Origin of the sequence: Streptomyces sp. NPDC016309, assembly GCF_043077235.1 — a bacterium.
In the GTDB taxonomy this organism is placed as follows: Bacteria; Actinomycetota; Actinomycetes; order Streptomycetales; family Streptomycetaceae; genus Streptomyces.
This window is the reverse complement of the sequence record NZ_JBIBSG010000006.1, coordinates 1-54835: the sequence shown is the minus strand read 5'-3', so window position 1 is coordinate 54835 and position 54835 is coordinate 1. Positions and strand designations below refer to the sequence as shown.

Annotated in this window: 58 protein-coding genes and 1 rRNA gene (1 of these 59 cut by a window edge); 29 read left to right on the top strand and 30 right to left on the bottom strand. The window is 72.7% G+C overall.

Annotation, left to right across the window (positions count from 1 at the left end):
- A protein-coding gene (locus ACF068_RS16510) for a HelD family protein (protein ID WP_392274936.1) crosses the window boundary here: on the bottom strand, positions 1 to 1646 show its 5' portion. The gene continues 376 nt to the left of window position 1, outside the view; only the first 1646 of its 2022 coding nucleotides appear in the window; the start codon lies at positions 1644 to 1646; the stop codon falls past the left edge of the window.
- A gap of 207 nt (positions 1647 to 1853) precedes the next feature.
- On the opposite strand from ACF068_RS16510, the gene ACF068_RS16505 reads away from it, so the two are divergent.
- The gene (locus ACF068_RS16505) at positions 1854 to 2666 is read left to right on the top strand and encodes a tRNA-dependent cyclodipeptide synthase (protein ID WP_392274935.1); all 813 of its coding nucleotides are present in this window, start codon (positions 1854 to 1856) and stop codon (positions 2664 to 2666) included.
- Positions 2656 to 3852 (top strand): cytochrome P450, encoded by a 1197-nt coding sequence (locus ACF068_RS16500; protein WP_392274934.1) that lies wholly within the window; start codon positions 2656 to 2658, stop codon positions 3850 to 3852. Before ACF068_RS16505 ends, ACF068_RS16500 begins: the two co-directional genes overlap by 11 nt.
- Before the next feature lie 139 nt (positions 3853 to 3991).
- Here the strand turns inward: ACF068_RS16500 and ACF068_RS16495 are convergent, their stop codons facing one another.
- The 5 genes from ACF068_RS16495 to ACF068_RS16475 all read right to left on the bottom strand — a co-directional run bounded on the left by ACF068_RS16495 (position 3992) and on the right by ACF068_RS16475 (position 8288).
- Positions 3992 to 4615: a TetR family transcriptional regulator gene (locus ACF068_RS16495; protein WP_392274933.1), complete on the bottom strand. Its 624-nt coding sequence runs from the start codon at positions 4613 to 4615 to the stop codon at positions 3992 to 3994.
- A 63-nt stretch (positions 4616 to 4678) separates the two neighbouring features.
- Positions 4679 to 5161 carry an HAD family hydrolase gene (locus ACF068_RS16490; protein ID WP_392274932.1) on the bottom strand — a complete coding sequence of 161 codons (483 nt, stop codon included), beginning with the start codon at positions 5159 to 5161 and terminating at the stop codon, positions 4679 to 4681.
- A gap of 131 nt (positions 5162 to 5292) precedes the next feature.
- Positions 5293 to 6534, bottom strand: a complete 1242-nt coding sequence (locus tag ACF068_RS16485) for a GNAT family N-acetyltransferase (protein WP_392274931.1) — start codon at positions 6532 to 6534, stop codon at positions 5293 to 5295.
- A 154-nt stretch (positions 6535 to 6688) separates the two neighbouring features.
- The gene (locus tag ACF068_RS16480) at positions 6689 to 7651 is read right to left on the bottom strand and encodes an asparaginase (RefSeq protein WP_392274930.1); all 963 of its coding nucleotides are present in this window, start codon (positions 7649 to 7651) and stop codon (positions 6689 to 6691) included.
- A gap of 40 nt (positions 7652 to 7691) precedes the next feature.
- On the bottom strand, positions 7692 to 8288 hold the full coding sequence (locus tag ACF068_RS16475; protein WP_392274929.1) for an ABC transporter substrate-binding protein: 597 nt from the start codon (positions 8286 to 8288) through the stop codon (positions 7692 to 7694).
- 144 nt (positions 8289 to 8432) lie between these two features.
- On the opposite strand from ACF068_RS16475, the gene dtd reads away from it, so the two are divergent.
- Entirely contained in the window at positions 8433 to 8858 is a 426-nt protein-coding gene (gene dtd / locus ACF068_RS16470; protein WP_392274928.1) for a D-aminoacyl-tRNA deacylase, read from the top strand.
- Positions 8859 to 8900: 42 nt separating this feature from the next.
- Here dtd and ACF068_RS16465 read toward each other — a convergent pair whose 3' ends face one another.
- Genes ACF068_RS16465 through ACF068_RS16455 form a run of 3 tightly spaced genes read right to left on the bottom strand, consistent with a single transcriptional unit; the run spans position 8901 to position 10987 of the window.
- Positions 8901 to 9881 carry a YgfZ/GcvT domain-containing protein gene (locus ACF068_RS16465; protein WP_392274927.1) on the bottom strand — a complete coding sequence of 327 codons (981 nt, stop codon included), beginning with the start codon at positions 9879 to 9881 and terminating at the stop codon, positions 8901 to 8903.
- Positions 9882 to 9890: 9 nt separating this feature from the next.
- A complete protein-coding gene (locus tag ACF068_RS16460; protein WP_392274926.1) occupies positions 9891 to 10364 on the bottom strand; it encodes a Fur family transcriptional regulator in 474 nt (157 codons plus the stop codon).
- A gap of 50 nt (positions 10365 to 10414) precedes the next feature.
- Positions 10415 to 10987, bottom strand: a complete 573-nt coding sequence (locus ACF068_RS16455) for an FABP family protein (protein ID WP_392274925.1) — start codon at positions 10985 to 10987, stop codon at positions 10415 to 10417.
- Between the two features lie 257 nt (positions 10988 to 11244).
- On the opposite strand from ACF068_RS16455, the gene ACF068_RS16450 reads away from it, so the two are divergent.
- Positions 11245 to 11607, top strand: coding sequence for a DsrE family protein (locus tag ACF068_RS16450; protein WP_392274924.1), 363 nt, complete (start codon positions 11245 to 11247; stop codon positions 11605 to 11607).
- Positions 11608 to 11653: 46 nt separating this feature from the next.
- Here ACF068_RS16450 and ACF068_RS16445 read toward each other — a convergent pair whose 3' ends face one another.
- From ACF068_RS16445 to ACF068_RS16410, 8 genes are all read right to left on the bottom strand, one after another.
- A complete protein-coding gene (locus ACF068_RS16445; protein WP_392274923.1) occupies positions 11654 to 11914 on the bottom strand; it encodes a DUF3099 domain-containing protein in 261 nt (86 codons plus the stop codon).
- Between the two features lie 101 nt (positions 11915 to 12015).
- Positions 12016 to 12303 (bottom strand): DUF1416 domain-containing protein, encoded by a 288-nt coding sequence (locus ACF068_RS16440; protein ID WP_064067594.1) that lies wholly within the window; start codon positions 12301 to 12303, stop codon positions 12016 to 12018.
- 39 nt (positions 12304 to 12342) lie between these two features.
- Positions 12343 to 13188, bottom strand: a complete 846-nt coding sequence (locus tag ACF068_RS16435; protein ID WP_392274922.1) for a sulfurtransferase — start codon at positions 13186 to 13188, stop codon at positions 12343 to 12345.
- Between the two features lie 177 nt (positions 13189 to 13365).
- The gene (locus ACF068_RS16430; protein ID WP_350497993.1) at positions 13366 to 13446 is read right to left on the bottom strand and encodes a putative leader peptide; all 81 of its coding nucleotides are present in this window, start codon (positions 13444 to 13446) and stop codon (positions 13366 to 13368) included.
- A gap of 287 nt (positions 13447 to 13733) precedes the next feature.
- Entirely contained in the window at positions 13734 to 14426 is a 693-nt protein-coding gene (locus ACF068_RS16425) for a DUF2993 domain-containing protein (RefSeq protein ID WP_392274921.1), read from the bottom strand.
- A gap of 107 nt (positions 14427 to 14533) precedes the next feature.
- Positions 14534 to 15805 (bottom strand): hypothetical protein, encoded by a 1272-nt coding sequence (locus ACF068_RS16420; protein ID WP_392274920.1) that lies wholly within the window; start codon positions 15803 to 15805, stop codon positions 14534 to 14536.
- Positions 15806 to 15815: 10 nt separating this feature from the next.
- A complete protein-coding gene (locus ACF068_RS16415) occupies positions 15816 to 16070 on the bottom strand; it encodes a MoaD/ThiS family protein (RefSeq protein WP_392274919.1) in 255 nt (84 codons plus the stop codon).
- 42 nt (positions 16071 to 16112) lie between these two features.
- Positions 16113 to 16931 (bottom strand): alpha/beta hydrolase, encoded by an 819-nt coding sequence (locus ACF068_RS16410; protein ID WP_392274918.1) that lies wholly within the window; start codon positions 16929 to 16931, stop codon positions 16113 to 16115.
- A 268-nt stretch (positions 16932 to 17199) separates the two neighbouring features.
- Here ACF068_RS16410 and ACF068_RS16405 point away from each other — a divergent pair, with 268 nt between their 5' ends.
- From ACF068_RS16405 to ACF068_RS16385, 5 genes are all read left to right on the top strand, one after another.
- The gene (locus ACF068_RS16405) at positions 17200 to 17994 is read left to right on the top strand and encodes a winged-helix domain-containing protein (protein WP_392274917.1); all 795 of its coding nucleotides are present in this window, start codon (positions 17200 to 17202) and stop codon (positions 17992 to 17994) included.
- A 24-nt stretch (positions 17995 to 18018) separates the two neighbouring features.
- Positions 18019 to 19047: a LacI family DNA-binding transcriptional regulator gene (locus ACF068_RS16400; protein WP_392274916.1), complete on the top strand. Its 1029-nt coding sequence runs from the start codon at positions 18019 to 18021 to the stop codon at positions 19045 to 19047.
- Positions 19048 to 19231: 184 nt separating this feature from the next.
- The gene (locus ACF068_RS16395; protein ID WP_392274915.1) at positions 19232 to 20215 is read left to right on the top strand and encodes a S1C family serine protease; all 984 of its coding nucleotides are present in this window, start codon (positions 19232 to 19234) and stop codon (positions 20213 to 20215) included.
- A 19-nt stretch (positions 20216 to 20234) separates the two neighbouring features.
- Entirely contained in the window at positions 20235 to 20954 is a 720-nt protein-coding gene (locus ACF068_RS16390; RefSeq protein WP_392274914.1) for a response regulator transcription factor, read from the top strand.
- Positions 20951 to 22378, top strand: coding sequence for an ATP-binding protein (locus ACF068_RS16385; protein WP_392274913.1), 1428 nt, complete (start codon positions 20951 to 20953; stop codon positions 22376 to 22378). The genes ACF068_RS16390 and ACF068_RS16385 overlap by 4 nt, the downstream gene beginning before the upstream one ends.
- A gap of 186 nt (positions 22379 to 22564) precedes the next feature.
- Here the strand turns inward: ACF068_RS16385 and ACF068_RS16380 are convergent, their stop codons facing one another.
- Both ACF068_RS16380 and ACF068_RS16375 read right to left on the bottom strand, forming a co-directional pair.
- Entirely contained in the window at positions 22565 to 23479 is a 915-nt protein-coding gene (locus ACF068_RS16380) for a phosphatidylinositol-specific phospholipase C (RefSeq protein ID WP_392274912.1), read from the bottom strand.
- A 101-nt stretch (positions 23480 to 23580) separates the two neighbouring features.
- On the bottom strand, positions 23581 to 25389 hold the full coding sequence (locus tag ACF068_RS16375) for a bifunctional metallophosphatase/5'-nucleotidase (protein ID WP_392274911.1): 1809 nt from the start codon (positions 25387 to 25389) through the stop codon (positions 23581 to 23583).
- Between the two features lie 131 nt (positions 25390 to 25520).
- On the opposite strand from ACF068_RS16375, the gene mshD reads away from it, so the two are divergent.
- From mshD to pstB, 11 genes are all read left to right on the top strand, one after another.
- On the top strand, positions 25521 to 26459 hold the full coding sequence (gene mshD, locus ACF068_RS16370; protein ID WP_392274910.1) for a mycothiol synthase: 939 nt from the start codon (positions 25521 to 25523) through the stop codon (positions 26457 to 26459).
- A gap of 92 nt (positions 26460 to 26551) precedes the next feature.
- Entirely contained in the window at positions 26552 to 26938 is a 387-nt protein-coding gene (locus tag ACF068_RS16365) for a GntR family transcriptional regulator (protein ID WP_392275298.1), read from the top strand.
- Positions 26935 to 27828 carry an ABC transporter ATP-binding protein gene (locus ACF068_RS16360; protein ID WP_392274909.1) on the top strand — a complete coding sequence of 298 codons (894 nt, stop codon included), beginning with the start codon at positions 26935 to 26937 and terminating at the stop codon, positions 27826 to 27828. Before ACF068_RS16365 ends, ACF068_RS16360 begins: the two co-directional genes overlap by 4 nt.
- Complete coding sequence (locus ACF068_RS16355) at positions 27825 to 28772, top strand: hypothetical protein (RefSeq protein WP_392274908.1); 948 nt, start codon at positions 27825 to 27827, stop codon at positions 28770 to 28772. Before ACF068_RS16360 ends, ACF068_RS16355 begins: the two co-directional genes overlap by 4 nt.
- A 174-nt stretch (positions 28773 to 28946) precedes the next feature.
- On the top strand, positions 28947 to 31172 hold the full coding sequence (locus ACF068_RS16350) for an RNA degradosome polyphosphate kinase (RefSeq protein ID WP_392274907.1): 2226 nt from the start codon (positions 28947 to 28949) through the stop codon (positions 31170 to 31172).
- Positions 31159 to 32109: a CHAD domain-containing protein gene (locus ACF068_RS16345; protein WP_392274906.1), complete on the top strand. Its 951-nt coding sequence runs from the start codon at positions 31159 to 31161 to the stop codon at positions 32107 to 32109. The genes ACF068_RS16350 and ACF068_RS16345 overlap by 14 nt, the downstream gene beginning before the upstream one ends.
- A complete protein-coding gene (locus tag ACF068_RS16340; protein ID WP_392274905.1) occupies positions 32106 to 32495 on the top strand; it encodes an NUDIX hydrolase in 390 nt (129 codons plus the stop codon). Before ACF068_RS16345 ends, ACF068_RS16340 begins: the two co-directional genes overlap by 4 nt.
- A 608-nt stretch (positions 32496 to 33103) precedes the next feature.
- Complete coding sequence (gene pstS, locus ACF068_RS16335) at positions 33104 to 34234, top strand: phosphate ABC transporter substrate-binding protein PstS (RefSeq protein WP_392274904.1); 1131 nt, start codon at positions 33104 to 33106, stop codon at positions 34232 to 34234.
- A gap of 112 nt (positions 34235 to 34346) precedes the next feature.
- Positions 34347 to 35336, top strand: a complete 990-nt coding sequence (gene pstC / locus ACF068_RS16330) for a phosphate ABC transporter permease subunit PstC (protein WP_392274903.1) — start codon at positions 34347 to 34349, stop codon at positions 35334 to 35336.
- The gene (pstA, locus tag ACF068_RS16325) at positions 35336 to 36415 is read left to right on the top strand and encodes a phosphate ABC transporter permease PstA (protein ID WP_392274902.1); all 1080 of its coding nucleotides are present in this window, start codon (positions 35336 to 35338) and stop codon (positions 36413 to 36415) included. Before pstC ends, pstA begins: the two co-directional genes overlap by 1 nt.
- 21 nt (positions 36416 to 36436) lie before the next feature.
- Positions 36437 to 37213 carry a phosphate ABC transporter ATP-binding protein PstB gene (pstB, locus tag ACF068_RS16320; protein ID WP_392274901.1) on the top strand — a complete coding sequence of 259 codons (777 nt, stop codon included), beginning with the start codon at positions 36437 to 36439 and terminating at the stop codon, positions 37211 to 37213.
- A 208-nt stretch (positions 37214 to 37421) separates the two neighbouring features.
- Here pstB and ACF068_RS16315 read toward each other — a convergent pair whose 3' ends face one another.
- Both ACF068_RS16315 and ACF068_RS16310 read right to left on the bottom strand, forming a co-directional pair.
- The gene (locus ACF068_RS16315) at positions 37422 to 38420 is read right to left on the bottom strand and encodes an anion permease (protein ID WP_392274900.1); all 999 of its coding nucleotides are present in this window, start codon (positions 38418 to 38420) and stop codon (positions 37422 to 37424) included.
- Between the two features lie 5 nt (positions 38421 to 38425).
- The gene (locus ACF068_RS16310) at positions 38426 to 39046 is read right to left on the bottom strand and encodes a DUF47 domain-containing protein (protein WP_064067618.1); all 621 of its coding nucleotides are present in this window, start codon (positions 39044 to 39046) and stop codon (positions 38426 to 38428) included.
- Between the two features lie 193 nt (positions 39047 to 39239).
- On the opposite strand from ACF068_RS16310, the gene ACF068_RS16305 reads away from it, so the two are divergent.
- The gene (locus tag ACF068_RS16305; protein ID WP_392274899.1) at positions 39240 to 39593 is read left to right on the top strand and encodes a metal-sensitive transcriptional regulator; all 354 of its coding nucleotides are present in this window, start codon (positions 39240 to 39242) and stop codon (positions 39591 to 39593) included.
- Between the two features lie 22 nt (positions 39594 to 39615).
- Here the strand turns inward: ACF068_RS16305 and ACF068_RS16300 are convergent, their stop codons facing one another.
- Together ACF068_RS16300 and ACF068_RS16295 are read right to left on the bottom strand one after the other, a co-directional pair.
- A complete protein-coding gene (locus ACF068_RS16300; protein WP_392274898.1) occupies positions 39616 to 39801 on the bottom strand; it encodes a hypothetical protein in 186 nt (61 codons plus the stop codon).
- A 100-nt stretch (positions 39802 to 39901) separates the two neighbouring features.
- The gene (locus tag ACF068_RS16295; protein ID WP_392274897.1) at positions 39902 to 40714 is read right to left on the bottom strand and encodes a hypothetical protein; all 813 of its coding nucleotides are present in this window, start codon (positions 40712 to 40714) and stop codon (positions 39902 to 39904) included.
- 130 nt (positions 40715 to 40844) lie between these two features.
- Here ACF068_RS16295 and ACF068_RS16290 point away from each other — a divergent pair, with 130 nt between their 5' ends.
- Positions 40845 to 41027: a hypothetical protein gene (locus ACF068_RS16290; RefSeq protein ID WP_392274896.1), complete on the top strand. Its 183-nt coding sequence runs from the start codon at positions 40845 to 40847 to the stop codon at positions 41025 to 41027.
- A 154-nt stretch (positions 41028 to 41181) separates the two neighbouring features.
- Here ACF068_RS16290 and ACF068_RS16285 read toward each other — a convergent pair whose 3' ends face one another.
- The 4 genes from ACF068_RS16285 to ACF068_RS16270 form a co-directional block, all read right to left on the bottom strand.
- Positions 41182 to 41907 carry a phosphatase PAP2 family protein gene (locus ACF068_RS16285; protein ID WP_392274895.1) on the bottom strand — a complete coding sequence of 242 codons (726 nt, stop codon included), beginning with the start codon at positions 41905 to 41907 and terminating at the stop codon, positions 41182 to 41184.
- A gap of 138 nt (positions 41908 to 42045) precedes the next feature.
- Positions 42046 to 43059 (bottom strand): NlpC/P60 family protein, encoded by a 1014-nt coding sequence (locus tag ACF068_RS16280; protein WP_392275297.1) that lies wholly within the window; start codon positions 43057 to 43059, stop codon positions 42046 to 42048.
- A gap of 83 nt (positions 43060 to 43142) precedes the next feature.
- Positions 43143 to 43928, bottom strand: a complete 786-nt coding sequence (locus tag ACF068_RS16275) for an SAM-dependent methyltransferase (RefSeq protein ID WP_392274894.1) — start codon at positions 43926 to 43928, stop codon at positions 43143 to 43145.
- 24 nt (positions 43929 to 43952) lie between these two features.
- Positions 43953 to 44873 (bottom strand): NAD(P)-dependent oxidoreductase, encoded by a 921-nt coding sequence (locus tag ACF068_RS16270; protein WP_392274893.1) that lies wholly within the window; start codon positions 44871 to 44873, stop codon positions 43953 to 43955.
- A gap of 105 nt (positions 44874 to 44978) precedes the next feature.
- Between ACF068_RS16270 and ACF068_RS16265 the strand changes: the two genes are divergently transcribed.
- From ACF068_RS16265 to ACF068_RS16235, 7 genes are all read left to right on the top strand, one after another.
- Positions 44979 to 45548: a TetR/AcrR family transcriptional regulator gene (locus ACF068_RS16265; protein ID WP_392274892.1), complete on the top strand. Its 570-nt coding sequence runs from the start codon at positions 44979 to 44981 to the stop codon at positions 45546 to 45548.
- A 269-nt stretch (positions 45549 to 45817) separates the two neighbouring features.
- Positions 45818 to 46126: a hypothetical protein gene (locus tag ACF068_RS16260; protein ID WP_017945892.1), complete on the top strand. Its 309-nt coding sequence runs from the start codon at positions 45818 to 45820 to the stop codon at positions 46124 to 46126.
- A gap of 99 nt (positions 46127 to 46225) precedes the next feature.
- Positions 46226 to 47074 carry a hypothetical protein gene (locus tag ACF068_RS16255; protein ID WP_392274891.1) on the top strand — a complete coding sequence of 283 codons (849 nt, stop codon included), beginning with the start codon at positions 46226 to 46228 and terminating at the stop codon, positions 47072 to 47074.
- 61 nt (positions 47075 to 47135) lie between these two features.
- Positions 47136 to 48452 (top strand): hypothetical protein, encoded by a 1317-nt coding sequence (locus tag ACF068_RS16250; protein WP_392274890.1) that lies wholly within the window; start codon positions 47136 to 47138, stop codon positions 48450 to 48452.
- Positions 48449 to 50002: an SCO6880 family protein gene (locus ACF068_RS16245; protein WP_392274889.1), complete on the top strand. Its 1554-nt coding sequence runs from the start codon at positions 48449 to 48451 to the stop codon at positions 50000 to 50002. Before ACF068_RS16250 ends, ACF068_RS16245 begins: the two co-directional genes overlap by 4 nt.
- A gap of 15 nt (positions 50003 to 50017) precedes the next feature.
- Complete coding sequence (locus ACF068_RS16240; RefSeq protein ID WP_392274888.1) at positions 50018 to 51418, top strand: ATP-binding protein; 1401 nt, start codon at positions 50018 to 50020, stop codon at positions 51416 to 51418.
- Position 51419: 1 nt separating this feature from the next.
- Positions 51420 to 53060, top strand: coding sequence for a type VI secretion protein (locus tag ACF068_RS16235; protein ID WP_392274887.1), 1641 nt, complete (start codon positions 51420 to 51422; stop codon positions 53058 to 53060).
- Here ACF068_RS16235 and ACF068_RS16230 read toward each other — a convergent pair.
- From ACF068_RS16230 to rrf, 3 genes are all read right to left on the bottom strand, one after another.
- Complete coding sequence (locus tag ACF068_RS16230) at positions 53050 to 53616, bottom strand: GNAT family N-acetyltransferase (protein ID WP_392274886.1); 567 nt, start codon at positions 53614 to 53616, stop codon at positions 53050 to 53052. The genes ACF068_RS16235 and ACF068_RS16230 overlap by 11 nt on opposite strands.
- A gap of 134 nt (positions 53617 to 53750) precedes the next feature.
- Positions 53751 to 54626, bottom strand: coding sequence for an aminoglycoside phosphotransferase family protein (locus tag ACF068_RS16225; protein WP_392274885.1), 876 nt, complete (start codon positions 54624 to 54626; stop codon positions 53751 to 53753).
- 117 nt (positions 54627 to 54743) lie between these two features.
- Positions 54744 to 54835: ribosomal RNA gene (rrf, locus tag ACF068_RS16220) — 5S ribosomal RNA — on the bottom strand; the annotation flags it as partial.

Below are 54835 nucleotides of genomic sequence, written 5' to 3'. Positions count from 1 at the left end.
GGCACGTCCACGTCGAGCGCCTCCAGCAGCCGGTTGGCCAGCGCGACGACACCCGCCGGGACGCGGTACCCGGCCGTCAGGGCCACCACGGGCACCGACGTCCGGCCCAGGTGGGCGAGCTGCTCCGCCCAGTCGCGGGCGGCCCACGGGGTGGTGCCCTGCGCCAGGTCGCCGAGGACGGTCAGGGAGCCGAAGTCCGCGCGGCGGGCGACGGCGCGGCACTCCATCGGGGAGAGGTCCTGCGCCTCGTCGATCACGATGTGCCCGTAGCCGGCCGGGCGTTCCACCAGCCCCGCCAGCTCGTCGAGCAGGACCAGGTCGGCCGCGCTCCACTTCGCCGACCGGTACGAGCGCGGCGGCCGCGACCACCGGAGCGCCGCCCGCTCGGCACCGGTGAGCGCCGGGTCGCACGGGTCCGTGAGCAGGCCGGCGAGGACCTCCTCGGGCGTGACCGCCGGCCAGCACGCGTCCACCAGGGCCGACACCGCCCGCGTCCGGCCGATCCGCCGCGTCCACGCCGCGCTCCTGGGACCCGCCCGCCGCTCGGCCTTGAGCTGGATCGCCCGCACCACCCGGCTGCGCACCCGCTCGCGCCCCACCGCGTAGGGCGGCGCCTCCGCCCGCACCTCCGCGACGATCGCCGCCAGCTCCTCCAGCGGGACCCGCCAGCGGTAGGACCCGTCGGGCACGGTCAGCGGCTCGTCGGGGGCGCCGGTCCGCGCGTACAGGGCGCGGTGCAGGACGCCGGCCATCCGGGCGTCGTGCTTGACCAGCGCGGCGGCGGGGGTGTCGTGGGCGCGCACCTCGTGGCCCCGGTCGATCTCGTCCAGGAGCGTCGACTGGCGGACGTCCGACTCCCCGAGGGCGGGCAGGACCCCGGAGACGTACGACAGGAACGTCCGGTTGGGGCCGAGGATCAGCATCCCGCCGCGCCGGACTCGCTGCGGGTGGGTGTAGAGCAGGTACGCCGCCCGGTGCAGACCGACGGCCGTCTTCCCGGTGCCGGGGGCGCCCTGCACGCAGAGGGACTCGGTGAGCCCGGCGCGCACCAGCTCGTCCTGCTCGGGCTGGATGGTGGCGGCGATGTCCCGCATGGGCCCGACCCGGGGGCGCTCGATCTCGCCGGTGAGGATGGCGCCGGTGAGGGCGGGGGTGGGGGCGGGGCCGGTGGGAGCGGGGCCGGGCCCGCCTGTCTTCCCGGCGGCCAGGTGCTCGTCCTCCAGTCCGGTGAGGTCCGCCGAGTCGCCGTCGCCGGCCGGCGCCCAGCCGAACCTGCGCCGCACCAGGACCCCTTGCGGATCGTGGGCGCTCGCCCGGTAGAAGGGGCGGGCGACGGGCGCGCGCCAGTCGACGACCAGCGGCGGGGCGGCCGGGTGCTCGCCGATCCGGCGGCGGCCGATGTGGTGGTGGCTGCCGTCCTCGTTGTCGAGGCGGCCGAAGAAGAGCGGGCCGCGCGGTTCCTCGCGCAGTTCCTTGGCGCGGCTGCGGAGGCGGCGGCCGAGCACTTCGGCGTCGGCGCCGGAAGCGGAGACGTCCTCTCCGGTGACGACGTGGTCGGCGGCACCGGCGACCATGCGATCGAGCGCGGCGCGGCAGCAGTCGTGGTGGGCCCGTTCCTTGCGCAGTTCCTGGTCGAGTGACGTCATGCCACCCAGAATACCGTTACTCAGTAACGTTTCTTTCCGAGTATGAATATGAACGGAAGATGACACCCTGCGTAAGTCCACGCGTACGCACGGGTAACGAGTGGGGTTCCGTTGACACTCTCCGTATCCGGAAGCTAACTTCGCGGCGTCGTCGCCACACCAGGAGCACGAGGCTCTTCGGGACTAGCGACGCGAAGGACCTCCCAGTTGACGACTGACACCGTCTTCGAGATTCCGCCCTTCACCGCTCCGGACCCCGCCGCCGGCCTCTTCCGGGTCCAGCCCTACACCGCCCACTGCCGGGTGATCCACGCCGAAGGCGCCCACGCCGTCATCGGCGTCTCGCCCGGCAACAGCTACTTCTCCGCCCGGCGCGTCACCGACCTGGCCCGCTGGGGCACCACCCACTTCGACCGCGTCGACTTCGTCTACACCGACCTCCACGTGGCGGAGATGTACGAGGCCTCGGGCTACACCGCCGAGGACGCCCGCCGCAAAGCCGTGAAGAACCTGCGCGGCGTACGCGCCAAGGTGACCAACGCGGTCGCCGCCGTCGACCCCGACGGGCGGCGCCTGCGGGCCCGGCCCATGTCGGCGTTCCTGGACAACCCGGCGTACCGCGAGATCCACCGGCACCTGATGGACCGGCTGGCGACCGACCAGGACTTCCGCACCACGTGCGACGCCCTGATCGACGCCTTCCTCTCCTCCAAGGTCCTGGACGGGAAGGCCCCCACGGCGCGCCAGCGCGCGGTGTGCGTCGAATACGTCTGCGCCGAGGCGCCCCTGTTCCTGGACACGCCCGCCATCCTGGGCGTCCCCTCCTCCCTCAACTGCTACCACCAGCTCCTGCCGATGGCCGAGCTGCTCTACTCGCGCGGCTCCGGGCTGCGCGCCTCCCGCAACCAGGGCCACGCCGTCGTGACCCCCGCCGCACCGCACCCGGGCCCGCACCCGGACTCGCACTCGCACCACGCACCGCCGCACGCCGCTGAAGGAGACACCGCCGATGTCCGTTGAGACACTGCCCGACGAGCTCGTCGACTTCCCCTTCTCCTGGCGCGGCGACCGGCTGCCCCCCGAGATCGAGCTGCTGCGCGAGGAGCCGGTCAAGCGCGTGCGGACCATCGCCGGGGACCAGGCCTGGCTGGTGTCCTCGCACGCCCTGTGCAAGCAGGTCCTGGAGGACCCGCGGTTCAGCCTCAAGGACACCTCCGCCCCGGGCGTCCCGCGCCAGTACGCCCTGACGATCCCCCCGGAGGTCGTCAACAACATGGGCAACATCACCGGGGCCGGCCTGCGCAAGGCCGTGCTCAAGGCGCTCAACCCCAAGGCGCCCGGCCTGGTGGAATGGATGCGATCGGCCGCCGCCGACCTGGTCGACCGCATCCTCGCCGACGGGGCGCCCGGTGACCTGCGGGGGCAGTTCGCCGATCCGTACTCCGCCGCCATGCACTGCCACATCCTCGGCATCCCGCCGGCGGACGCGCCCCGGCTGATGCGCAGCCTGGACATCGCGTTCATGAACTCCGCCTGCCCGATCGCCGGTGCCAAGCTCAACTGGGACCGCGACATCGCCTACATGGTGGAGCGCCTGGACGACCCCGCCACCACCGGGCTGATGGCCGAACTGGCGGCGCTGCGCGAGGACCCGGCGTACGACCACCTCACCGACGAGATGCTGGCGACGGTCGGCGTGACCATGTTCGGCGCCGGGGTCATCTCCACCTCCGGGTTCCTGACCATGGCCCTCGTCTCCCTCATCCAGCACCCCGAGCTGAAGGACGAACTGCTCGCCGACCGCGACAAGATCCCGGCCGCCGTCGACGAGCTGCTGCGGATCAACCTCTCCATCGGCGACGGCCTGCCCCGCCTCGCCCTGGAGGACGTGACGCTCGGGGACGTGCGGGTGCGCAAGGGCGAGCTGGTGCTGGTGCTGGTCGAGGGCGCCAACTTCGACCCGGAGGTCTTCACCGACCCGCACACCGTCGACCTCACCCGCGAGAACAGCACGGCCCACCTCTCCTTCGGCGGCGGGCGGCACTACTGCCCCGCGACCGCGCTCGGCAAGAGGCACGCGGAGATCGCCCTGGAGACCCTGCTCGACCGGATGCCCGGCCTCGCGCTGGCCGTCCCCATCGAGCAGTTGGTGTGGCGCACCGGCTTCATGAAGCGCATCCCGGAGCGGCTGCCCGTGATGTGGTGACCCGCCGCGCCGGAAGGGACCCGGGCCGCCGCTCCGAGGAGGGAGCGGCGGCCCGCCGGCCCCCGGCGCCCACCGGGCCCGTGCGGGCTATGCGGGCCGTGGGGGCCGCGGGCCCGCCGGGCCCCATGGGGGCCGTCGTTCAGAGGGGCAGCCCCCGCGCGAGCTGCCGGAAGGCCAGGGCGGCGGCGGCCACCGCGTCGCCTTCGACCGCGTCGGCGGACTCACCGGCGGCGATCCGCCGCCAGTTCTCCTCCGCCAGGATCCGCTGTACGGCGATGACCTGACCCGCCGCCAGCCGGGCCGCCACCCCGTCCCCCAGCACCTCCTCCAGCGCCCGGGCCAACGCCTCCTCGGAGGCGCCCTGGTACGCGTACAACCGCGCGACCAGGCTGGGCGTCCCGTACAGCAGCCGGTGGAAGGCCAGCACGTCCGGGTGGTCGTTCAGCCCGGTCACCGGGTCCCGTCGGGCGAGTCCGTCGGTGACGTGGCGGTGCAGCGCCTCCAGGGGCCCGACACCCGCCGGCCGCCCCCTGACGACCCGCGCCGCCTCCTCGCGGTGATCGGCGAACCGGTGCAGGACCAGGTCCTCCTTGGCCGGGAAGTACCGGAAGAGCGTCGGCTTGGAGACCTCGGCGGCGGCGGCGACCTCGGCGACCGAGACGCGGTCGAAACCCCGCTCCAGGAAGAGGGTGATCGCCGCTTCGGAGATCGTCCGGTACGTCCGCTGCTTCTTGCGCTCGCGCAAGCCCATCTCGCCGCTCATGGCGCCGAGCCTACGCACCCCCCGCCGCTCGCCCGGCCGTGACGTTCCTGGGTCCCCCGCGCCTCAGGCCGGGGAGGCGCGGCGGGCCGCGGCCCGTACGGCGGTGAGCACCGGCTCCAGCGACGTCACCACCCGCTCCGCCCCGGCCCGGCGCAGCAGTTCGGCGCGGTCCTCGTCGGCGCCGTGGCCCAGGAACGGCACGCCCGCCTCCCGGGCGGCGGCCAGGTCGGCGGGCGTGGCGCCGATCAGCAGGGACGCACCGGGCGCGGCGCCCAGCGAGGCGAGGGCCCCGTCGACCCGGCCGTGCACGTGCGCGCCGAAGCACCCGGCCAGGCCCCGCCCGGCGAGGTAGCGCCGCACCGCCGCCGGGGGCGCCTCCGCGACGACGGCGAGGCCCGTGCCGATCGCCGCCAGGGTGCGGACCAGCGGATCGGCGTACGGCGTGGGCCACGCGGCCCCGGGGGGACGGAGCCGGCAGAGCGGCCCGTCGAAGGCGAACAGGACGTGTTCGGTGCCGCCGATGACGTCGATGAGGTCGTCGTACACAGCTTCCGCCCGGAGCTCGGGGTCAGGGGTAGCACGAGGGTGCCAGATCCCGCCGGGCCCGCACAGGCCCCGGACCGGTCCCGGGACGGCCCCGGGCAGTCCCCGGACCGGCCTTGGAACGGGGGACCGCTCTAGAAGATGTCCGGGCACCACGGCCGGCGCGGGGTGCGCAGCAGCGCGTCGGCCGCGGCGGCCGCGCCGGGCACGGTCTCCTCCACCCGGCCGAGGGCCGCGAGCCGTACCGCGGACTCGTCGCCCAGGTACAGCGTCGCCAGCTCCCGCACGTCCATGGTGAGGTCCGCCCGCGCGGTGGTCGGCGCGCAGGACGCGCCCTCCGGCGAGGCGTCCAGCCGGAAGCGGCCGCCGGACAGGCCGGCCGGGTCGCGCAGCTCCAGGACGAGGGAGCCGGAGCCCGTGTACGTCCGCGCCTCCAGGCAGCGCACGACGTCGAGGATCCGCACCCACAGCAGGTCGGCGTGCGTCGTGACGCGCGCCGCCCGGGGGTCGGGCAGCAGCAGCGGCAGCAGGTCGTCGGGGGCGCGGTACCCGGTGGTGAGCGTGGTCATCCAGTCGATCGAGCAGACGAAGTGCCACAGCGCGCGCTCGGCGGCCGGCGTCACGGCCATCAGGTCGCGGACGGTCGCGCCGCACTGCGGCCGCTTGGCCTCCCAGGTGTCGTCGGTGGTGTAGCTGACGTACCCCTCCACCTCGCCGGACGCCCCGCGGTACAGGGCGTGGAACGGCTCGGTCCAGGAGTGGTCCACCAGGCGCACCGCGCCCGTGGCGACGTCCCAGCCGCGCTGGTTCCGGCTGACCATGCCGTGCCGGACGGCCCGGACCCGGTCGTGGAGCCCGGGGCCGGTCTTGCGGATGTCCTCCGCCGTGACCAGGTCGACGCGGCCGCCGTCCTCCGGGCCGGACCAGCGCGGGTCGAGACCGGCGCGCCGCACGTCGACGGTCCATTCGGTGGTCCAGGCGGCCGGGCCGTACCCGTACCGCCCGTAGATCGGATACTCGGCGGCGATCAGCGTCGAGACCGCGTCACCGCGCTCCCTGGCCGCCGCGAGGTCCGTCGCCATCATGCGGCTCAGCAGCCCGCGCCGCCGGTGCGTCGGCGAGACGGTCACGTTGGTCACCGCGCTCGCCGGGACCCGGGCGCCGCCGGGCACGGTGAGCTCCTGCGCGAACGAGCGGAAGGTTCCCACACAGCGCCCGTCGTCGAACGCGCCCTGCGTACGGGCGAGGTCGACGTACGGGAGGCGCTGGGCGACCTCCTCGTCCGGCACCACCGGCGGCTGCATGAAGCCGGTGCGCCGGGCGCGCAGCCAGTCGGGGAACTCGGGCTCGGTCACCGTGCGGACGTCGACGCTCATGCGCGCCACGCTAGGCCGCGCCCCGCGGCGGCCGCACCCGGTTTTCCGCCGGGCCCCGCCCACGGCCCGGGCGGCCCCTCCACGAAGGCCCCCGCCCACGGCCCGGGCGGCCCCTCCACGAAGGCCCCCGCCCACGGCCCGGGCGGCCCCGACGTCAGAACGCCGCGCGGATCTCGCCCACCCGCTGCCCGCCGCCCAGCAGCGGGGTGTCGGCGATACGGCCGACCACGGGTGCGTCGACGTCCAGCATCCGCAGCGCCCGCGCGAGGACCGGGCCCAGCGCCCGCCCGGAACCGTCGTCGATCTTGAAGGCGAGCGCCCGGCCGTCCGGCAGGGCGACCGCCTGGACCGCCTCGGCGCCCATCTTGGACAGCGCCCCCGGCAGCTCACGCATCAGCCAGGTGTCCGGGCGCCGGGTCCCCGCCACGTACTCCGGGTGCGCGCGCATCGCGTCGGCGACCCGCCGCTGCGGCGTCCCCGGCTCGGCCAGCACGTAGGAGCGGAAGGCGCGGGCGAGGCCCACCAGGCTGATCGCCATCAGCGGCGCACCGCACCCGTCCGTGCCGACCGCCGTCACCGTCTCGCCGGACGCCGCCCGGACCTCGTCGAGCACCAGCCGCTGGAGCGGGTGCCCCGGGTCCAGGTAGGAGGCCGGGTCCCAGCCGTTCAGCGCGCAGGCGGCCAGCATCGCCGCGTGCTTGCCCGAGCAGTTCATGGTGATCCGCTCCCGGACGTTGCCGGCGGCCAGGTACGCCTCGGCCTCCACCGGGTCCAGCGGGAGGTCGGGCGGCGTCTGGAGGTCGGCCTCGGTGAACCCGTGCTCGGCGAGCAGCTTGCGGGCCAGGTCCAGGTGGAACGGCTCGCCCGAGTGGCTCGCGGCGGCCAGCGCCAGCCGCTCCCCGGACAGGTCGAGACCGGCCCGCAGCAGCGCCGCGGCCTGCATGGGCTTGTTGGAGGAGCGCGGGAAGACCGGCGCCGTCGGGTCGCCGGCCGACGTCTCGACGGTGCCGTCGGCCGCCAGCAGGACCAGCGACCCGCGGTGGTGGCCCTCGACGAAGCCCGAACGGACGACCTCGGCGAGGACCGGGGGTATGACGGCGGTGGCGGAGGAGGTCATGACGGCCGGCCTTCCGGGACGGTGACCCGCCGCCGCGTACTCAGCGGAGCAGGTCGTCTACTTGTGCTTCGCCTTCACGGTACCTGCGGGCGATCTCGGCGCTGCAATCGTCGGCCGTCCGCTGGAGCTGCTGCCGGCGCCGCGAGACCTGCTGTTCGTAGCCGGCCAGCCGCCCCATGGCGGCGTGCAGCTCTTCGTCCGTTCGGGCGGTCAGGTCCGACAGCTCGACCTCGGACAGCATCTCGGCGGCCAGCCGCCGGTACTCCTCGCCGCGCGGGGTGGTGAGCGTCACGTGCCGGGCCGACGACCGGTGCCGCGACGGCGTGTCCGCGAGGATCTCCGAGAGCCGGTCCACCACCGGGACCGCCGTTCCGCCGCGCCGCGCCAGCTCGGCGCGCAGGATGTCGATCCGGCCCTGGAGCAGCCTCCGTACGTAGCTCAGGTCCGCCTCGTCGCCGTGGGAGTCCCGGCGCAGCGCGCGCAGCTCCGGCAGCCGCATGGCCCTCAGGTCGTGCTGCCGCGCTTCGGGCAGGACGGCGTCACCGTTCCGCTGTGCCGGAGGCCGCAGTGCCCCTCTGCCACCGGCGCATGTCATCGGTACGGGATGTGGCGTCTGCCCGGCGCCAGGTGTGCTCATAGGAATCCGTCCCCTCGACCGGTGCATGGGGTCTCCCCGGGCCCGAAGGGCCGAGGGACAGCACCGCCTGAGAGGCATGGTGCCATTTGTGCCGGTGCCGGTGCAGGCGCCTGCACCCGTTCGGACGCGGATAGGTTGGTCCGTATGCGTGCAGTGGTACAGAGGGTCGACGGGGCCGAGGTCGTCGTCGCCGGGGAAACGGTCGGGAACATCGTCGGCGAGGGCTTGTGCGTGCTCGTGGGGGTCACCCACGAGGACACCCCCGAGAAGGCGGCACAGCTCGCCCGGAAGCTGTGGTCGGTACGGATCCTGGAGGGCGAGAAGTCCTGCTCGGACGTGAACGCGCCCCTGCTGGTGATCTCGCAGTTCACCCTCTACGGGGACGCCCGCAAGGGCCGCCGCCCCACCTGGAACGCCGCCGCGCCCGGTGAGGTCGCCGAGCCGCTGGTCGACGAGGTCGTGGCGCGGCTGCGTGAGCTGGGCGCGACGGTGGCGACGGGCCGGTTCGGGGCGGACATGCGGGTCTCGCTCACCAACCACGGCCCGTTCACCCTCGTCATCGACGTCTGAGCCCGCGCCCGGCGGGGCCCTGCCCGCCCGGTCCGGGACGGGTCAGGCCTCGACCACGACCTCCTGGGCGGCGGCCGTGCCGCCCGCCAGCAGCTCCGCGTCGACCGGCACGTTGCGCTTCACCAGCGCGAGCGCGATCGGGCCCAGTTCGTGGTGGCGTACGGAGGTGGTGACGAAGCCGAGCTGCCGCCCCTCCTCGCCGTCGGCCTTCAGCCGGATCGGCGTGCCGTGCGGCGGCAGGTGCACCTCGCTGCCGTCCAGGTGCAGGAACACCAGCCGGCGCGGCGGCTTCCCCAGGTTGTGGACGCGCGCCACGGTCTCCTGACCCCGGTAGCAGCCCTTCTGGAGGTGGACGGCGCTGCCGATGAGGCCGATCTCGTGCGGGATGGTGCGGTGGTCGGTCTCGAAGCCGAGCCGGGGCCGGTGCTCCTCCACCCGCAGCGCCTCGTACGCCAGGATCCCGGCGAGCGGCCCGTTGTCCCGGGCGTACGCCTCCAGGCCGGCGCGCGGCAGGAACAGGTCCCGGCCGTGGGAGGTCTCCCGTACGACGACACCGTCCGGCACGGCGGCGATGGAACCGGCCGGGAGGTGCACGACGGCGATGTCCCCGGTGCGGTCGGCGACCTCGACCCGGTAGAAGAACTTCATCGACTCCAGGTAGCCGATCAGCGCCTCCTGCGTGCCCGGCTCCACGTGCGCCCACACCGTCTCGCCGTCGTCGACGAGGTACAGGGCGTGCTCGATGTGGCCGTTCGCCGAGAGGATCAGCGCCTCGGTGGCGTGCCCGGCGGGGAGGTCGCTCACGGCCTGCGTGAGCAGCAGGTGCAGCCAGCTCAGCCGGTCCTCGCCGGTGACGGTGACGACACCGCGGTGGCTCAGGTCGACCAGGCCGGTGCCCGCGGCGAGGGCGCGCTGCTCGCGGAACAGGTCGCCGTAGTGCGCGGCGACACCTTCGTCCCGCCCCTCGGCGGGGACGGCGCCGGGCAGGGACAACAGAGGGCTGGTCGGTGATTGTCGCAGCATGTGATCAGCCTACGACTCGCCGCCGGACGAAGCCTCCCCCTCCGGGGCCGCCGCGGCCTCCTCCGCCTTCGCGGTGCAGTCCTCGCACCGGCCGAAGATCGCGAAATGCTTCATGTCGGTGTCGAAGCCGAAGGTACGGCGGAGCTTCGCGGTGAAGTCGGCGGCCACCTCGACGTCCGCCTCGATGACGTTCGTGCAGTCCCGGCACACCAGGTGCAGGTGGTGGTGCCGGTCGGCGAGGTGGTAGGTGGGGGCGCCGTGCCCCAGGTGGGCGTGGCTGACCAGACCGAGCTCCTCCAGCAGCTCCAGCGTCCGGTAGACGGTGGAGATGTTCACGCCGGAGGCCGTCTTGCGCACCTCGCCGAGGATGTCGTCGGGAGTGGCGTGCCCCAGCACGTCCACCGCCTCCAGGACGAGCTGGCGCTGGGGAGTCAGCCGGTAGCCGCGCTGCCGCAGGTCGCTTTTCCAGTCGGTGCTCACCACGCGCTCCAGTGTAGGAGCACCGACCGCGCGACCCGAGGGCCGTGGGAGGCCTACTTGAAGAAAGCGATGCCGTCGTCCGGCAGATCTCCGAGGTCCTTGGCCCACGCCTCGACCTGCTCGGGCGTGACGACCTTCTTCAGGTGGGCCGACATGTAGGGCCGCAGCGGGACGTCGGGCGTCGACTTCTCGCCGACCCACATCAGGTCGCCCTTCACGTAGCCGTACAGCCGCTTGCCGCCGCTGTACGGGCCGGAGGCGGCGGTGCGCGCGACGGCGTCGGTGACCAGGTCGATCTGCGGCTTCTGGTCGGCGAGCTCGCCGTACCAGACCTCGACGATGCCCTGGTCGCGCACCATCACGATCTCGACCTTGCGCTCCTTGTCGATGCGCCAGTAGCCACTCTCCGACTCCAGGGGCTTCACCTTGTTGCCCTCGGCGTCCAGCACCCAGGTGCGGGAGGTGTACTCGATGAAGTCCCGGCCGTCATGGCTGAAGGTCACGGACTGGCCGAAGTTGCACTTCTCGGCGCCGGGGAAGTCGGAGACGCCCGCGCCCTCCCACGTGCCGAGGAGGAACGCGAGGGGGACGAGGTCCGGGTTCAGGTCGGACGGAATCTCGATCATGAGCAGCTCAGTCGATCTGTAGGAGGGGTCAGCGCTGGCCCTGGTACAGCTTCTTCACGGTCAGCGCGGCGAAGCCGAGAACGCCGACGCAGACCAGGACCAGCAGGGCGGAGAAGAAAGCCTCAAGCACAGGGTGCTCCTCGGTGAGCGGTACGGGCGAAGAAAGGGCCGGGTCCCAGCGTAATGGGTGGGACTCCGGCTCTCCGAGTGAGGTTCGGCGTGAGCTTCGGCGCAGGAGGGCGCACTACAGTGCCCCCATGGCGAAGAAGCTCGTGATCAAGGTGACCGCCGGGGCCGACGCCCCCGAGCGCTGCTCGCAGGCCTTCACGGTGGCGGCGGTGGCCGTGGCCAGTGGGGTGGAGGTCTCGCTCTGGCTGACCGGTGAGTCCGCGTGGTTCGCGCTGCCGGGGCGGGCGGCCGAGTTCGAGCTGCCGCACGCGGCGCCGCTGCCGGACCTGATCGACTCGCTGCTGGCGGGCGGGCGGATCACGCTGTGCACCCAGTGCGCGGCACGGCGCGAGATCACCGAGAAGGACGTCCTGGAGGGCGTACGGATCGCGGGGGCGCAGGTCTTCGTGAGCGAGGCGCTGGCCGACGGCACGCAGGCGCTCGTCTACTGACGTCCGCGCGCGGAGGCACGCCGGCCCGCGGTCCGGGGACCGGCCGTCACCGGCGTCTCCGCTTGCCGTCCAGCTCGTCCCACCACTCGTCGGACTTCGGGTCGCCGCTGGGGTCGTCCCACCAGCGGTCCTCCGGCCCCCGCCGGTTGGCGACCATGGCGGCGACCGGCGGGATGACCATGGCGACGAAGCACATGGCGATGGCGGCCGGGGTGGACCACAGCCGTACGACGGCCCAGGCGCCCACGAAGAGCACCAGGCAGGCCGTCATCATCCCGAAGTAGACGTGCCGACGGCGGGCGTACATACCTCCAGCGTAGGGCGGGAACGACCGAAGGGCCGCGCCTCGGTCCCGGTAAGCGTCCAACCCCCAGGAGGCGCGGCCCTTCGGCCGGTACAGCGTCGCCGTCAGACGGCGATGGCGACCTCGGCCAGGCCGCCCTGCTGGGCGACGACCGTGCGGTCGGCGGTGCCGCCCGGGACGAGGGCGCGGACGGTCCACGTGCCCTCGGCCGCGTAGAAGCGGAACTGGCCGGTCGCGGAGGTCGGGACCTCGGCGGTGAACTCGCCGGTCGAGTCGAGCAGGCGCACGTAACCGACGACGGGCTCGCCGTCCTTGGTCACCTGGCCCTGGATCGTGGTCTCACCGGGCTTGATCGTCGAAGCGTCCGGGCCACCGGCCTGTGCTCCACACATGGGTACTCCTGAGGGGTCGAGGGGACGGGAGGTCCGGGATTACTTGTTGGCGCCGAGCTCGATCGGCACGCCGACGAGGGAGCCGTACTCGGTCCAGGAGCCGTCGTAGTTCTTGACGTTCCCCTGGTCGAGCAGCTCGTGCAGGACGAACCAGGTCAGGGCCGAGCGCTCACCGATGCGGCAGTAGGCGATGGTGTCCTTCGACAGGTCGACCTGCTCGTCGGCGTACAGCGCCTTGAGCTCCTCGTCCGACTTGAAGGTGCCGTCGTCGTTGGCGTTCTTCGACCACGGGATGTTGCGGGCGCTCGGCACGTGGCCGGGGCGCTGCGACTGCTCCTGCGGGAGGTGCGCCGGGGCGAGCAGCTTGCCGCTGAACTCGTCGGGGGAGCGCACGTCGACCAGGTTCAGGTTGCCGATCGCGGCCACGACGTCGTCGCGGAAGGCGCGGATGGAGGTGTCCTGGGCCTTGGCCTTGTACTGGGTGGCCGGGCGGCTGGGGACCTCGGAGCCGTCGACCAGGTCGCGGGAGTCCAGCTCCCACTTCTTGCGGCCGCCGTCGAGGAGCTTGACGCTCTCGTGGCCGTACAGCTTGAAGTACCAGTAGGCGTACGAGGCGAACCAGTTGTTGTTGCCGCCGTAGAGGACGACGGTGTCGTCGTTGGCGATGCCCTTCGCGGAGAGGAGCTTCTCGAAGCCCTCCTGGTCGACGAAGTCGCGGCGGACCGGGTCCTGGAGGTCCTGCTTCCAGTCGATCCGGACGGCGTTCTTGATGTGGTTCTTGTCGTACGCCGAGGTGTCCTCGTCGACCTCGACGATGACGACCTTCGGGTCGTCGATGTGGGCCTCGACCCAGTCGGCGTCTACCAGGACGTCGCTGCGGCTCATGCTGTTTCTCCTCCGGGGCAGTGTGCGGCGGGGTGTGGCGGGGTGGTGCCGGGGTGCTCTTCGCGTCTCGCGTCTTCCGTACGGGGGTACGGCTGTACGGGTCCGGGGCGGGTTCGGCACGGGGGTGGGCCTCGATGCGGTCGACGGGCCCGGGGACGCGGGAGGTCGGGCTCCCGCTCAGACGGAGCGACAGAGCATGGCGGCGACGCGGCACAGGTCTACTGCCCGCCGCTTCGTGAGATCCGCCTGTCGCTTCATGACGCCGATCGTAGGGACGGACGGGTGGCCGTGTCACCGGCGTGTCGCATGGTGAGACACGATCGTCCGGAATGCGGGACGAGGGGCGGTGGAGCGGGCGGCCGGGCCGCTCCCGGACACGGCGTTCCCCGCCCCCCATCTGCGGATCGGACGGGTCCGTCTCACCATGTGGCCAGGGCGGGGGATTCAGCGGTTCCGCGAGCGGGTACGGCGGCGGTGCCCCGGGAAGAACGGCGGCCTTCCGGTCGGGCCTTCCGGTCGGGCCTTCCGGCGACCCCGCCGGTGACTCAGCCCGTCAGGACGACGTTCGTGCCGGTGACGGTGACCACGACACCCTCGGGCGTCGCCTCGACCTTCTGGAGCTTCAGCCCGGTCGGCAGCCCGCCGACCTGGCGGTCGAAGTCGGTGCGCTCGCGGATGCGCTCCTCCACACCCGGCAGGCCCTCACCGGGCACCTTGTCGGCGTGCACCCGGATGGTGTCGTCGCCGGCCAGGCTGACCGAGGACAGCACGCTGCGCGTGACCTTGCCCAGGACCGGGATCTCGATGCTGCCGGTGACCTTGACCTTGCCGTTGCCGCCGTAGCCGACGGTGACGTCCTCCTCGGAGGCCTTGCCGAGGTCGGCGTAGGAGATACGGGCGGTGCCGGAGGCGGACGCGGCGACGGCGCGGGAGAAGTTGTTCTCCAGCCGCACCCGCTGGAGCGCGGCGTTCATCTCGGTGACCCGGACCTTGCGGCCGCCGGCCGACGCCTCCACGCCCGTGAGGGTGACGTCGACCTGGTCCAGTTCCTTGCCCATGACCTGGGTCAGGAAGGGGAAGCCCTTGATCGACACGTCGGCCGAGCCGGTCAGGCCCTGGTTGGCCCGTATGCGGTCGGCGGCCTCACCCTCGGCGTAGTTCACCGCCAGACGGTCCGCGATGGTGAACAGACCACCGAGGATCACAGCGGTGATCAGCAGTATTCGCAGTGCTCGCATTGCTCGGTGTCCCCCACCCTGTCCGCGACCGGCCCCCCGTCACGTCATGATCGACGTGCGGAGCCGGTCATTGGTTCCTCTTCGGCCACTTCCCCCACGCGCGTCACTCAGGCCAGCGCGCGTCCCAGCACATAGACGGCGGGCGCGGCGAGGGCGAGCGGCAGCGCCACCCCGGCCGTCAAGTGGACGAAGCGCGACGGGTAGTCGTAGGCGGCCACCCGGTGCCCCACCAGGGCGCACACCCCGGCGCCCAGGCCCAGCAGCGCGCCGTTCGCCCCCAGGCCGGTCATCCCGCCGGCGGCCACCCCGGCACCCGCCGCGGCGAGCAGCGCCACCACGAGCGAGGCGGGCTGCGGAAGCGGCAGGGCGCGCGCCACGACCGTGACGGCGACCGCGAGGCCGCCGACGACGACCGCGTCGGTCGTCGCGGCCAGGTGCCCGGCCGCGACGACCGCGAGCGCCGACGAGGCGACGGTCGCCATCAGGCCGTACTGGCGCTCGTCGGAGCCCGCGTGGCTGCGGAGCTGGAGGACCAGCACGAGCAGCACCCAGACGCCGAGCGTGCCGAGGATCGCGGCCGGGGCGTGCTCCTTGCCGGTGGCGAGCAGCGCCACGTCCGCGACGAGGCCGCCCGCGAAGGCGAGCGCGATGCCCTGGCGGGCCGGCCACATGCCGTTGAGCCGGAACCAGCCGGCGGCGGTGACGGCCTGGAGCAGGACGAGCGGGACGAGCAGTCCGTACGGCCCGAGGGCGGCGCCCGCCGCGAGGAGGCCGCCGAGGGCGGCGGTCAGCACGGCCGGCTGCATGCCCGGGTCGATGATCGGCGAGCGGCCCTCGGCGCGGGCACGCTGGGCGTCGGTCAGCCGGACGTGCCCGGAGGTGGTGGGCGCGCCGTATCCCGGCCCGGCGCCGGCGGGCGCGGGCGGGGTGGGTGCGCCGTATCCCGGCCCGGCGCCGGCGGGCGCGGGCGGGGTGGGCGCGCCGTACCCCGGCCCGGCGCCGGCGGGCGCGGGCGCCGGTTCCGCCACGGGTCCGGCGGGGGCCGGCTCCGGGGCGACCGCCCGCAGGTAGGCGGTCGGGGTGTCCGGGGGTCCCTGCTCGTACGGCACCTCGGGCGGCAGCGGGTACGAGCCCGGTGCGCCCGGCTCCCCCGCCCCCTGCACCGGCAGGTACGCGGTGTCGGCCGCGTACGGCTGCGCCGGCTGCTGGTACGGGTCCGGGTACGGGCTCGTGTGCTCGGCGGGGGACGGCGGGCAGGGCGAGGGCTGGACGGCCGGCTGGTACTGGGTGTCCCAGGTCTGGCCCTCCCACGTCTGCGCGACGTCCGGGTCCTGGTGGCCGTTCCCGTACCCGTAGGGGTACTGCTGATCGCTGCTCATGCTGTGCGGTTCACCCTCCTGCGAACGGCGGGAGCACCTCGACCGTGCCGCCCTCGGCCAGCCGTACGGTCTCATGGTCCCGGGTCCCCACGGGGTCACCGTCGACCAGGAACGAGCACCGCAGGAGCACCCGCGTCAGCTCGCCGGGGTGCCGCTCGCGCACCGCGTCCAGCGCCTCGGCCAGGTTCTCCGCGGCGTACGGCTCCTCGGCGGTCCCGGCGGCGGCCTTGGCCGCGGCCCAGTAGCGGATGGTCCCCGCTGCCATAGCGGCACTCCTTTCGTCGGCCTCGTCGGCATCCATCATGGGCTATGGCGCCGACAGCCAGTCCGCGATGCGGGCGAGCAGGTCGTCGTCCGCCGCGTTCTCGGCGTGCCCCATGCCCTCCTCCAGCCACAGCTCGGCCGGTCCGGCGGCCGCGAGCGACCGCGGGTGGTCCACCGGGAAGTACGGGTCGCTGTCGCCGTGCACGACCAGCAGCGGCACCGGCGCGATCAGCGGCACCGCCTCCACCGGCGACATCGGCACCGGGTCCCAGTCCCGGTGGTGGATGCGGGTGCGCAGCCCGTAGCGGCCCACCAGCCGCCCGGCGGGCCGGGTGATCACCCAGTGGACGCGCCGCATGGGGGCCGTGCCCCGGTAGTACCAGCGCGCGGGTGCGCTCACGGCGGCCACGGCGTCCGTACGCGCCCCGGGCACGTCCCGGTACAGCGCCGCGTGCCGCAGCACCACCGACCCGCCCATCGAGAAGCCGACCGTCACCACGCGCGCGTACCCGAGCCTCCGCGCCCAGCCCACCGCCGCCGCCAGGTCCAGCACCTCGCGGTCACCCACGGTGGAGCGGCCGCCCGACCGGCCGTGGCCGCGGAAGGAGAAGGTCACCACCCCGGCGCGCCGGGCGAACACCTGGGCCGCCCGCCGTACCGCCGGCCGGTCCACCGAGCCCGTGAAACCGTGCGCGACAACGATGGCCGTGTCGGTGACACTGGCTGTGTGCGGTGCCGTGGACGGCGAGTGGACCGCCTCGATCCGGACCCCGTCTGACGTCCGCAATGTTGCGCGGAGGGGTCCGGGCGTGAGCGAGGGAACATCCACCATGTGAAATGCGCCCTCTTCCTCGGAACTCATGTGGGCTATTGTGCTGGGCAGAGGATCCGGGCGACGCAGCCCCCGGATCCTTTTGTGTTTTCCGCCCGTTGTTACAGGCAGGTGAACAAAGGCTCTCAGGGCGCGGGGAGCCACGTACGAAGCAGTGCCACAGGCGTCCTCGCAGGGACCGAGGAGGAACCGACGTTATGGGCCGGCGAACCGTGCACGACGACCACAGGACGACGACCGGGACCACGAGGTCCGGCCCACCGGACCGGGACCGCCGGCCCCTGGGAGGGGACGCCCGATGAGCTCTCTGCTGCTCCTGACCAACGCCCTCCAGCCGTCGACGGAGGTGCTCCCCGCCCTCGGACTGCTGCTGCACAACGTGCGCGTGGCCCCCGCCGAGGGCCCGGCCCTGGTGGACACCCCCGGCGCGGACGTGATCCTCGTCGACGGCCGCCGCGACCTGCCCCAGGTGCGGTCGCTGTGCCAGCTTCTGCGCTCCACCGGGCCGGGCTGCCCGCTGATCCTGGTCGTCACCGAGGGCGGTCTCGCGGCCGTCACCGCCGACTGGGGCATCGACGACGTGCTGCTCGACACCGCCGGTCCGGCCGAGGTCGAGGCGCGGCTGCGGCTGGCCACCGGCCGCCAGCAGATCACCGCCGACGACTCCCCCATGGAGATCCGCAACGGCGACCTGTCGGTCGACGAGGCCACTTACAGCGCCAAGCTCAAGGGCCGGGTCCTGGACCTGACCTTCAAGGAGTTCGAGCTGCTGAAGTACCTGGCGCAGCACCCGGGCCGGGTCTTCACCCGGGCGCAGCTCCTCCAGGAGGTGTGGGGGTACGACTACTTCGGCGGTACGCGGACGGTCGACGTCCATGTACGGCGGCTGCGCGCCAAGCTGGGCCCTGAGCACGAGTCGCTGATCGGCACCGTGCGCAACGTCGGCTACCGCTTCGTGACGCCCGAGAAGGTGGAGCGCGCGGCCGAGGAGGCCCGGACGAAAGAGGCGAAGGCGGCCAAGGCGCCCTCCGTCACCCGTGCGGAGGACACCGATGAGGAGCGGGAAGCCGCCGTACGACCTGCCCAGAGGTAGGTCACCCCGCGTAGACTGCCGCGCGTGGCCAAGGTGACGCGGGACGACGTGGCGCGACTGGCGGGTACTTCCACCGCGGTCGTGAGCTACGTCATCAACAACGGACCCCGGCCGGTCGCCCCGGCCACCCGCGAGCGCGTACTCGCGGCGATCAAGGAGCTGGGCTACCGGCCCGACCGCGTCGCGCAAGCCATGGCCTCGCGGCGCACGGACCTGATAGGCATGATCGTCCCCGACGCCCGGCAGCCGTTCTTCGCCGAGATGGCGCACGCGGTCGAACGGGCCGCCGCCGACCGCGGGAAGATGGTCCTCGTCGGCAACTCCGACTACCGCGACGAGCGCGAGATCCACTATCTGCGGGCCTTCCTCGGCATGCGGGTCGCCGGACTGATCCTGGTCAGCCAGGGCATGAGCGCGCGGGCCGCCCAGGAGATCGAGGCCTGGGACGCCCGGGTGGTGCTGCTCCACGAGCGGCCCGAGGCCCTCGACGACGTCGCCGTGGTCACCGACGACATCGGCGGCGCCCAGCTCGCCACCCGCCACCTCCTGGAGCACGGCCACGAGTACGTCGCCTGTCTCGGCGGCGTCGAGTCCACCCCGGCCGTGGGCGACCCGGTGGCCGACCACGAGGAGGGCTGGCGCCGCGCGATGCTGGAGTCCGGCCGCTCGGTGGAGGGCCGGCTCTTCCAGGCCCCGTACAACCGCTACGACGCCTACCAGGTGGCACTGAAGATCCTGTCCGGCCCCGACCGGCCGCCGGCGATCTTCTGCTCCACTGACGACCAGGCGATCGGCGTGCTCCGCGCGGCGCGCGAACTGCGGCTGGACGTGCCGGGCGACCTGGCCGTGGCGGGCTTCGACGACGTCAAGGAGGCCGCGCTCACGGACCCGCCGCTGACGACGATCTCCTCCGACCGCCCGGCGATGGCCCGCGCGGCGGTGGACCTGGTGCTGGACGACGGGCTGCGGGTGGCCGGGTCGCGCCGGGAGCGGGTCAAGCAGTTCCCCTCGGCGCTGGTGGTACGCCGCTCCTGCGGCTGCGACGGCGAGTAGTCGACGGCCAGTGGTCCCGGCAGCCCGGTGCCCCGGCGGCCCCGGTGCCGCCGCCCCGGGAGCCCCCGGTGTCCCGGGAGCCCCCGCCCCCGAGTGGCGCCCTTACATCGGGCATACGAGACTTTGCCCCTACTCTCAGGACGTCCTCAGACGTTTCTCATGGACGGCTCCGAGAGTCGTCCCCATGACGGACCACTTCTCCGGCGAGCCGCGCCAGGCCCCCGCCGCGTACCCGCCGCCTCCCGCGTACCCGCCCCACACACCCACCGCCCACCGCCGCCCCCGCAAGCCGGTGGCGCTGGTCGCGGCCGTGGCCCTGGTCGCCGCTCTCGTCGGCGGCGGCGCCTCCGCCCTCGTGGCCGAGCTCGGCGACGACGGCCCGGCCCCGTCTGCCGCCGGCGGCGGCGGGGTGACCGGCACCGGCGTGTCCCGGTCCAGCCGGGGCACCGTCGCCGGGGTGGCCCAGGAGGTGTCCCCGAGCATCGTGGAGATCAACGCGACGTCCACCGCGGGCGCCTCCACCGGCTCGGGCGTGATCATCACCGCCGACGGGGAGATCATCACCAACAACCACGTCATCGCCGGCGCCTCGGAGATCAAAGTCCGGCTCGGCGACGGCCGGACGCACACCGCCGCGGTGGTCGGCACCGACCCCGGCAAGGACCTGGCGCTGATCCGGCTGCGGGGCGCGTCCGGACTGAAGGCCGCCACGCTCGGCGACTCCGCCGAGGTCCGGGTCGGCGACCAGGTCGTCGCCATCGGGTCGCCGGAGGGTCTGACCGGCACCGTCACCAGCGGGATCGTCTCCGCGCTGGACCGGGACGTGACGGTGGCCAAGGAGGACGGAGGGCAGGACGGCGGGCAGCGGTCCGGCCCGAGCGGCCAGTGGCCTTTCGAGTTCGGCGGACAGCGGTTCAACGGGGACACGGGCGACTCCAGGACCACCTACAAGGCCCTCCAGACCGACGCCTCGCTCAACCCCGGCAACTCCGGCGGCGCGCTGATCGACATGAACGGCCGGGTCATCGGGATCAACTCCGCCATGTACGCGCCGAGCGCCGCCACCGGCTCCACCGCCGGCAGCGTCGGCCTCGGCTTCGCGATCCCGGTGAACACCGTCAAGGCGGACCTGGACGACCTCCGGTCGGGGTCCGGGGCGGGAACGTGACGCGTGCGACGCTGGCCCCATGAACACTGACGCCGACCGCATCCTGATCGTCGACGACGAGCCGGCCGTCCGCGAGGCGCTCCGGCGCAGTCTCGCCTTCGAGGGGTACGGGACGGACGTCGCCGTCGACGGCGCCGACGCGCTCGCCCGGATCGACGCGTACGCCCCCGACCTCGTCGTCCTGGACGTCCAGATGCCCCGGATGGACGGCCTGACCGCCGCCCGCCGCATCCGCGCCGCCGGCTCGACCGTCCCGATCCTGATGCTCACCGCCCGCGACACGGTCGGCGACCGGGTGACGGGCCTGGACGCGGGCGCGGACGACTACCTGGTCAAGCCGTTCGAGCTGGACGAGCTGTTCGCCCGGATCAGGGCCCTGCTGCGGCGCAGCTCGTACGCGGCGGTGTCCGGCGGTCAGGAACCCGAGGGCGACGTGCTGGCCTTCGCCGACCTGCGGATGGACCTGGCGACGCGCGAGGTGACGCGGGGCGGGCGGCAGGTGGAGCTGACGCGTACGGAGTTCACCCTGCTGGAGATGTTCCTGTCGCACCCCCGGCAGGTGCTGACCCGGGAGCAGATCCTCAAGTCCGTCTGGGGCTTCGACTTCGAGCCGAGCTCCAACTCCCTGGACGTGTACGTGATGTACCTGCGGCGCAAGACCGAGGCGGGCGGCGAGTCCCGCCTGGTGCACACCGTGCGGGGCGTGGGCTACGTACTGCGCGGGGGGAGCGCCGAGTGACCGGACCGGCCGGCCGCTTCCGCGCGCTGCCGCTGCGCTCGCGCCTCGCCCTGCTGACGGCCACGGCGGTCGCGGTGGCGGTCGCGGCGGTGGCGGTGACGTGCTGGTTCATGGTGCGTGACGCGCTGGTGGGGTCGCTGGACGACGCCCTGCGCGAGAACCGGGTGCTGCCCGCGTCGGTGGTCGCGGAGGTGCGGGCGGGCAACTGCCGGGCGCCGGGTTCGGTACCGCCCGAGCGCCCCAACCAGGACCTGTTCGACCAGACCATCCAGGTGGTCGACGCCAAGGGCGTCAGTTGCGTCATCGTCGGCCGGCAGTCGGTCCGGGTGACCGCCGACGACCTGGCGGTCGCCAACGGGCGCGCGGAGGAGACGGCGCACGACGCGCGGGCCTCCGACGGCTCGGACTACCGGGTCCTGACCTATCCCCTGCCGGGCTACTCCGGCGCGGTGTCCGTCGCCCGGCCGCTCAACGAGGTGGACGACGCGCTGAACACCCTCACCCTGGTGCTGGGCCTGGTCGCCGGCGTCGGGGTCGTCGGGGCGGGCGTCGCCGGTCTGTGGGTGGCCAGGACCGGGCTGAAGCCGGTGGACCGGCTGACCGGGGCGGTGGAGCACGTGGCGCGCACGGAGGACCTGACCGTACGCATCCCCGTCGACGGCGAGGACGAGATCGCCCGCCTGTCGCGGTCGTTCAACGCGATGACGGCCGCGCTGGCGTCCTCGCGGGACCGGCAGGCGCGGCTGATCGCCGACGCGGGGCACGAGCTGCGCACCCCGCTCACGTCGCTGCGCACCAACATCGAGCTGCTGGCGCGCAGCGAGGACACCGGGCGGGCGATCCCGCCGGAGGACCGGCGGGCCCTGATGGCGTCGGTGAAGGCCCAGATGACGGAACTGGCGGCGCTGATCGGCGACTTGCAGGAGCTGTCCCGGCCGGACGCGGCCGCCCCCGGGCGACTGGAGGTGGTGGCGCTGCACGAGGTGCTCGGCACGGCGCTGGCGCGGGTCCGGCTGCGGGGCCCGGAGCTGACCGTCTCGGCGGACGACGTGCGGCCCTGGTACGTCCGGGCCGAGCCGGCCGGGCTTGAGCGCGCATTTGTGAACGTGCTGGACAACGCGGTGAAGTTCTCGCCGCCCGGCGGCACGGTGGAGGTGGCCCTGGTGGGCGGCGAGCTGACGGTGCGGGACCACGGTCCGGGCGTCACGCCCGAGGAGTTGCCGCATGTGTTCGAGCGGTTCTGGCGGTCGCCGTCGGCGCGGAGCCTGCCCGGGTCGGGGCTCGGTCTGTCGATCGTGGCGCGGACGGTGCGGCGGGCGGGCGGTGAGGTGGCGCTCACGGCGGCGGAGGGCGGCGGTACGCGGGCGGTGATCCGGCTGCCGGGGGCGCCGACCCCGCCGCCGCCCGCACCGGGCACGTCCTGACAACGCGCCGGACGCGGCCCGACGCGGCCCGGCCTGCCTAAGACGGCCCGGCACGGCCTGACACGGCGTACGGTCCCCGGCCGGGGCCGGTTCCCCCTCGGTCCCGGCCGGGTGTGTGCCTCCATAGCTATCCGGCCACGATCTCGTGGCGCAAACTCAGGGGGCCGGTATCCGCCATGACGTTTTTCACCGCGCTCCGGGGGAACCTCCGGCCGCGAAATCCCCTGCGTTGTGGCGGATCAGCGAGGCGACGAGTCCCGCGCGGGTGGTGGGGAAGTCCATGGGGACGATGCCGAGGCCCTGCCAGCCGCTCGCCTCGGCTCCGTCGAGGAAACCGTGCACGCGCGGGTTGAGGCGGTCGGCGTTCCAGCGGGGCGGCAGCAGCGCGGCGGTGGAGACGTGGTTGACGTACAGCTTCCCCGGCTGCGCGGCGGCCTTGCGGAAGTGCGCCTCGATCTTCGGGTACTTGGCGAAGGGCTCGGCCATGTAGTCGTCCTGGACGTCGAACAGCGCGCCGTCCCCGTACCGCACACCGGGCAGGCCGCCGTTGTCCGCGAGGAGCACGACCTTGCCGCGCGCCTCGCCGAGGGAGGGCAGGCCGTCGCCGATGCGGAAGAGGGGGCGCCAGCCCTTGGCGTCGAGGTAGAGGTCGAAGATCCGCCGGAAGGCGGCGTCGGACTCCTCGGAGTACTCCTGCTTCAGCCGCATCAGAACGGTCTCGGAGGGGTGCGCGGCGAGGAAGTCGCGGCAGGCGATGAGGATGTCGCCGAACATCTGGTTCTGGTAGTACGCCCCGTGGTGGATGGCGAAGGAGTCGCCGGTGACCCGGCACCGGACGTCCAGGTAGCGGATGCCGCTGCCGAGCTGCTGGGCGACGGTGGTGTTCTGGCAGGCGACCCACGGCCCGTCGGCGGGCGCGCCCGAGTTGTGGGTGCCGGGGATGGTCATGGCCCGCAGCGGGGTGGTGCCGGGGAGCGCGGCCATCCAGTCCTGGGTGCCGAGCGCCCGGGTGCGGGCGCGGGCGGGGGTGACCAGCAGGGCGGTCGCGAAGACGGCGGCGGTGCCCCCGAGGAAGCTCCGGCGGCTCAGGTCCGGTTCCATGCGCGGGAGTATGTCGCGTACACGTCAGCCAGGGAAGCGGGAGAACGGAAACGGGGCGACGGGACCGCTCACCGGCCCGCCGCCCCGCCCCCGGACACCCGCTACTTGACGACCGTGATCCGGTCGGCCTTCGGCGGCGCGATCGGCGCGCCCGCCGACGAGTTGGCCGCCAGGTAGGCGTTGAAGACGTCCAGGTCGGACGCGCCGACCAGCTTGTTCTTGCCCTGCGCCAGGGCCGGGAAGCCGTCGCCGCCGCCCGCGAGGAACTCGTTCATCGCGACGCGGTAGGTCTTCGCCGGGTCGAGCGCCTCACCGTTCAGCTTCACCGAGCCGTCCACGACCCGGGCCGCGCCCGTCTTGGTCATGTCCAGGGTGTACGTGAACCCCTTCGAGACCTGGAGGATCTTCGGCGAGGCCTCGTTCGCGCCGCTGACCTGCTGCTGGAGGGCGGCGATGAGCTGGGCGCCGGTGAGGTCGACCACGTTCATCATGTTGGTGAACGGCTGCACGGTGAACGCCTCCCCGTACGTCACCACCCCGTCGCCCTCGGCGCCGGACGCCTTGTACACCAGGTCCGAGCGGATGCCGCCCGGGTTCATCAGGGCGATCTGCGCCCCGCCCTTGTCGGCGGGGGCGAGCCCGGCGAGCTGCGCGTCGGTGATCAGGTCGCCGAGCGGCTTCTCGTAGTCCGTGGAGCCACGGCCGTTGATGTCGGCCGAGATGTAGCCCTGCGGCTTGTTGGCGATCGGCGCGGCCAGCGTGTTCCACCGCTGGATCAGCGAGGTCATGTCGGCGGCCTTCGGCACGTCACGCGAGACCACGCGGTTCGCGGACTTCACCGACGTGCGCACGATGTCCTTGGTGCGGCGGTCGTACGTCAGGGTCGTGTCCGTGTAGAGCTTGCCGTACGAGGCCGCCGAGGTGACCATGCGCGGCTTGCCGGACGGGTCCGGGATGGTGCACACGTACGCCTGGTGCGTGTGGCCGGTGACCAGCGCGTCGACCTGCGGGCTGAGCTTCTTGGCGATGTCGACGACCGGGCCGGAGATGCCGTCGCCGGCGCCCGGGCTGTCGCAGTCGTAGTTGTACGAGCCCGAGGCCGGGGCGCCGCCCTCGTGGATCAGGGCGACGATCGACTTGACGCCCTTGCGCTCCAGGACCTTGGTGTACTTGTTGATCGTCTCGACCTCGTCACCGAACTTCAGGCCCTTGACACCCTCGGCGGTGACGATGTTCGGCGTGCCCTCCAGGGTCACCCCGATGAAACCGATCTTGACGCCCTTGCGCTCCCAGATGAAGTACGGGTCCAGGATCGGCCGGCCCGTCTTCTCGCTGGTCACGTTCGCCGCGAGGTACGGGAAGTTCGCGCCGGGGAAGGTCTTGCCCTCCTCGTAGCAGCCGCCGGTCGGGTGGCAGCCGCCGTTCTGCATACGGGCCAGTTCCTTGGCCCCCTCGTCGAACTCGTGGTTGCCCACGGAGGTCACATCGAGCCTCAGCTTGTTGAGCGCCTCGACGGTCGGCTCGTCGTGGAAGAGGCCCGACATCAGCGGCGAGGCGCCGATCATGTCGCCGGCGGCGGCGGTGATGGAGTACGGGTTGCCCGAGCGCGCGGTACGCAGGTGGGTGGCGAGGTACTCCACGCCGCCCGCGTCCGTCTTCGTGGTCGTGCCGTCCGGGTTCGTGCGGGTGACCTGCCCGGACGAACCGGCCGGCGGCTCCAGGTTGCCGTGCAGGTCGTTGAAGGAGAGCAGCTGCACGTCGACGGTGCGGCCCGGGTGGTGCGCGGTGGTGCGCCCCCGGTCGTCGGCGCCGGCCGGCAGGGCGGCGACCAGGGCGCCGACGGTGGCCAGTCCGGCGGCGCCGGCGAGTATCCGCCGTGCCGCACGATTCTTCTTGGGTGTCGCTGACATCTGTCCCCTCGTGGTCAACAAGTTGTGGGTGGCCCAGCGCAGCCTAGGGTCAACGCGCGTAGCGCAACAGGGGTGGCGGGTCACAAGGTCGTTGCTCCTCGGTGGCGTCACCCGGTCGTAGGCTCGTACGCATGACGACTGACGCCCCCGTACCGGCGCTCGAACCCGGCCGCCGCATCGACACCTTCGACGAGCTCACCCATGAGCAGGCCCAGGACGTCCTCGCCCTCCTCGCCGAAGCCGCCCGCACCGACGGCATGCAGGCCGTCTCCGAACAAGGGCGGCTCCAGCTCCGCGGCGGGCGGCGCGAAGGGGTGTCCCATCTGCTGCTCAGCGTCCGCGGCGACCTCGTCGGCTACGCCCAGCTCGAGGACACCGACCCGGTCGAGGCCCCGGCCGCCGAGCTGGTCGTCCACCCCTCCCACCGCGGCCGCGGCCACGGCCGGGCGCTGGGCTCCGCGCTGCTGGCCGCCTCGGGCAAGCGGCTGCGGGTCTGGGCGCACGGCGGCAAGTCGGCCGCCCGCCACCTCTCCCAGGTGCTCGGGCTGACCCTGTTCCGCGAACTGCGGCAGATGCGCCGGCCGCTCACCGACCTGTCGGACGTCCCCGAGCCGCTGTACCCCCCGGGCATCACCGTCCGCACCTTCGTCCCCGGCCAGGACGACGCCGCCTGGCTCGCCGTCAACGCGGCCGCCTTCGCCCACCACCCCGAGCAGGGCTCACTCACCCAGCGGGACCTCGACGACCGCAAGGCCGAGCCGTGGTTCGACCCGAAGGGCTTTTTCCTCGCCGTACGCGAGGACGACGGCGCCCTCATGGGCTTCCACTGGACGAAGGTGCACGCCGAGGAGCAGCTCGGCGAGGTCTACGTCGTCGGCGTCAGCCCCGAGGCCCAGGGCGGCGGCCTCGGCAAGGCCCTGACCGCCACCGGCCTCCGCCACCTGGCCGCGGAGGGCGTCCCCACGGCGATGCTTTACGTCGACGCCGACAACACGGCAGCGGTCCGCGTCTACGAGGGCATGGGCTTCACGACGCACGAGGTGGACCTGATGTACCGCTCGGAGACGTGACGCGGGCGGCCTGAGCGGGGCGGGGTGTTGACACCTCGCCCTCTCTTGCACCACCCTTTCACTACTTGATTAGTGAAAGGGTGGTGCACGACATGGTCGAGTACCGCATCGACCGGCGCAGTGGCGTCGCCACCTACCTCCAGATCGTCCAGCAGACCAAACAGGCGCTGCGCCTGGGCCTGTTGGAACCCGGCGACAAGCTGCCCACGGCCCGCGAGGTCGTCGAAGCCACCGCCATCAACCCGAACACGGTGCTCAAGGCCTACCGCGAACTGGAACGGGAGGGCTTCGTCGAAGCCCGCCGGGGCCTCGGCACCTTCGTACGGAAGACCCTGGGCAGCGCCCCCGCCGACTCCCCGCTGCGCGGCGAACTCGCCGACTGGGCCGCCCGCGCCCGCGCGGCCGGACTGGAGCGGGACGACCTGACGGCGCTCCTCGCCTCCGTACTGGAACAGCTCTACGAGGGGGACGACACATGACCAGCGCCCTGGAGGCCCACGGCCTCACCAAACGCTTCGGCCGGCGGCGCGACCCCGCCCTGCGCGACTGCGCCTTCCGGCTCCCCGCGGGCCGGATCTGCGCGCTCGTCGGGCCCAACGGCGCGGGCAAGTCCACGCTCCTCGCCCTGGCCGCCGGCCTCACCCGGCCCACCACCGGCACCGTCCGGGTCCTCGGCACCGACCCCGGCTCCGCCCGCCACCGCCTGGCGTACGTCGCCCAGGACAAGCCGCTGTACCCGCACCTCACGGTCGCCGAGACGCTCCGCATGGGCGCCGGGCTCAACCCCGGCCGCTGGGACGCCGAGGCGGCGGACCGCGTCGCCGGCCCGCTCGACCGCGACGCCCGCGTCCGCACCCTCTCCGGCGGCCGGCGCACCCGCCTGGCGCTCGCCCTCGCCCTCGGCAAGCGACCCGAACTGCTCCTGCTCGACGAGCCGATGGCCGACCTCGACCCGCTCGCCCGCCACCAGCTCATGGGCCTGCTCATGGCGGACGCGGCCGAGCGCGGCACGACCGTGGTGATGTCCTCGCACATCCTCGGCGAACTCGAGGACGTCTGCGACCACCTGCTCCTCGTCGACGCCGGCCGGGTCCGCCTCGGCGGCGGCATCGACGACATCCTCGCCGCCCACACCCTGCTCACCGGCCCGGTCGCCGACCTCGCCCCGCACACGGTCGTGGAGTGCCGCGTCACCGGCCGCCAGCTCACCGCGCTCGTCCGCCACGACGGCCCGGTCGACCGCACGTCCTGGCACACCACCGCACCGTCCCTGGAGGACCTGTTGCTCGCCCACCTCCGCGCACCCGAGGCCCCGCCGCTCCTCACCCCCGACGCGACCCCGGTCGCGGACGGGGCGGTGGCGGCATGAGCGCGCTCGCCCCGCGGGGGCTGACCTGGACCGTGCTACGGGTGCACCGCGCCGGCCTGCTCGCCGGCACGGCCCTCTTCGCCCTGTCCGCCGCCGCACTGGTGTGGCTGTACGGGGCCGGCCAGGAGGCCGCGCGGACCGACACCCCATGCGGCTCGACGGGCCTGCCGTCCTGCTCCCCCTTCCCTCCCGGGCTGTTGGACGACTTCTCCGGAAACATGAGCCGGGCGGCGACCCTCCTCGCCTGGGCCCCGCCCTTGCTGGCCGGCTTCGCGGGCGCGGCGCTGATCTGCGGGGAACTCCGGCGCGGTACCGCCGGCCTGGTCTGGACGCAGTCCGTCACCCCGCGCCGCTGGCTCGCCACCGAACTCCTGGTGCCCGCCGTGGGCATCGCCGCCGGGCTGACCGCGCTCTCCCTGCTCTACCGCCGCGCCCGGGGCACCGACGCCGCCGCGCTGGGCGACCGGTGGTACTACCCGGACGTCTTCGTGGCACTGGGCCCCGCGCTCCCGGCGTACGCGCTGCTCGCCCTCGCCCTCGGAGCGCTCGGAGCCCTGCTGACGCGGCGGGTGCTGCCCGCCGGGGGCATCGCCCTCGCCGTCACCGGACTCGTCATGGTGCTCGGCGAACGGTGGCGTGACCGGCTGTGGCCGCCCGCCGAGGTCGTGTGGAAGAACTCGCGGGGGGAGGTCGGAGGGGGATCCTGGGGGCTCGAACACGGGCTGGTCACGCCGACCGGCCGGCGTATCCCGGAGTGCCTCGAGGCCGGCACCCCGGGGCAGGCGTGGTGCTACGAGGCCCGCTCCGCCCGCCAGTGGTACGAGCTGTACCACCCGGGCTCGCACTTCTGGCCCCTCCAGCTCGTCGAGACCGGCATCGTCCTCGCCCTCGCGGCCCTGGCCACCCTGATCGCCTTCCGCGTGCTGCGCCGTCACCACGCGTGACCTCGCCGGCGGGGGCGGACGGCCAGGGCCCGGGTCCGGGCGGCCGCCCCCAGCACGTCACGTCACCGTTACCGACCATTCAGACACGCTTGCGAAGCTCGCTCAATGAAGCCCGCCGTGTCCGCGGCCCCCTCCGACGCGCTTGACCAGCCCATCGCGCGGAAGAATGGTGCCATGAGCCAGCAGCCCGCCGAGGTCCAGGTCCCGCACTCCCAGCCGTCCGTCGGTTCCATCGCCGCGCACCGGCCGCACACCGTCGCCCACGCGCCCGTGTCCGACCTGGCCCGGGACCTCGACGCCGATCTCGACCCGTACGAGGAGGACGGCGCCGGGGCCGAACTCCCCTCCGGCCGGTTCCTCGACCGCGAGCGGAGCTGGCTGGCGTTCAACGAACGGGTGCTGGAGCTCGCCGAGGACCCGGCGACCCCCCTCCTCGAACGGGCGAACTTCCTCGCGATCTTCGCCTCGAACCTCGACGAGTTCTTCATGGTCCGCGTGGCCGGCCTCAAGCGCCGCATCGCCACCGGCGTCGCCACCCGCTCCGCGTCCGGGCTCCAGCCCCGCGAGGTCCTGGACCTGATCTGGACCCGCTCCCGCGAGCTCATGGCCCGGCACGCCGCCTGCTTCCAGCAGGACATCGCCCCCGCCCTGGCCGACGAGGGCATCCACCTCATCCGCTGGCCCGAGCTGACCGAGAAGGAGCAGGCCCGCCTCTTCACCCTGTTCCGCCAGCAGATCTTCCCGGTCCTCACCCCGCTCGCCGTCGACCCCGCCCACCCCTTCCCGTACATCTCCGGCCTCTCCCTCAACCTGGCCGTCGTCGTCCGCAACCCCGTCAGCGGCCACCGCCACTTCGCCCGCGTCAAGGTCCCGCCGCTGCTCTCCCGCTTCCTGGAGGCCTCCCCGCACCGGTACGTCCCCCTGGAGGACGTCATCGCGGCGCACCTGGAAGAGCTGTTCCCCGGCATGGAGGTGCTCGCGCACCACATGTTCCGGGTGACCCGCAACGAGGACCTGGAGGTCGAGGAGGACGACGCCGAGAACCTCCTCCAGGCCCTGGAGAAGGAGCTCATGCGGCGCCGCTTCGGGCCCCCGGTGCGCCTGGAGGTCGAGGAGTCGATAGACCCGTACGTCCTCGACCTCCTCGTCCGCGAGCTGAAGGTCTCCGACGCCGAGGTCTACCCGCTGCCCGGCCCGCTGGACCTCACCGGCCTGTTCGGGATCTCCGCCCTGGACCGGCCGGAGCTGAAGTACCCCAAGTTCGTCGCCGGCACCCACCGCGACCTGGCGGAGGTCGAATCGGCGTCGGCCCCCGACATCTTCGCCGCCCTGCGCGAACGGGACGTCCTGCTCCACCACCCGTACGACTCCTTCTCCACCTCCGTCCAGGCCTTCCTGGAACAGGCCGCGGGCGACCCCGACGTCCTCGCCATCAAGCAGACGCTCTACCGCACCTCCGGCGACTCCCCGATAGTCGACGCCCTCATCGACGCCGCCGAGTCCGGCAAGCAGGTCCTCGTCCTCGTGGAGATCAAGGCCCGCTTCGACGAACAGGCCAACATCAAGTGGGCCCGCAAGCTGGAGGAGGCGGGCTGCCACGTCGTCTACGGACTCGTCGGCCTCAAGACCCACTGCAAGCTGTCGCTGGTCGTCCGCCAGGAGGGCGAGACGCTCCGCCGCTACAGCCACGTCGGCACCGGCAACTACCACCCCAAGACCGCCCGGCTGTACGAGGACCTCGGCCTGCTGACCGCCGACCCCCAGGTCGGCGCCGACCTGTCCGACCTGTTCAACCGGCTCTCCGGCTACTCGCGCCGCGAGACCTACCGCCGCCTCCTCGTCGCCCCCAAGTCGCTGCGCGACGGCCTGGTCTCCCGCATCAACAAGGAGATCGTCCACCACCGGGCCGGACGGCCCGCCCACGTCCGCATCAAGGTCAACTCGATGGTCGACGAGGCCGTCATCGACGCCTGCTACCGCGCCTCGCAGGCCGGCGTACCGGTGGACATCTGGGTACGCGGCATCTGCGCCGTACGGCCCGGGTTGGCCGGCCTGTCGGAGAACATCCGCGTCCGATCGGTCCTCGGACGCTTCCTGGAACACTCCCGCATCTTCGCCTTCGGCAACGGCGGCGAGCCCGAAGTCTGGTTCGGCAGCGCCGACATGATGCACCGCAACCTCGACCGCCGCATAGAGGCCCTGGTGCGGGTGTCCGACCCGGCCCACCGGGCCGCCCTCAACCACCTGCTGGACACCGGCATGTCCGACACCACCTCGTCCTGGCACCTCGGACCGGACGGGGACTGGACGCGGCACGCGACCGACCACGACGGCCAGCCCCTGCGGCACGTCCAGGAGATGCTGATCGACGCGCGGAGGCGCCGACGTGCTCAACCCTGACCGCATCCCCGCCGGCTCCGCCGCCGAGGTCCTCTCGCCCTACCTCCACGCCCGGGCGGCCGACTTCCTCCGCAGCCTGCGCCACCACACCGAGTGCGGCGCCGACACCGCCGGCGCGGAGGAGGCCGCCCGGGGGCTGCGCGCCGCCGCCCGGCGCATCAGCGGGACGCTGCACACCTTCCGGCCCCTGCTGGACGCCGCCTGGGCGGACCAGCTCCGCACCGAACTCGCCTGGCTCTCCGGCACCCTCGCCGCCGAGCACGCCTGCACGTCACGGCTGGTCCGGCTCGTCGACGCGCTCGCCCGGCTCTCCGGCGGTACGGCGACGGTCCCGTCGCCCCGGACGCCCCGCGGCGACGGATCCGGCGCCGAGGCCCTGTCCGTGGGCGCCGCGCGGGCCGGGGCGCTGCTGGAACGGCAGCTCACCCTCGCCCGGACCCGTGCCCACTCCGCCGCGCTCCAGGCGCTGGGCTCGTCCCGGTTCCACGCGGTCGCCGACGCCGTGGCGCTGCTCGCCTCCGACGTGCCGCTCGGCCCCGCCGCGGCCGCGCCCGCCACCGAGGTGCTCGGCCCGCCCGCCGAGGCCGTCGAGCGGCGCCTGCTGGACGCGGTGGCCGCCCTGCCCATGGCCCCCGCCGTGGGCGGCGAACAACTCGACGGGCCCTGGCACCACACCCGCCTCCTGCTGCGGCTGCACCGGTACGCGGGCGAGGTGCGGGGCGCCGAGCCCCGGCTGTACGAGGCGGGGCGGGCGCTGGACCGCCACCGGGACGCCGCCGAGGCGGCCGCCGCCGCCGCGACCGCCGCGCGCACGCCGCGCATCGCCCCCGCGACCGCGTACGCGCTCGGCGTGCTCCACGCGGACCAGCGGCACGACGTGGAGGCGGCGCGGTACGCCTTCCAGCGCGCCTGGCAGCGCACGGCGGTGACGACGTGATCCGGGCGGCGGGCTGCGTACTGTGGCGCCACGCCCCGTCCGGCGACGGCATCGAACTGGCGGTCATCCACCGCCGGAAGCACAAGGACTGGTCGCTGCCCAAGGGCAAACTGGAGCCCGGCGAGGAATCCCGGCAGGCCGCGATCCGCGAGGTGCTGGAGGAGACCGGCATGACGTGCGCCCCGGGGGCGGAACTGCCCACCGCCCGGTACGAGGTGAACGGCCGCCCCAAGGAGGTCCGCTACTGGGCCGCCGAGGCGACGGGCGGGACGTTCCGCCCCAACCGCGAGGTGGACGAGCTTCTCTGGCTCGCCCCCGACGCCGCCCGGGCCCGCCTCACCTACGCCAAGGACAAGGCCCTGGTCGCCGCCCTCCTGACCCGATAACCCGGACGACCGCCCCGGTCCGGCCCCACCGTGCCCGGTGGGGCGGCGTCCCGGCATCCCGGCCGTGCCCGGGGCCCGTGCGCGGTGCCTGCCGGCGGGTGGGGGGTGTGGCCCACCCACCGCAACCCACCCCGCCGTAAGGCCACACGCCCCACCGGCCACGCCACGCCCCCGCCCCGCCCCCGCCCGCCGGGGCCACGCGCCCGGGTCACACCCGCGGGTTACGCCCCGTCCACGGGCCCGACCCCCGCCCGGGTGGCGCGGGTACCGAACCGCGCACCGCACGCGCGGGGCGCACGCCCCCGTCGCGGCCGTCCCGCGACGCCCCGCGCGGCCCGCAGCACACGGCCCCGCCCCGCACAAGGGGCACCGCCGGGCGGCCCGGCGCCGCCGGACAATGAGCCGCGCACCCCCTCACCACGGCTTCCGGCACGGTTCACCTGCCGTTCACTCTCCTCCGTCGGCCGCTTCACCTGTTCTGCCTAATTTCAGCCGTGCACGGTGAATGACGCCGCTCCGCTCAGGGCGCCACCCACCACCCACTCCCCGACACACGCCGCCCCGCGACGCCAGACCGGACCGGCGGCTCCTGGAAGGAACACCCGAAAGTGAAGCTTCAGCGCAAGACCGGGCTTCGCGCCACCGCGCTCGGCGCCCTCGCCGTCTCCGGCGCCCTGGTCCTCACGGCGTGTGGTTCGGACGACAACACCGGCACCGCCGACGGCGGCAAGAAGACCGGGGCCGCGTCGAACATCGCGTGCGAGGGCGCCAAGGGCCAGCTCCTGGCCTCCGGTTCCTCCGCGCAGAAGAACGCCATGGACCTGTGGGTCAAGAACTACATGGCCGCCTGCACCGGTGTGGAGATCAACTACAAGTCCTCCTCCTCCGGTGAGGGCATCGTCGCGTTCAACCAGGGCACCGTCGGCTTCGCCGGTTCCGACTCCGCGCTCAAGCCGGAGGAGGTCGCCGAGTCGAAGAAGGTCTGCAAGGGCGGGCAGGGCATCAACCTGCCGATGGTCGGTGGCCCGATCGCGATCGGCTACAACCTGCCCGGCGTGAAGGACCTCGTCCTGGACGCCCCCACCATCGCCAAGATCTTCAACGACAAGATCAAGAAGTGGGACGACGAGGCGATCGCCAAGCTCAACCCGGACGCCAAGCTGCCCAGCACCCCGATCCAGGCCTTCCACCGCTCCGAGGACTCCGGCACCACCCAGAACCTCGGCAAGTACCTCGGCAAGGCCGCCAAGGCCGACTGGGCCTACGAGGCCGAGAAGAAGTGGCCCGCCCCCGGCGGCCAGGCCGCGTCCGGCTCCTCCGGCGTCGCCGCCCAGGTGAAGCAGGCCGAGGGCGCCATCGGCTACTTCGAGCTGAGCTACGCCGCCTCGCAGAACATCCCGACCGTCCAGATCGCCACCGGCGCCTCCGCCCCCGTCGCGGCCACCTCGGAGAACGCCTCCAAGGCCATCGCCGCCGCCAAGGTCAAGGGCACCGGCAAGGACCTGGCGCTCGACCTGGACTACACGACCAAGGCCGAGGGCGCGTACCCGATCGTCCTGGTCACCTACGAGGTCGTCTGCGACACCGGCAACAAGGCCGAGACCCTCTCCACGGTCAAGTCCTTCCTGACGTACACCGCCTCCGAGGAGGGCCAGAAGGTCCTCTCCGAGGCCGGCTACGCCCCGATCCCCGCCGAGATCAACTCCAAGGTCCGCGAGACGGTCAACGGCCTGAAGTAACCGTCCGCACGGGCCGGCCCGGCCGCTCGCCGGGCCGGCCCCCACCCCATCCGGTGCACCGCCGCCAGGGGAGCCGCCACGGCGGACTTCCCCCACACAGACCGGAAAGACCATGGCTATAACGACTGACAACGCACCGGCCCCACCGGTCGCCGGGAAGCCGGGCCCCACCTCCACCGGCCGCGCGGGCGACAAGGTCTTCGTGGGCCTCTCCCGGGGCTCGGGCATCCTCCTCCTGGTGATCATGGCGTCGATCGCCGTGTTCCTCACCTACCGCGCCTCGCTGGCCCTCGCCGAGAACGACGGCAACTTCCTCACCACCTTCGACTGGAACCCGGCCGGGCAGCCCCCCGTCTTCGGCATCGCGGTGCTGCTCTTCGGCACGATCGTGAGCTCGGTCGTCGCGATGGTGATCGCGGTCCCGATCGCCGTCGGCATCGCGCTGTTCATCTCGCACTACGCGCCCCGCAAGCTCGCCGCGCCCCTCGCGTACGTGGTCGACCTGCTGGCCGCCGTGCCGTCGATCATCTACGGCATCTGGGGCGCCCTCTTCCTCGTCCCGTACCTGGAGGGCCTGAACCTCTGGCTGGACGACTTCCTGGGCTGGACGTACCTCTTCGAGAAGACCGAGGTCGGCGTCGCCCGGTCGCTGTTCACCGTCGGGATCCTGCTGGCCATCATGATCCTGCCGATCGTGACCAGCGTCAGCCGTGAGGTCTTCCTCCAGGTGCCGCGCATGAACGAGGAGGCCGCGCTGGCCCTCGGCGCCACCCGCTGGGAGGTCATCCGCCTGTCCGTGCTGCCGTTCGGCCGCTCCGGCGTCATCTCCGCCTCGATGCTGGGCCTCGGCCGCGCGCTGGGCGAGACGATGGCCGTCGCGACGGTGCTCTCCCCGAGCTTCGTGATCTCGCTCCACCTGCTCAACCCGGGCGGCGGTACGTTCGCCCAGAACATCGCCGCGAAGTTCGACGAGGCCAACGAGCTGGGGCGGGACGCCCTGATCGCCTCCGGCCTGGTGCTCTTCGTCCTCACCCTGCTGGTCAACGGCGCGGCCCGCCTGATCATCGCGCGCCGCAAGGAGTACTCGGGGGCGAACGCCTGATGAGCGACGTGATCCAGGACGCGGTACCCGCCCAGGCCGCCCCGGCCCCGCGCAAGGGCACCCTCAGCCAGCGCCACCTGCCGCGCTGGGCGCCGGCCGGCTTCGCCGCCGTGGCGGTCGCCCTCGGCATCGGCATCGGCGCGGGCGCCGGGCTGCACAGCCGTATCCAGTGGGGCCTGATCGCCGCCGCGCTGTTCGTCGTCGTCTCATACACCGTGACCTCGGCCGTCGAGAACCGGCGCCAGGCCAAGGACCGGCTCGCCACCAGCGTCGTCTGGGTGTGCTTCCTGCTCGCGGTCGTCCCGCTGCTGTCGCTGATCTGGACGACGGTCAGCCGGGGCCTGAAGGTCCTCGACGGGTACTTCCTCAGCCACTCCATGGCCGGCGTCCCCGGCTTCGAGGCCGGCGGCGGTGTGTACCACGCCCTGATCGGCACCCTGGAGCAGGTCGGCCTCGCCACCCTCGTCTCGGCGCCGATCGGCCTGCTGACGGCCGTCTACCTGGTCGAGTACGGCAGGGGCACGCTCGCCAAGGCCGTGACGTTCTTCGTCGACGTCATGACGGGCATCCCGTCGATCGTCGCCGGCCTGTTCATCCTCTCGATCATGCTGATCGCAGGGCTGGCGCCGTCCGGCCTGATGGGCGCGCTGGCGCTGGCGATCCTGATGATCCCGGTCGTGGTCCGCTCCACGGAGGAGATGCTCAAGCTCGTCCCGAACGAGCTGCGGGAGGCGGCGCTGGCGCTCGGCGTACCGAAGTGGCGCGTCATCCTGAAGGTGGTCATCCCCACCGCGATCGGCGGCATCACCACCGGTGTGATGCTCGCGATCGCCCGTATCGCCGGTGAGACCGCCCCGATCATGCTCCTGGTCTTCGGCAGCCAGTTGATCAACACCAACCCCTTCGAAGGCGCTCAGTCCTCGCTCCCCTTCTACATCTGGGAGCAGTACAGGGTCGGCAGTGAGGCGTCGTACGACCGCGCCTGGGCCGCCGCGCTCGTCCTGATCGCCTTCGTCATGATCCTCAACCTGGTCGCCCGCGGCATCGCCCGCTGGAAGGCCCCGAAGACCGGCCGCTGAGGCCACCCGGAAGTGAGTGAAATGGCCAAGCGAATCGACGTCAGCGGCCTCACCGCCTATTACGGCTCCCACAAGGCGATCGACGACATCTCCATGACCGTCGAGCCCCGCTCCGTGACGGCCTTCATCGGCCCCTCGGGCTGCGGCAAGTCCACCTTCCTGCGCACCCTGAACCGGATGCACGAGGTCACCCCCGGCGGCCGCGTCGAGGGCAAGGTGATGCTGGACGACGAGAACCTGTACGGCAGGGACGTCGACCCGGTGGCCGTGCGCCGTACGGTCGGCATGGTGTTCCAGCGCCCCAACCCCTTCCCCACGATGTCGATCTTCGACAACGTGGCGGCGGGGCTGCGGCTCAACGGCTCGTACCGCAAGAACCAGCTCGCGGAGGTCGTCGAGCGGTCCCTCAAGGGGGCGAACCTGTGGAACGAGGTCAAGGACCGCCTCAACAAGCCCGGCTCCGGCCTCTCCGGCGGCCAGCAACAGCGCCTGTGCATCGCCCGGGCGATCGCGGTGGAGCCGGACGTCCTGCTGATGGACGAGCCGTGCTCGGCGCTGGACCCGATCTCCACGCTCGCCATCGAGGACCTGATCAGCGAGCTGAAGGAGCGGTTCACGATCGTCATCGTGACCCACAACATGCAGCAGGCGGCCCGCGTGTCGGACCGTACGGCCTTCTTCAACCTGGCGGCGGTGGGCCAGCCGGGCAAGCTGGTCGAGATCGACGAGACGGAGCGCATCTTCTCCAACCCGTCGGTCCAGGCCACGGAGGACTACATCTCGGGCCGCTTCGGGTAGGCGCCGCCCCGGGGGTCGTCCCGGACCGGGCGTTGGGGCCGGGGGCGTCCCGGGCCGTGGCGGGCGGGGGGTGCGCGCGGGTGCGTCCGCCCCACCCGCCCGAAGGCCCCCACACGTCCTGCGGTGCTGCATGGCGGTGCCACCGCACGGCGAAGGGCCCGCCCCCTGTCCCGGGGGCGGGCCCATTGACGTCACGCTCGCGGGAACGTCAGCCGAAGACCAGCTGCACCACGAAGTAGCTCGCCGCCGCGACCAGGGCGGCCGCCGGCATGGTGATGAACCAGCCGAGGATGATGTTCTTGGCGACGCCCCAGCGCACCGCGTTGACCCGCTTCGTCGCCCCCACACCCATGATCGCGGACGTGATGACGTGCGTCGTCGAGATCGGCGCGTGGAAGAGGAACGCCGAGCCGAACATGATCGACGCGCCCGTGGTCTCCGCGGCGAACCCCTGCGGCGGGTCCAGCTCGATGATCTTGCGGCCCAGGGTGCGCATGATGCGCCAGCCACCCGCGTACGTACCCAGCGACAGCATCACCGCGCAGGCGATCTTGACCCAGATCGGGATCGCGTCGCCCGCGTCCTGCACGTCGGCGATGACGAGCGCCATGACGACGATGCCCATCGTCTTCTGGGCGTCCTGGAGGCCGTGGCCCAGGGCCATGCCGGCCGCCGAGACCGTCTGCGCGATACGGAAGCCGCGCTTGGCCTTGTGCGGGTTGGACTTGCGGAAGCACCACAGGATCACGCACATCACCAGGTAGCCGACCACCAGGCCGACCACCGGCGACACGAACATCGGGATGACGACCTTGTCGACGACGCCCGACCAGATCACTTCCGTACCGCCGGCCAGCGCCGCGCCCACCATGCCGCCGAACAGGGCGTGGGAGGACGACGAGGGCAGGCCGAAGTACCAGGTGACCAGGTTCCAGACGATCGCGCCGACCAGCGCCGCGAAGAGGATGCCCATGCCCCGCGAGCCCTCGGGCGTCGCGATCAGGCCCTCGCTCACGGTCTTGGCGACGCCGCTGCCCAGGAAGGCACCGGCGAGGTTCATCACCGCGGCCATGGCGAGCGCCGCGCGGGGGGTGAGGGCCCGGGTGGAGACCGACGTGGCGATGGCGTTCGCCGAGTCGTGGAAGCCGTTCGTATATGTGAAGCCGAGCGCGACACCGATGGTCACGACCAGTGCGAAGGTGTCCACGAAGCTCAGGACTCCTTGACCGCGATGGTCTCCACCGTGTTGGCCACGTGCTCGAACGCGTCGGCGGCCTCTTCCAGCACGTCCACGATCTGCTTCAGCTTGAGCACCTCGATGGCGTCGTACTTGCCGTTGAAGAGGTGGGCGAGCAGCTTGCGGTGGATCTGGTCCGCCTGGTTCTCCAGCCGGTTGACCTCGATCCAGTACTCGGTGAGGTTGGTCATCGTCCGCAGGTGCGGCATGGCCTCGGCGGTCAGCTCGGCCGCCCGCGCCAGGACCTCGATCTGCTGCTCGACGCCCTTGGGCAGTTCCTCGACGTTGTAGAGGACGACCAGGTCGACGGCCTCCTCCATGAAGTCCATGATGTCGTCGAGCGACGAGGCGAGGGAGTAGATGTCCTCGCGGTCGAACGGCGTGATGAAGGAGGAATTGAGCTGGTGGAAGATCGCGTGGGTCGCGTCGTCGCCCGCGTGCTCCGCTGCCCGCATCCGCTCCGCGATCTCGGCCCGGGCGGAATGTTCCGCTCCGAGCAGTTCCATCAGGAGCTTGGAGCCCGTGACGATGTTGTCCGCGGACGCGGAGAACATGTCGTAGAAGCTCGTCTCCCTGGGGGTCAGACGAAAGCGCACGTGGGGTCCTCTAGGTGCATGGGTTTCGGTCAGGCTGATGCTAGGCGCATCATCCGGCCACGGCTAACCGGCGTTCTTCAGTGTCGCCCATCAGGCACAGTGAACAGAACCGGCCCCCGCCACCTTCGGCAAAGGATCGGTACCATATACCCATGAGGGGTATACAAACCCTTACGTACAACGGGAGGACGCGATGACGACCACCGAGGCGGCCGGCCTTCCGGTCACGGAGCCCGGCGCCGCCGGGACGGAGCACGACCACGGCGTGCACGGCTATCACGAGCAGAAGGGCGAGCACCTCAAGCGCCTGCGCCGCATCGAGGGCCAGATCCGGGGCCTCCAGCGCATGGTCGACGAGGACGTCTACTGCATCGACATACTCACCCAGGTCTCCGCGTCCACCAAGGCCCTCCAGTCCTTCGCGCTCCAGCTCCTGGAGGAGCACCTCCGGCACTGCGTCGCCGACGCCGCCGTCAAGGGCGGGGACGAGATCGACGCCAAGGTCGAGGAGGCCACGAAGGCGATCGCGCGGATGCTGCGCACCTGAAGCCGGGCGAGCGGGCCGGACGTCACCGGGGCGCGGCGGACCCGCCGCGCCCCTCGGGTATCACCTTGAGCACCTCGTCGATGAGGTCCGCGCTGAGCCGCTCCCCGTCCGTGGCGGAGGCCGCGATCATCAGCTCACCGCACAGCTCGATCTCGGCGAGGGCCACGTGGTCCTGGACTGTCGTCGGAGTGGGCGGGGCCACGCGCATCACCTCTTCCTGCCGGGTGTCGGCTTCCCAGCGTAGGGAGCGCGACACGGACCGCGCATGGCACGTCCGGACCATTCTTCCGATGGTCAGGCCCTGACGCTCAGGCCTTGATCCGGCCCGCGTAGATGTCCTCGCGGGGCGGCAGCCGTACGGTGACGGGGGCGCCGAACCCGTACAGAAGCGTCGTCGAGGCGACCGCGACCGTCCGCCCCTGGTTGGTGAAACTGAACTGGTGGCGCACCTTGCGCAGCCGCCCCTCGGCGTCCAGGTACGCGTCGAACGGCACCGTGTCCCTGGCGAACCCTTTCGCCGCCGCCGCCAGCGCCCCGCGCACCTGCGGGGAGGCGGCCCGCGCGGCCCGGCCCAGGTCGCTCACGCCCCGGTAGTGCGTGACCGGCACCCCCGCGAGCTCCTCCTCGCCGACGTACGTCACCTCGCGCGCGCCGAGCAGCAGCTCGGCGGCGGCCGCCGGGTCGGTCGCCCCGCCGGTGACGAGGTTGCCGTCCGCCAGGGCGGTGGTGTCGACACGGACCCACTTGTCGGCGGGGACGCCGGCACCCCGGTTCTTCATGTAGAGCGCGCCGGGGACGAGGAGCTCGGTGATCGGACGGTGCCCGTCCGCCCCGGAGGGGTCCTCGGGCAGCACGACCTTGAGCTGCCCGTACCGCCGGACGAAGTCGTAGGCGCCCTCGCCCCGGATGGTGACCCGCGTCCCGCCGGTCGCCATCTCCATGGACGTACGCGCCTGGGACGTGCCCGCCCGCGTCAGCGCCCCGGGGGCCTCGCGCACCGCGTCGCCCGGGTCCGCACCCGGCGAGGCGTCGGCCGCGGCCGAACACCCGGTGACCATCGCGCCCATCACGGCGGCAGCGACGGCGATCGCGCCGCTCCTGCGCCCCTGCTGCACCACCATCGCCTGCCAACCCCCAACACGTGCCGCCGGCTGCCCGGGACCCCCGCCCCTCCCCACGCCCCGAGGGTCGGGGATACCGCACCCGGTTAACGACCGCACGGGCGCCCCGTCACGCCGGTACCGTGGAGCCGTGCACGCGCATGACCAGACGCCCGCCGTCCAGGACGTCCACAACACCACGACCACGGAACGCGGTTCGTTCGCCGTCGCCCGCTGCACCTGCGGCTGGAGCGGGCCGGCGAGGCGGTCGAGGGACCGGGCCCGGCTGGACGCGGCCACGCACGCGGCGACGCCCCCGCCCCCGTCCGGCTGAGCACCGGCGCGTCCGCGCCGCGGGGCGGGCGAGGCGACCGGACCGGGGGCCCGGGACGGGCCGGGACCGAGCGGGCCCGTGGCTGTGCGCCGGGGGCCCGGGTGGGGGCCGCGTCAGCGCGCGTACAGGGCGCCGCGGGCCAGGCGAGAACCCCCTAGGCCGCCAGGTCGTTCTCGCCGGAGGCCGAGGCGGAGCCGGAGCCGATCCGCGGCTCGGCGATGTCCAGCGTCTCGTGCCGCTCCCGCACGGGCGCCTTCCGCGACCGTACGAGCCGGGCGGCCCGCCCGGAGCGGGCGACGGCCGACACCAGCGGCGTCAGCAGCGCGAGGGAGACGGGCGCCAGCAGCAGCGCCACCGCCGTACCGAGGGCGAAGCCCCCGACGACGTCCGTCGGGTAGTGCACGCCCATGTAGACGCGGCAGAAGCCCTCGAGGAGGGCGAGGCCGATCGCGGCGAAGCCGAAGCGGCGGTCGGCGACGAACACCCCGACACCGATGGCCATCGCCATGGTGGCGTGGTCGCTCACGAACGAGAAGTCGGTCTTCCCGGCCACCAGCACTTCCAGTCCCTGGTGGTCCTTGAACGGCCGCGGACGCTCCACGAACCCGCGGATCGGGATGTTGACGAGCAGGGCGAGACCGGCGGCGAGAGGCGCCCAGACGAGACCCGCGACGGCGGCGACGGAGTCCTCCGCCGTCCCCCGGCGGCGCACGCTCCACCAGCACCAGAGCACGACCAGCACCATCGCCAGCATGATCCCGTACTCGCCGGTGAACTCCATGACGCGGTCGAACCAGGAAGGGGCGTCCTTCGCCAGGCCGTTGATGTCGTAGAGCAGGCCGACATCGGGGTTCGAACCGTCCGATGCGAGTCCAGCCATCTGCCGCGGCCCCTTGCCTTGTGTCACCTGGTCAGTGTCGTCATGGTCAGTCCAGGGAACGACCCGCGGGAGGGGTACGTTCCACTCTCCACGGAACGATCACCATGACGTTATCGAAGAGTGATGCGACGGCGCAGCTCAGGGCCGTGCCGTGGGGAGCGCTTTCGCGCCATCCTCGGTCACCCGGGTGGCCCCGAAGTAGTCGGGTGTGTCGATCTTGTCGAACCGGATGACGGCCCCGGTGTACGGGGCGTTGATCATGTACCCGCCCCCGACGTAGAGCCCGACGTGGCGGATGGCGCGCGAATCGTTCAAGTCATCCGAGAAGAAAACCAGATCGCCCGGCAGCAGCTCCTCCCGCGAGGGGTGCGGACCGGCGTTGTACTGGTCGTTGGCGACGCGCGGCAGGTCGATGCCCACCGTACGGAACGCGGCCTGCGTCAGCCCCGAACAGTCGAACCGCCCCTGCTGCTCGGGCGTTCCGTTGCCGCCCCAGAGGTAGGGCGTGCCGAGCTTCTGCTGGGCGAAGTGGATCGCCCCGGCCGCCTGGCGCGAGGGTTCCACCCGGCCGACGGGCCGCGCGAAGCTGGTCTCCAGGGAGCGGATGATCCGGACGTAGTTCCGCGTCTCGCTGATGCCGGGCACCCCGCCGGCCTTTATCACCCGGTAGGCGCCGGCGTTGTAGGCGGCGAGCATGTTGTTGGTGCGGTCGCCGGGCACGTCCTTCACGTACCCGGCCAACTCGCAGTCGTAGGAGGCGGCGGACGGGATGGCGTCCGCCGGGTCCCACACGTCCCGGTCGCCGTCCTTGTCGCCGTCGATGCCGTGCCCGGCCCAGGTGCCGGGGATGAACTGGGCGATGCCCCGGGCGTCGGCGGGGCTGACCGCCCGGGGGTTCCACCCGCTCTCCTGGTAGAGCTGCGCGGCGAGCAGCGCGGGGTTGATGGCGGGGCACAGGTTGCCCCACTTCTGCACCAGCGGCTGGTACGCGGCGGGCACGGCGCCCTTGGCCAGCCCGACGGCCCCGTTGAGGGCGCCTCCGGCCCCGCCGAGGAGCCCCGCGGCGGCGGAGTACGTCCCGACGACCAGCAGCGCGACGAAGCTCAGGCACGCCCCGACGGACACCCCGGCGATCAGCCACGCCTTACGCACCGTCAACCACCCCTCGCCGTTTGGCAGTCCACCGAGCGACAGTGTAGGTGGCGGGTCCCCCTTTCAGGGGGTGATCCGGGCCGCTACGGCTTGCGCCCGACACCGCCGTACATGGCGACGTCGTCCGCCGGGGTGTCGGGGCGCCAGCGGGAGCAGGGGACGACGCCCGGGTCCAGCAGTTCCAGGCCGTCGAAGTAGCGGGTGACGGCCTCCGGGGAGCGCTGGGTGAGCCGGGGGGTGCCGTGCTCGTTCCAGAAGGCGACCGCCGCGTCGACGTCGGGCATCGACGGGTGGACGACCGTGTGGGACAGGACGAGGTGGCTGCCCGGCGCCAGGGCGTCCATGAGGCGGCGGACGACGTCGTACGACTCGGCGTCGTCCTCGATGAAGATGACGACGCCCAGCAGCATGAGGGCGACCGGCCGGTCCAGGTCCAGGGTCCTGGCGGCCGCCTCCAGGATGCCGTCGGCGTCCCGGAGGTCGGCGTCCAGGTAGTCGGTGCGGCCCTCGGGGGTGCCGACGAGGAGGGCGCGCGCGTGGGCGAGGACGAGCGGGTCGTTGTCGACGTAGACGACACGGGCGTCGGGGGTGACGCGCTGGGCGACCTCGTGGGTGTTGTCGGCGCTCGGCAGGCCGGTGCCGATGTCCAGGAACTGGCGGATGCCGGCGTCCCGGGCCAGGTGCCGCACGGCCCGTCCCAGGAAGAGGCGGTCGGCGCGTGCGTAGGCGCCGATCCCGGGGTGGAGCTCGCGGATCCGGTCGCCGGCTTCCCGGTCGACGGGGTAGTTGTCCTTGCCGCCGGTCCAGTAGTTCCAGATGCGGGCGGTGTGGGGGCGGCTGGTGTCGATCCTCGATTCGATGTCGGTCACGGCACCAACGTAGGACCAAAGCGCCTACGCGGCGGGCCGCTTGAGGATCTCCACGAGGCTGGACGCGCTGTCGGCGGCGTGGCCGGCGGCCATCCCGCGTCGGAAGACGCCGAGGACGGCGGCCGGGAGGGAGGTGTCGACGCCCGCGTCCCGGGCGGTGTGCAGGACGTGCTCGGCGCTGGCCGTGCCCATGGCCAGGCGGTCGACGTCGCCGGTGTGGTCGCCGGCGTCGACGCGGGGCGTGTAGAACTCCAGGAACCGCGTGAGGTCCAGGGCGTCGACGGCGAAGGGCAGGACGTCGGCGGCCTTCAGGCCGTGGGCGCCGGCCATGGCGAGGGTTTGCCAATAGCCCGTCAGGGCGGTCCAGAACATGGTCATGTTGAGCTGGTAGAGCAGCGCGGCGAGGCCCGGGTCCTCGCCCCGGTGGTCGGCGGCGGTGAGGACCTCCAGGGTGGCCCGGTGGGCGTCGAAGGCGGCGCGGGGGCCGCTGTAGAAGGTGGCCGAGGCCGGGTCGCCGATGCCGGAGGGCGGGGTGAGCACGCCGCCGGTGAGGTGGGTGGCGCCCCGTTCGGCGGCCCACGCCGCCGCGGCGCGCGCCTCGTCGGGGGTGGCGGAGCTCAGGTTCACCAGGACCCGTCCGGTGAACGCGGCGGGGTCGGCCCCGTCCAGGAGGGCGTGCATCGCCTCGTAGCCGGTCAGGCTCAGCACCACCAGCTCGGCGGCGGCGAGGGCCTCCTCCACGCCGGCGGCGAGGTGCGCGCCGCGTGCGACGAGGTCGTCGGCGCGGGAGGCGGTGCGGTTGTACACGGTGACCCGGTGGCCGCGGTCGAGGTAGGTGCTCGCCATGGCGTGGCCCATGGGGCCGAGGCCGATGACGGTGACGGGTGCGGTGGTGGTGCTGATCGTCCCGGTGGTGCCGGTGGTCATGCCGGTGGTGCCGTTCATGGAAGTCTCCCCGCTGTCTAGAACGAACGCTCTATCCAGAGCACGGCCGACCGTAGCACAGCTCTAGAACGAACGCTCTACTCAGCGGATCGGTAGGATCCCGTCATGCAGACCAGCACCCGCGACCGCATCGTCGTCGCCGCCGCCCGCCTCGTACAGCGGCAGGGATACGTCGGCACGGGCATCAAGCAGATCGCCAAGGAGGCCGACGCCACCCTCGGCTCCGTCTACCACTTCTTCCCCGGCGGCAAGGAAGCCGTGGCCGTCGCCGCCCTCCGGCACAGCGGCGAGGAGTTCGCGGCGATCCTGCGCCAGGCGCTGGACGGCGAGGACGACCCCGCCGCGGCGGTCGACGCCTGCGCCCGCCTCCTCGCCACCGCCCTGCGCGCCTCGGACTGGCTCGACGGCTGCCCGGTCACCGCCACCGCCCTCGAGACGCTCGGCACCGACTCGGAGATCCAGCGGGCGTGCGCCGACGCGCTGCGCGGCTGGCAGGACCTCGTCGCCGACAAGCTGCTCCGCTCCGGCCTCGACCGGACGGCCGCCCGCGAACTGGCCGGCACCGTCATCAGCACCCTGGAGGGCGCCGAGGTGACGGCCCAGGTCACCCGCAGCGAGGAGCCCCTGCTCCAGGCCGGCCGGCAGCTCGCGCGCCTGGTGGCCACGTACCGCTGAGCCGTAGCTCAACCGCCCCAAGAGTGCACAAACGACAGTCATTGCCCGAAGTCACCCCCCGTGATACACAGAGTGACGATACGCGTACCCGCATACATCCGATCCGCCGCCTTCGCAGGTCAGGGCGCCCGGACCGGTCGAAGCTGCGGTGATCGGGTAAAGAGACCAGCCAAGTCTGCGCACATGGGCGGTTTCATCAGCGAAGATAGTGCGGTGACCCGTGCCATGGGGCAGGGGCGTCGAACTACCCAACAGGGGCGGTGAGTTACATGTACCTGGCGGCCGAAAAAGGCGACATCACCACCATCATTGGCGGAATCGCCCCCAACTGGGGGCCCTTCGGGAGCCTGGGGAACGAGGCCCGCGTGATGATCGAGGTGGTGATGGCCGTGGCCATCCTGCTGTGCCTCGGCATCGCGATCTGGGGAGCGGCCAAGCAGCGCATCGGCGCGACCGCCCTCCGGGACACGTTCAGCGCCGAGCAGGGCAAGGGGCTGATCGTGGCCGGCCTGACCGGGGTCTTCATCATCGGATCGCTGGGAACGCTGTTCACCATCGTGTACGGGATGGCCGTCTGACCCCGTCAGCCGCTTCGCCCCGGCCCCGTCCTTGAGGGCGCGTCACCTGATGTCCAGTCACCATACAGATCAGCAACCGGTTGAGGGGGCGTACCCGTCATGAGCCTCGGCGACGAGCACGACGGCGCCAGCAGCACGGGAGGCGGTACGGGCCAGACCCGCACCCGCCTGCCCGACAGCGGCGCCGGCGACGTCCACGGCGGCGTCTACGGCGGTGCCCGCCGCCCGGCCCGCAACTCGCGGTCGCTGATCACGGTGGTGGGCGTGGTGGTGCTGCTGATCGCCGCCATCGCCTTCGCGAACCGCGGCGGTGGCGGCGACGACACCCCCTCGGACGCCTCCGCCCGGCGCGACGCCGCACCCACGGCCGCGACGGGCGTCAAACCGGTGGCCGGCAGGAACGGCACCGTCCCGGCGGGCTACGCCCACGACGAGCAGGGCGCCCAGAGCGCAGCGGCGAACTACGCGGTGGCGCTCGGTTCGGACGGGATGTACCAGGCGGAACGTCGTCAGTCGATCGTGAGCGCGGTCTACGCCCCCGATGTCGCCGCATCTCGTCAGGCCGACCTGGACAAGGTCTATTCGGACGAAAAGTTCCTCGCGAGCATCGGACTGAAAGCCGATGGAACCGCGCCAACCGGAATGACCTTCATCTCCCGGTTCAGCCCTATGGGGACGAAGGTCGAACGATTTCGCCCTGACACCGCGAGTGTGTCGGTCTGGTACTCCGCCCTCTTCGGGCTGGCCGGTGAAGGGTCGAAGAACCCGGTTACCGAAAGCTGGTACACCAATACGTTCGAGCTCAGGTGGGTCGGCGGCGACTGGAAGGTCACCGACTTCACGCAGAAGGATGGCCCCGTGCCGGTCGGGCGTGATCAAAGGGCGTCGAGTGCCGAGGAGATGGCGGACACCATTCAGCAGTTCGGAGGGTTCACCTATGCCCGCTAAGCGCCCTCCTCGTGCGCTCGCGCTCACAGCGCTGGCCGCAGGAATCCAGACCACTCTAGTCATGCTGGCCAGCCGTGCGGCCGCCGCCCCGACTCCCACCCCCAGCCCGAGTACGAGCAACGATCCTTGCGACCTCGTTCGGGGTCCGGCACGGGACTACTGCGACAACGGAGCACCCGGCGGTGCCGCCCGTTCCACCCCCAGCGGTCCCACAGACCCCACCACCGCGCTCGACCCCCTCGCCTCCCTGGCCCGGGGCTGCGGCGACGCCGCCGCGTGGATCGTGGGCAAGCTCAGTGAGGCCGTGAAGAACACCGCCGAGGTGGACTTCACCAACCCCAAGTTCCTCCAGCAGTACGCCGTCGTCTTCGCCGCCTCCACCGTCCTGACCCTCGTCCTGTGGCTCCTGGCCGTCGCCAAGCGCGCCATCCGGGGCGTACCGCTGGCGACGGCGATGTCGGAGGCCATCGGGTTCCTGTGGCTCACCGTCCTGGCGTCCGCGTTCACGCCGCTGATCCTCTACACCGTCGTCTCGGCGACCGACGGCGTCACGGAAGTGATCGCCGGCGCCGCGGGCGGGCAGACGGACACGTTCTTCGGGACGTTCGCCGAGGCGCTCAAGAAGGGCGACGGGATCGGCGGCGGGCCGATCATGCTGATCGTGGTCTCCCTGGTGTCGGTCCTCGCGGCCGGCATCCTCTGGCTGGAGCTCGTCATCCGGGCCGCCCTGCTCTACGTCGGCGCCCTGCTCGGCACCGTCGTCTACGCCGGACTGGTCGACAAGAACATGTGGGGGCACGTCCGCCGCTGGGCCGGGATCATGATCGCGGTGATCCTGGTGAAGCCCGTCATCGTCATCGTCCTCGGCCTCGCCGGGGCGCTGTCCGCCGACGACGGCCCCGACGCCTTCTCGGCCGTCGTCTCCGGGCTCGCCATCATCCTCCTGGCCATCTTCGCCTCCGCGATGATCTACCGCTTCGTCCCCGGCTTCGGCGACGAGATCGCCTCCGCCCGGACGAACCGCAAGCAGGCCACCGACGGCTCCCAGGCCGCCGCCGTCATCTCCTCCCCCGCCGCCCTCGTCTCCCAGGGCATCAAGACCCACAGCAGCCGGAGCCACCAGCACGGCGGCACGGGCGGCGGCGGCCGGCCCGCGAACGCGATGTCCGGCGGCGTCGCCGCCCACAGCTCCCGCAACCAGCCGCCCGGCGGCGGGAGCGGCGGCGGAAGCGGCGGCGGTGGCGGCGGATCCGTCCCCTCCGCCGCACCCCCGCCACGGAGCCCGGGCACCACCGGCACCCCGCACAGCCACCGTAAGAGCGGTTCAGGCACAGGCAGCACAGGCAGCACCGGAAACACAGGAGGTGGAGGGCGTTGACGACCCAGTCCCACCCGATCACGCCCCGCCGTACGTACCTCATCGGCCGGGCCCGGCCGAACGCGATCGTCGGCAAGAACCGTGAGACCGGCGAGATCGCACTGATCATCGTCGGCGCGTTCCTCGGCATGATGAGCGGGCTGCTGGTCCCCGTCCTGTCCCTGCGGATCGTGTCCCTCATGGGCTTCCCCATGCTCGCGCTCGCCGCCGTGTACGTCCCGTACAGGGGGCGCACCTTCTACAAGTGGTTCGAGATCAACCGCAGCTACAAGCGGGTCCTCCGCCAGGGCACCACCTACCGTTCCACCGCCATGGAGGCGGGCACCCGGCTCGACGGCCGCGAGATCGAGGTGGGCCCGCCGCCCGGCATCGGCCGCATCAACTGGCTCGCCGCGCCCTTCGGGCCCGACGAGATCGCCGTCCTCCTGCACGCCGACCGCCGCACCGTCACCGCCGCCATCGAGATCGAGGGCCCCGGCGTCGGCCTGCGCGACAGCGAGGACCAGGAAGCCCTGGTGGACCGTTTCGGCACCCTGCTCAAGCACGTGGCCAACGGCGACGGCTTCGTCACCCGCCTCCAGATGCTGGCCCGCACCCTCCCCGCCGACCCCGACGCCCACGCCAAGGACGTCGCCCAGCGCGGCGACCCGGGCGCCCCCGGCTGGCTCCGCGACTCCTACGAGCAGCTCCAGTCCATGGTGTCCACCTCCAGCGAGCAGCACCGCGCGTACCTGGTCGCCTGCATGCACTACACCCGTGAACTGGCCGCCGAGGCCCACACCATGGCCCGCGCCGCCCGCCAGGCCACCGGCGGCCGCAAGCTCGACAAGGACGCCGGCCTCGCGGTCGTGATGGCCCGTGAGCTCACCGACATCTGCGCCCGCCTCGCCGAGGCCGACATCCGCGTCCGCCAGCCGCTGGGCCAGTCCCGGCTCGCGTCCCTCGTGCACTCCATGTACGACCCGGACCACCCCATCGACCACATCCAGGCGATGACGAAACGAAACGCTTGGCCCGCCGAGCTGGACGCCGTCGAGCCGACGTACCTCCAGGCCAAGACCCGCGAGTCCTCGACCCGCGCCCCCTGGTGCCACGCCACCGCCTGGGTCAAGGAGTGGCCGATGACCCCCGTCGGGGTCAACTTCCTCGCGCCGCTCCTGGTCCACACCCCCGACGTCATCCGCACCGTCGCCGTCTGCATGGACCTGGAGCCCACCGAGGTCGCCATCGAGCGCATGCTGACGGAGAAGACCAACGACGAGGCGGAGGCCAGCCGCGCCGCCAAGATGAACCGCACCGTCGACCCGCGTGACATCGCCGCCCACGGCCGGCTCGACCAGCGGGGTGAAGATCTCGCCAGCGGCGCGGCGGGAGTGAACCTCGTCGGGTACATCACTGTGTCGTCCCGCACGCCCGAGGCCCTGGCCAGGGACAAGCGGACGATCAGGGCATCGGCCGGCAAGTCGTATCTGAAGCTGGAGTGGTGCGACCGCGAGCACCACCGGGCCTTTGTGAACACCTTGCCGTTCGCGACCGGCATCCGCCGTTAGGGGCGCCTGATTCTGATGCGAGATCCGCTGTCGGCCCTCACCGAGGCCTTCACCTCCTTCCTCTTCGGGAAGGTCGAGACGACCCGGCTTCCCGTCCGTACGTCGACCGGGCAGGCCCAGGCCGTCTACCTGCCGACCGCCGCGCCCGGCCTCGGCGACTCCGGCGTGATCATCGGGCGCGAGGTGTACAGCGGCAAGGGGTACATCTACGACCCGTTCCAGCTCTACGGCCAGCAGCTCCCGGCCCCCCACTGGCTGGTGCTCGGCGAGTCCGGCAACGGCAAGTCCGCGCTGGAGAAGACCTACGTGCTGCGCCAGCTCCGCTTCCGCGACCGCCAGGTCGTCGTCCTCGACGCGCAGGGCGAGGACGGGGTCGGCGAGTGGAACCTCATCGCCCAGGAGCTGGGGATAACTCCCATCCGCCTGGACCCGATGGCCGCGCTCGACGGCGGCATCCGGCTCAACCCCCTCGACCCGGCGATCACCACCACCGGTCAGCTCGCGCTGCTCCGGACGATCATCGAGGTCGCGATGGGGCACGGCCTGGACGAGCGGTCCGGCTTCGCGCTGAAGGTCGCGCACGCGTACGTGACCGAGACCATCACCGACCGCCAGCCGGTCCTGACCGACATCGTCGAGCAGCTACGCCACCCCGAGCCGGAGTCGGCGGCCGCGATGAACGTCGACATAGACGACGTACGGGCCTGGGGCCTGGACGTGGCGCTCGTCCTCGACCGGCTCGTCGACGGTGACCTGCGGGGCATGTTCGACGGGCCGACGACGGTCGGCATCGACCTGGACGCCCCGCTGATCGTCTTCGACCTCTCCCACATCGACCGCAACTCGATCGCCATGCCGATCCTGATGGCCATCGTCGGCGTGTGGCTGGAGCACACCTGGATCCGGCCGGACCGCAAGAAGCGCATCTTCCTGGTGGAGGAGGCCTGGCACATCATCAACAGCCCGTTCGTGGCCCAGCTCTTCCAACGGCTGCTGAAGTTCGGCCGGCGGCTCGGGCTGTCCTTCGTGGCGGTGGTGCACCACCTCAGCGACGTCGTGGACGGGGCGGCGGCCCGGGAGGCGGCGGCCATCCTGAAGATGGCGTCCACCCGGACCATCTACGCCCAGAAGGCCGACGAGGCGCGCGCCACCGGGCGGGTGCTCGGCCTGCCCCGGTGGGCGGTCGAGATCATCCCCACGCTGACGCCCGGTATCGCCGTGTGGGACGTCAACGGCAATGTGCAGGTGGTCAAACACCTGATCACCGAGGCGGAACGGCCGCTGGTGTACACCGACCGGGCGATGACGGAGTCGTCCGTACCCGATGACATCCAGGCCGCGGAATGGGAGGCGGAGCAGCGCGCGGCCCTCATCGAGCAGCAGATGAACGAGTCCTCACAGTCGACGGTGGCATGAGATGGAGCGCGGGCGCGGTCAGGAGCGCGGTGCCGAGCGGGGCATCCCGGACGGTCTGCTGGTGGGCCTGCTGGGGTTCCTGCTGGGCGTGACGCTGCTGGTGTGGACGGCGACCGGCCTGGCCGGGCTGTTCGCGCACGGGGCGTGGCCGGACGGGGTGACGTTCTCCCAGGCGCCCGCCGCGATACGGAGCCTGGTGTCCCGGCCCCAGGACCTCGCCGGGGCGTGGCCCGCCGCGCCGCCGGGCCAGTTGTCGGGGTACGGGCTGTTCTGGGGCCTGTTCATCGGCGCGCTGCTGGTGCTGGTGGTGCTGGCGGTCTTCGTGATCGGCACGCTGGCCCGCTGGCGCGCGGTCCGGGCGACGTCGAAGGCCACGGCCGTACGGAGGGGCCCGGCGCGCGTCCCGGCCGGGGGCCCGGCCACCGCCGGGGGCCCGGATCCGGCCACCGCCGGCGGCCCGTACGGCGCCCCGTCCGCGGCGGCCCGGGGCGCGGCGCCCGCGGCGGTCCAGCCCGATGGCGTGCGCCCGAACGCGCCCGTCACCGTCCCGCCGGCCGCGCACCTGCCGGGCCCCGCGCCCATGCCCCCAGACGCCTCGGCGCCCGCGCCCGCCGTTCCCGCCACGCCGGCCTCCACGGCCGCCGACACCGCCGCGCCGGCCGCCGGGGCGCCCACCTCTCCCGGGGCCCCCACCGCCCCCGTACCCGGCGCCGAGCCCCTACCGCGCCTCCTCCACGGAAACGCGGCCGCCCGCCGCCCCGTGGCCCGCCGGGCGGTCGAGGAGGCCGAGGGGCCCGTCCTGGTCGTCACCTCCGACCCGGACCTGTGGGCCGGCACCAAGGACGCCCGCGCCAAGCTCGGCCCCGTCCTGGTCTACGACCCCGGGCACCTGTGCGACACGCCCGCCCGCCTCCACTGGGCGCCCATCCAGGGCTGCGAGGACACCACCACGGCCGCCGCCCGTGCCGCCGCGCTCCTGGCGCCCGTGCGTCCCCGGGCCCGGATGGACGCCGCCGTCGCGGACACCGCCGAAACGCTCCTCCGCTGCTGGCTGCACGCGGCGGCCGTGGACGGGCGGCCCTTCAAGCAGGTCCAGCGCTGGGCGCAGAACAACGGCGCCCACGAACCCGTACGCATCCTCCGCACGCACCCCAAGGCCACCAACAGCCACGCCGGCCTGCTCGAATCGGCCCTCACGGCCTATCCGGAACGCCGGGAGGTCGCCCAGGAGTTGGCGGTACGGGCCCTGGCCTCGCTGTCCTCGGTCCACATCCGCGAGGCCTGCACACCGAATCGAACTGATTCGCTGGCACTGGAATCATTCATCGCCGAAACGGGCACCCTTTATGTGGTGGGTGAACCGATCGAGGACCCGAGGACCCACCCGGGCGCGATGCCCCTGCTGACCGCGCTCGCCTCAGACGTGGTCGAGCACGGCCGCCGCATGGCCGCACGGTCATCCGACGGTCGGCTCGACCCACCACTCACGCTCGTCCTCGACGACGTGGCCGCCGTGGCCCCGCTCCCGGCGCTCCCCGAGTTGCTCGACTCCGGTCAGGAACTGGGCCTGCCGGCCCATGTCCTGCTCCGTTCGGCCGAGCAGGGCCGCGCCCGCTGGCCGGACCGCCCGCTCACGCCGTGACGGGCCGCCGGAACTCGTACTCCACCTCACGCGCCCCGCTGGCATCACCCTTCACGGGCAGGCTCTCCCCGGTCGGCACGAACCCGGCCTTCTGGTAGAAGGACTCCGCCCGCCCGTTCCGCTCGTGCACGTGCAGCCGTACGCGCCGCACGGACCCGTCCCCCAACGACCACGACCAGTCCAGGGCCGCCCGGAACAGCGCGTCCGCCACGCCCTTGCCGCGCGCGCCGGGACGTACGAACACCCCCACCACATGCGTCTGGTCGGCCTCCGGCACCGCACCCAACAGGGTCTCCTCACCGGCCCGTTCCACCAGCACGGTCACCGTGCCGTCCCACGAGCCGTCCGGCGCCTCGGCCACGAACTGACGGGCGTCGGCGCTGCCCTCCGCCGCCCGGCCGGCCCACTGCTCCCAGTGCGCGTCGTCCCGGGCCGCCGCCGCCTCATAGGTGTCCAGGAAGGCCAGGGGCGCGAGGGGGTCCTGGAGGGCGTCGAGCCGGATGTCCCGAGCCTTGCGCCACTCGTCGGCGCGGACGGTTCGTATGCGGTGTTCCATGAGCTGATCCTGACGGGGCCGCCCGCCGTCGGCAACGCAATACACCTCACACCCGGTCCCCGCCCGAGGAGAGCCCGGCCGTCCACAACTCCGCCCGGACGCCGCCCCGCTGGGCCCCGCACGCCCCATCCGCCCTACGCGCCCAGGACCGCCCGGATCACGTGCCGCGCGTTGTCCGCCATCGCCGGGTTTCCGCGCCGGTAGTACGGGAGTGCCAGCAGCGCCTGCGAGAGCGTCCGGCCCCGGCCGCGCACCCAGGTCGCGTCGTCGACCCCCAGGTGCTTTCTGAAGACCTCCCGCGCGTCCGGAGGCAGCAGGTTCCAGGCCGGGAAGAGATCACAGGCCGGGTCCCCCACGCCCATGCAGCCGAAATCGATGACCGAGGCCAGCCTGCCGTCCCGCACCAGCAGGTTGCCCGGCATCAGGTCGGCGTGCAGCCACACGGGCGGCCCGTCCCATTCCGGCGCCCGCAGCGTCTCCTCCCAGAGGGCGGTCACCGCGTCGCAGTCGACGCCCTCCTCGGGTATCCCCCGCAGTTCCTCGATCGCCGCCCGCGTCGCCGCGTCCAGCGTCCCGACCGGCCCGCCGCGGTACGCCGCCGGCGCCCCGGACAAGGACACCTCGCGCATTCCGGCGACGAACCGCGCCAGGTCCTCCGCCAGCGGCCCGGGCTCCTCCAGCGCCCCGGCCACGGGGTTCTCCCCCTCCAGCCACCGGTACACCGACCACGCCCACGGGAACCCCTCGGCGGGCTCACCGGCTCCGAGCACCTCGGGGACGGCCGTGGGCAGCAGGGGCGCCAGTCGCGGCAGCCACTCCCGCTCCATCACCACGTCCTGGGCCCCGCCCTCCCGCAACGGCAGCCGTACGACCATGTCCGCCCCCAGCCGGTACACCGCGTTCACGGTGCCTCCGGACGCGAACCGCCGCACCGCCAGTCCCCGCCACTGCGGGAACTGTCCCTCGACCAGCCGGCGGACGAGATCTTCGTCGATCACTTCGAAATCCATGCCCGCCATCCGACCGGCGCCCGCCACCGGCCGTCAAACACTTATTGCACGGAATTCCGACCCCGTGAACGCAGAAAAGCCCCGCACCAGAAGGTGCGGGGCTTTCCCACAATGATTGTTCGGCGGCGTCCTACTCTCCCACAGGGTCCCCCCTGCAGTACCATCGGCGCTGAAAGGCTTAGCTTCCGGGTTCGGAATGTAACCGGGCG

What these genes read in the sequence shown, in the direction of transcription:
- ACF068_RS16475 (WP_392274929.1), bottom strand. Translation starts at nt 8,288, where the DNA reads ATGAGCACACCTGGCGCCGGGCAGACGCCACATCCCGTACCGATGACA.
- ACF068_RS16250 (WP_392274890.1), top strand. Translation starts at nt 47,136, where the DNA reads ATGCTGGCCAGCCGTGCGGCCGCCGCCCCGACTCCCACCCCCAGCCCG.
- ACF068_RS16230 (WP_392274886.1), bottom strand. Translation starts at nt 53,616, where the DNA reads ATGGAACACCGCATACGAACCGTCCGCGCCGACGAGTGGCGCAAGGCT.
- ACF068_RS16285 (WP_392274895.1), bottom strand. Translation starts at nt 41,907, where the DNA reads ATGGCTGGACTCGCATCGGACGGTTCGAACCCCGATGTCGGCCTGCTC.
- ACF068_RS16415 (WP_392274919.1), bottom strand. Translation starts at nt 16,070, where the DNA reads ATGGCAGCGGGGACCATCCGCTACTGGGCCGCGGCCAAGGCCGCCGCC.
- pstA (WP_392274902.1), top strand. Translation starts at nt 35,336, where the DNA reads ATGAGCGACGTGATCCAGGACGCGGTACCCGCCCAGGCCGCCCCGGCC.
- ACF068_RS16270 (WP_392274893.1), bottom strand. Translation starts at nt 44,873, where the DNA reads ATGAACGGCACCACCGGCATGACCACCGGCACCACCGGGACGATCAGC.
- ACF068_RS16425 (WP_392274921.1), bottom strand. Translation starts at nt 14,426, where the DNA reads ATGCGAGCACTGCGAATACTGCTGATCACCGCTGTGATCCTCGGTGGT.
- ACF068_RS16355 (WP_392274908.1), top strand. Translation starts at nt 27,825, where the DNA reads ATGAGCGCGCTCGCCCCGCGGGGGCTGACCTGGACCGTGCTACGGGTG.
- ACF068_RS16360 (WP_392274909.1), top strand. Translation starts at nt 26,935, where the DNA reads ATGACCAGCGCCCTGGAGGCCCACGGCCTCACCAAACGCTTCGGCCGG.
- ACF068_RS16410 (WP_392274918.1), bottom strand. Translation starts at nt 16,931, where the DNA reads ATGAGTTCCGAGGAAGAGGGCGCATTTCACATGGTGGATGTTCCCTCG.
- ACF068_RS16235 (WP_392274887.1), top strand. Translation starts at nt 51,420, where the DNA reads ATGGAGCGCGGGCGCGGTCAGGAGCGCGGTGCCGAGCGGGGCATCCCG.
- ACF068_RS16435 (WP_392274922.1), bottom strand. Translation starts at nt 13,188, where the DNA reads ATGAGCCGCAGCGACGTCCTGGTAGACGCCGACTGGGTCGAGGCCCAC.
- dtd (WP_392274928.1), top strand. Translation starts at nt 8,433, where the DNA reads ATGCGTGCAGTGGTACAGAGGGTCGACGGGGCCGAGGTCGTCGTCGCC.
- ACF068_RS16465 (WP_392274927.1), bottom strand. Translation starts at nt 9,881, where the DNA reads ATGCTGCGACAATCACCGACCAGCCCTCTGTTGTCCCTGCCCGGCGCC.
- pstB (WP_392274901.1), top strand. Translation starts at nt 36,437, where the DNA reads ATGGCCAAGCGAATCGACGTCAGCGGCCTCACCGCCTATTACGGCTCC.
- pstC (WP_392274903.1), top strand. Translation starts at nt 34,347, where the DNA reads ATGGCTATAACGACTGACAACGCACCGGCCCCACCGGTCGCCGGGAAG.
- ACF068_RS16260 (WP_017945892.1), top strand. Translation starts at nt 45,818, where the DNA reads ATGTACCTGGCGGCCGAAAAAGGCGACATCACCACCATCATTGGCGGA.
- ACF068_RS16430 (WP_350497993.1), bottom strand. Translation starts at nt 13,446, where the DNA reads ATGAAGCGACAGGCGGATCTCACGAAGCGGCGGGCAGTAGACCTGTGC.
- ACF068_RS16240 (WP_392274888.1), top strand. Translation starts at nt 50,018, where the DNA reads ATGCGAGATCCGCTGTCGGCCCTCACCGAGGCCTTCACCTCCTTCCTC.
- ACF068_RS16365 (WP_392275298.1), top strand. Translation starts at nt 26,552, where the DNA reads ATGGTCGAGTACCGCATCGACCGGCGCAGTGGCGTCGCCACCTACCTC.
- ACF068_RS16405 (WP_392274917.1), top strand. Translation starts at nt 17,200, where the DNA reads ATGAGCTCTCTGCTGCTCCTGACCAACGCCCTCCAGCCGTCGACGGAG.
- ACF068_RS16480 (WP_392274930.1), bottom strand. Translation starts at nt 7,651, where the DNA reads ATGACCTCCTCCGCCACCGCCGTCATACCCCCGGTCCTCGCCGAGGTC.
- ACF068_RS16295 (WP_392274897.1), bottom strand. Translation starts at nt 40,714, where the DNA reads ATGGTGGTGCAGCAGGGGCGCAGGAGCGGCGCGATCGCCGTCGCTGCC.
- ACF068_RS16455 (WP_392274925.1), bottom strand. Translation starts at nt 10,987, where the DNA reads ATGATCGAGATTCCGTCCGACCTGAACCCGGACCTCGTCCCCCTCGCG.
- ACF068_RS16390 (WP_392274914.1), top strand. Translation starts at nt 20,235, where the DNA reads ATGAACACTGACGCCGACCGCATCCTGATCGTCGACGACGAGCCGGCC.
- ACF068_RS16265 (WP_392274892.1), top strand. Translation starts at nt 44,979, where the DNA reads ATGCAGACCAGCACCCGCGACCGCATCGTCGTCGCCGCCGCCCGCCTC.
- mshD (WP_392274910.1), top strand. Translation starts at nt 25,521, where the DNA reads ATGACGACTGACGCCCCCGTACCGGCGCTCGAACCCGGCCGCCGCATC.
- ACF068_RS16395 (WP_392274915.1), top strand. Translation starts at nt 19,232, where the DNA reads ATGACGGACCACTTCTCCGGCGAGCCGCGCCAGGCCCCCGCCGCGTAC.
- ACF068_RS16445 (WP_392274923.1), bottom strand. Translation starts at nt 11,914, where the DNA reads ATGTACGCCCGCCGTCGGCACGTCTACTTCGGGATGATGACGGCCTGC.
- ACF068_RS16500 (WP_392274934.1), top strand. Translation starts at nt 2,656, where the DNA reads ATGTCCGTTGAGACACTGCCCGACGAGCTCGTCGACTTCCCCTTCTCC.
- ACF068_RS16450 (WP_392274924.1), top strand. Translation starts at nt 11,245, where the DNA reads ATGGCGAAGAAGCTCGTGATCAAGGTGACCGCCGGGGCCGACGCCCCC.
- ACF068_RS16380 (WP_392274912.1), bottom strand. Translation starts at nt 23,479, where the DNA reads ATGGAACCGGACCTGAGCCGCCGGAGCTTCCTCGGGGGCACCGCCGCC.
- ACF068_RS16350 (WP_392274907.1), top strand. Translation starts at nt 28,947, where the DNA reads ATGAGCCAGCAGCCCGCCGAGGTCCAGGTCCCGCACTCCCAGCCGTCC.
- ACF068_RS16255 (WP_392274891.1), top strand. Translation starts at nt 46,226, where the DNA reads ATGAGCCTCGGCGACGAGCACGACGGCGCCAGCAGCACGGGAGGCGGT.
- ACF068_RS16440 (WP_064067594.1), bottom strand. Translation starts at nt 12,303, where the DNA reads ATGTGTGGAGCACAGGCCGGTGGCCCGGACGCTTCGACGATCAAGCCC.
- ACF068_RS16300 (WP_392274898.1), bottom strand. Translation starts at nt 39,801, where the DNA reads ATGCGCGTGGCCCCGCCCACTCCGACGACAGTCCAGGACCACGTGGCC.
- ACF068_RS16375 (WP_392274911.1), bottom strand. Translation starts at nt 25,389, where the DNA reads ATGTCAGCGACACCCAAGAAGAATCGTGCGGCACGGCGGATACTCGCC.
- ACF068_RS16420 (WP_392274920.1), bottom strand. Translation starts at nt 15,805, where the DNA reads ATGAGCAGCGATCAGCAGTACCCCTACGGGTACGGGAACGGCCACCAG.
- ACF068_RS16225 (WP_392274885.1), bottom strand. Translation starts at nt 54,626, where the DNA reads ATGGATTTCGAAGTGATCGACGAAGATCTCGTCCGCCGGCTGGTCGAG.
- ACF068_RS16305 (WP_392274899.1), top strand. Translation starts at nt 39,240, where the DNA reads ATGACGACCACCGAGGCGGCCGGCCTTCCGGTCACGGAGCCCGGCGCC.
- ACF068_RS16495 (WP_392274933.1), bottom strand. Translation starts at nt 4,615, where the DNA reads ATGAGCGGCGAGATGGGCTTGCGCGAGCGCAAGAAGCAGCGGACGTAC.
- ACF068_RS16485 (WP_392274931.1), bottom strand. Translation starts at nt 6,534, where the DNA reads ATGAGCGTCGACGTCCGCACGGTGACCGAGCCCGAGTTCCCCGACTGG.